The organism is Arthrobacter sp. 10N418 (assembly GCF_056394725.1).
In genome coordinates this window covers 169,927-223,305 of sequence record NZ_JBFTIK010000004.1, presented here as the reverse complement: position 1 = coordinate 223,305, position 53,379 = coordinate 169,927, and the positions used below count along the sequence as shown (strand labels likewise).

The following is a 53,379-nucleotide window of genomic DNA, read 5'->3' as shown; positions in this document are numbered from 1 at the left end:
CGCCAATGAGCTAAACCCACATCCCAACATGGCCAACGCCGCCGAACACCCGGTGGGCAGATCTGGTGGCCATGAACGGGCAGTTTTCATGGCCACCAGCGGGCATTTTTGCTGGCCGTCCATGGGCACAAACTATTGGCCATTGACAGCCAAATCGGTGAACTACTCTGCGATGAACGACTCGGCGACGGTGGCACAGCACTTCTGGTCGCTTTCAGTTGAGGAACAGTTCTACTTGTTGTGGCCGCTCGGGCTGATGGGCCTCTACGCAGCTGCCCGGAAACTGCGGAGGTCGTCGCAATCGGTTCTCGCGGTCGGCATAGGCGTAGCGACCGCAGGCACCCTGATCTGCAGCGTCTACATCACTGCCGTTGCGCCCAGCGAAGCCTATTTCGTGACCCCGGTCCGCGTGTGGGAGTTCGGGATCGGTGCTTTGGTTGCGCTGGCTGGTTCTCAGGGGGCCCTCGGGGAAAGGGCACGAAATCTAGGCTCGTTGGCCGGGTTTGCCTTAATTCTCGCGAGCGCCGCAGTTTTCGGCCGAAACACGCCTTTTCCCGGGTGGACGGCGATGCTGCCGGCGGCGGGAACTGCACTGGTGATTCTCGCCGGGTCGGGCGAAAAGCGTTTGTGGCACAGCCGCATGACCAGGGCAAGGCCGGTCCAGTTCTTGGGGACCATTTCCTACTCGCTTTACCTGTGGCATTGGCCGCTCATAGTTGTTGCGCCGTACCTCGCCGGAGCAGACCTGAACACCGGCATCAAGTTCCTGGTGCTGGTCTCCGCGATTGTGGCGGCGTGGCTGACCAAAGTTCTCGTCGAAGACAAGTGGATTGAACGGAGCGCGAGCGACGGGCGAACCGGCCCGATCTTCCTCCGTCTGGGTGCGGGCATGGTCGCCGTGTCATTGGTCGCAATGGGACTGGGCGTGCTGGGGGCTCAAAAGGCTGACAACGCCAGTGCACTGGCGGAGAGACTGGCAGCCAACCCATGCCACGGGCCATCAGTGGTGGATCGCGTGGACGACTGCGGCAATCCGTTCACCGGGCCTGTCGCGTTGCCCGATATGGGGCCACCCAACTCCTACGCACAGTTCCCGGACGAATGTCCGACCAATGACAACACCCTCAAGGACGGACTCTCGGGCCACCCTGCCTCGTGCGACCTCTCGGGCGGCGACCCCAAGGCCGAGACGGTTTGGCTCGTGGGGGATTCCCACGCGCAGCAATGGCAGACAGCCATATTCGAAATTGCCAAGGAGCGCCACTGGAAGCTGAAATGGAGCTACTTTGGGGGGTGCCCGGTTGTGGATGCTCCGTACCGCGGTTATGAAGGTCAAGTTGCCGAGCCGGCCAAAAAGGCAAGCTGCGAAAAATGGAGCCAAACTGTGGCGACCGCAGTTGAGCGGGACAGGCCCAGCAAAGTTTTCGTCAGCATGTTCGCCTCCGGGGAACAGATCGACGACGCAAGCGGACGCTCCCAGCTGGTCCAATACGCGGAAGGGTTCTCCAAGTATTGGAAGCGCTGGCTCGAAGCGGGTGCCGTCGTATTGCCAATTTTCGATCCCCCGCAGAACGGGGCCGTCCGCAGCGCCGACTGTCTCGCCATCCATGCTGCGGATCCGGTGAACTGCGCTGCTGCCAAAGACAAGGCACTTCCGCCGGACCCGCTTCTGGCCGCCGTTCAGAAACTGAACAATCCCAAGGTGCGTCCTGTGGATCTGCATGGGTATTTTTGCGACGACCTCAAGTGCTACTCCGCCGTCGGCGGAGTCGCCGTGTACTACGACGCCGATCACCTGAACAGGGAGGTCATCCGGGGGCTCACTCCGGCGTTTGCCAAGCAAGTCGGCTGAACTGCGGGCTTGTTGGGTTCGGCGTGGGAGAGAATGGGTCCATGACGCGAATAGCAATCATCGGCGGCCACGGCAAAGTGGCTTTACAACTGTCCAGGACCCTCACGGAGGACGGCCAGGACGTCACGTCCTTCATCCGAAACCCGGACCAGGCGGCCGACGTCGCCGCCACCGGCGCCACCCCGGCTGTTCTCGACGTCGAAAACTCGACGACGGCGGAGCTCGCCGATGCCCTGCGGAACCACGACGCCGTCGTGTGGTCCGCCGGTGCCGGCGGCGGCAGCCCCGAGCGGACCTACGCCGTGGACCGGGACGCCGCAATCCGCTCCATGGATGCCGCGGCTGAGGCCGGCGTCGGTCGCTACGTCATGGTCTCCTACTTTGGCGCCGGGCCGGACCATGGAGTGCCTGCGGACAACGGCTTCTTCGCCTATGCCGAGGCCAAGGCCGCCGCGGACGCCTACCTGCGTGCGACCGATCTTCACTGGACGATCCTTGGACCCGGTGCCCTGACGGACGGGCCCGGCAACGGAATGATCGACGTGGACCCAGCGGACCCCTCGGCCGGCACCGGCACGGCGCGGGCCAACGTAGCCCTTGTTGCCGCCGCGGTACTCGGGCTTCCGCAAACCATCGGGCGCACCATCGAGTTCCGGGACGGCACCCTGCCGCTTGCGGCAGCCCTGCAGCAGGGATAGCCCGCCATATGGACCAGCTGGCACTCATTGTTGGGCTGCTGCTCGCCACGGTAGTGGCCGTGGGCGCGGGGGACAGGCTCCGGCTGCCGTACCCGGTGCTGATGCTGATTCTGGCGGCTTCGCTGACCTTCATTCCAGGCTTCCCTGAGATCGAGATCCCGCCCGAGCTGATCCTTCCCATCTTCCTTCCGCCGCTGCTCTTCGCCACCGCGCAGCGCAGCTCATGGGCCGTGTTCCGGGTCCGCTGGCGCACCCTCCTGATGCTCGCCGTCGCACTGGTGGTCATCTCGACCGCGGTGGTGGCCGGCGCGGCCTGGCTCATGATCCCGGGCATCGGCGTCCCGGCGGCGATCGCGCTCGGCGCCATGGTGGCCCCGCCGGATCCGGTGGCCGTGGACTCCATCGCGGGCCGCGTCCACATGCCCCGGCGCCTCATCAACGTGCTGCAGAGCGAGGGCCTCTTCAACGACGCTGCTGCCATTGTGATCTTCCAGGCGGCAGTGGCCGCCACCGTGTCGGGCACCAGGATCGCCTCCGACGTCGTCCTCCAGTTCGTTCTGGGGGCAGCGATTGCGGTGGTCGTAGGCATCGGCATGGGCTGGCTTACGAACCTGATCACGCGGCTGGTGACGTCAATGGTGGCCCGCAGCGCCGTCACCCTCGTGGTGCCGTTCGCCGCCTACATCCTTGCCGAAGAGATGCACGCCTCGGGCGTGATCGCCGTCGTCGTGACCGCACTGGAGATGCAGCGCCACTCCCGGCCGCAGGACGCCGCCGAGAGGGTGACCCGCACCGCCTTCTGGGACGTGGTGGAGCTGCTGATAACAGGGCTGGCGTTCGGGCTCGTGGGGCTGGAAGTCCGGCGGGTGATCCGCGAGGAAGGCAGCGCCGTCGTCGGCATGGCCGGGGCCGCCGTCGTGGTCTGCGTGCTCGTGTTCGCCGTTCGCTTCGGGTGGCTGGCACTGATGTCCGGCCTGTCGCGGGCCCGGAAGGACGTCCTGCGCCCCACCTCCGCCAAGGAGGTCCTGGTTCTTACCTGGTGCGGAATGCGGGGCCTCGCCACGCTGGCGTTGGCGCTGGCACTCCCGCTGACCCTGGCGGACGGAACGCCTTTCCCGGCCCGCAGCGAATTGCTGGTGATCGCCTGCGCGGTCCTGCTGGCCACACTTGTCCTGCCGGGCCTGACGCTGCCTTGGCTGATGCGCGTCCTGAAGGCTTCCGAGGACGGCTCGGAGGAACGCGATGCTGCCCGGCTCCTGGCCCGCCGCGCCCAGCAGGCGGCGATCGCGGCGCTCAAGGACAACGAACTCATGAAGGAGCTGCCGCCGGAAAAGGTGGCGCTGGTCAAGGAGAAGATGACCCGGCTGCACGCCGAACTGCTGGACGGCAGCCTTAAGAACGAATGCGTGGGGGAGAAGCGCAGGCGCGGCCGTGAACTCGCTATTGCCGTTCAGACGATCGCGCTGGACGCGGCCCGGCAGGAAGTGCTGGGGGCACGGAACGAACCGGGCATGGACCCCGAGGTTGCGGACCGGGTGCTGCGGCAGCTGGACCTGCGCACCATGATCATGCCGGAGTGACCGGGCCGCCGGCCGACCGCCGGAGTGACGGTGCCGCACTGGTCACGCGGCAGGCGGCAGCTTCAGTTCCAGGGCGTTCGCCTCGACGTAGTCAAGGGCATGGCGGACGGCGCCCACGGTGACGATGGAATCGCCCAGCGGTGACACCGTCACGCGCGGGGGAGTCGCCGTGAAACGGGGGAGCAGCGCCGTGATGCCGGGAAGCAGGGCCCCCGCGGACTCGGCGACCGCGCCGCCAAGCACCACCTGCTCGGGGTTGATCAGGCTCGCGATCGAGGCGATGACGCGGGCCATCCGCTCGGAAAGCCGGTCCAGGATCTGCAGCGCCGCAGGATCTCCCGCCGCCGCGTCCTCAAAGACCCGCCGCGCGCTGGCCCTGCCACCGGCGGACGGCCCGCCTGCTGCCGCGGACCACTGCCTGGCCAGGCTCGCGATGCCGTCGCTGGAGCCCACACCCTCGACCATGTCGAGGTAGCCCATTTCACCGGCAGCACCGCCGCGGCCGTGGAGCAGCCGGCCGGACTCCACCACACCGGCGCCCAGGCGTTCACCAGCGAGGAGCACAACGAGGTCGTCCACGCCCACGCCGGACCCGCGCCATCGTTCACCGAGCGCGGCAAGGTTGGCGTCATTTTCCAGCAGCACGGTCCAGCCGTGCAGGTCCCGGAGCGCGGAACGGAGCCCGACGTCGAACAGGCTCCAGAAGTGCTGGGCCACGAGGACATTGCCGTCGCGGTCCACGGGTGCTGCGATGCCGGCACCTACGGCGAGCACTTTGCCCGCGTGCGTCCCGGCGGCGGCCAGAGCGTGGCGGCACGCCCGGTCCACGACGCCGATCCGTTCTTCCGCGGGGATGTCCCGCGCGCGGAAGCTTTCGCTGGCGCGCCCGACGACGGTGCCGCGGAGGTCCGCCACGGCCGCCGTTGTAGTGGCCGCGCCGATGTCGATGCCCAGTACGACGCCAGCATCCCGGTTGAGCTCGAAACGACGTGCCGGGCGGCCCTTCCTCGGGCTCGTGCCGCTGCCGGTGCCGCCGGCGGCGGGGCCGGGGCCGCCGGGACCCTGCGGCTCCCCGCGGGGGCTGTCCAGTTCACGGATCCAGCCGCGCCGCATCAGGTCCTCGCAGACGGCTATTACGGACGCCCGTGTCAGTCCGGTCCGGGCCATCAGTTCCGTGCCGGTTGCGACGTCAGTGCTGCGGATATGGCCCAGCACTGCCTGGGCGTTGACCCGGCGCAACAGCTGGGGGGTTGCGGTGGCGGCCTGCGGCATCACGTCTTGACCTCGTTCCGGCTCCGGACACATAATTGTTCAAGCAATATATTTAGCTTGTATCTAAAATACCAGAGATCCAGTCCCGAGCCCCGAAGGATTCCCCCTTGTCCAACACCGCCACGCTGGCAACCCTGTCCGGTTCCGACCTCGCCGCCGACCCCAACTGGTGGCGCCAGGCGTCGGTTTACCAGATCTACCCGCGCAGCTTTTCCGACTCCAACGGTGACGGCCTCGGCGACATTAAGGGCATCACCGCCAAGGTGCCGTACCTGAAGGAACTAGGGATCGACGCCGTCTGGCTGAGCCCGTTCTACCCCTCGGCGCTGGCAGACGGCGGCTACGACGTCGACGACTACCGCGATGTCGACCCCAAGCTCGGCACCCTTGAGGACTTCGACGAAATGTCCGCCGCGCTGCACTCCGCCGGCATCAAGCTGATCGCGGACATCGTCCCGAACCACTCCTCCAACCGCCACGTCTGGTTCCAGGAAGCTCTGGCATCCCCCCGGGGCTCCGCGGCACGCGAGCGCTACATCTTCCGCGACGGCCTGGGCGAGAACGGCGAGAATCCGCCGTCCGACTGGGAGTCCGTCTTCGGCGGCCCGGCCTGGGAACGCATCACCGAGCCTGACGGCACCCCCGGCCAGTGGTACATGCACATCTTCGCCAAGGAACAGCCCGACCTGAACTGGTCCAACCGCGAAATCCGCGACGATTTCCTCAAAACGCTCCGCTTCTGGTCCGACCGCGGCGTGGACGGCTTCCGCGTCGACGTCGCCCATGCCCTGACCAAGGACCTCACCGAGCCGCTGCTGTCCAAGCTGGAACTGACTGAGGCGAACACCGGCACGGACGGCTTCGCCGACGGCTCCCACCCGTTCTGGGACCGCGACGAAGTCCACGAGGTGTACGCCGAATGGCGCGAAGTGTTCAACGAATACAACCCGCCGCGCACCGCGGTCGCCGAAGCCTGGGTGCACGCGTCGCGCCGCGCCCGCTACGCCAGCCCGCAGGGCCTGGGCCAGGCCTTCAACTTCGACCTCCTGCAGGCCGATTTCGACGCCGACGAGTTCCGCGAAATCATCACCCGGAACCTCGCCGAGGCCACGGAATCCGGCGCGTCCTCCACCTGGGTCTTCTCCAACCACGACGTCGTCCGCCACGCCACGCGCTACGGCCTGCCCAAGGGCGGCGGCAAGCATGCCAAGGGCCAGGACGGGAAGGGCTGGCTGCTGGCCGGCGCCCCGGCCGAGGAACTGGATGCCGAACTGGGTCTGCGCCGGGCCCGCGCGGCCAGCCTGCTCATGCTCGCCCTGCCGGGCTCCGCGTACCTGTACCAGGGCGAAGAGCTGGGACTGCAGGAGGTCGCGGAGATCCCGGATGCCGAGCGCCAGGACCCCACCTTCTTCCGCAACAAGGGCGTCGAGATCGGCCGTGACGGTTGCCGCGTGCCCCTGCCCTGGACCGCGGAAGGCAGCTCCTTCGGCTTCGGCGACGGCGGCGCCCACCTGCCGCAGCCGGCCTGGTTCAGCCGCTACGCCGTGGAGGCGGAGGACGGCGTCGAGGGATCCACCCTGGAGCTGTACCGCAAAGCGCTGAAGCTGCGCCGCGAACTGCAGGGCCCGGAAGGGCTCGAATGGCACACCACGGAGAGCCCCGACGTGCTGCACTTCAGCCGACCGGGCGGCTGGCAGTCCGTGACCAACTTCGGTTCCGGGCCCGTCGAGCTCCCCGCGGGCGAAGTGCTCGTTAGCAGCGGCCCGCTGGACGGCAGCCTGCTGCCGGCCGACACCACCGTCTGGCTGCGGTGAGTCCGGTCCAGGAGGTCCTCCCTGTCCAGGAACTGATTTACGGCTGCATGGGCCTGGGCGGCAGCTGGTCGGAGGAACCGTACTCGTCCGCCCACGTGGACGAGGCGGCCGCCGCCATCGCCGCCGCCCTGGCGGCGGGCATCACGCTGTTCGACCACGCCGACATCTACCGCAGCGGCAAGGCCGAATCCGTGTTCGGCGAGGTGCTGGCGCAGACTCCCGGCCTGCGGGAGAAGATCCGGCTGCAGACCAAGTGCGGCATCCGGCTCAACGAACAGGGGCTGGAGGGCTACTACGACCTGAGCGGGGACGCCATCCTGGAGCGGGTGAATGAAAGCCTGGCACGCCTCCGCACGGACTACGTGGACGTGCTGATGCTGCACCGCCCTGATCCGCTGATGGACCCTGCCGAGGTGGCGTCCGCCGTCGGACAACTCATGGCCGAAGGCAAGGTGCGGGCCTTGGGCGTGTCCAATATGTCCGGGCCTCAGATCGAGGCGCTGCAGGACCGCCTGGAGACCCCCGTGATCGCCAACCAGCTGGAAATGAGCCTGCTGAAGCGGGCCTGGCTCGAAAGCACCGTGCTGGTCAACCACGCGGACGGCACGGACCACAGCTTCCCGCACGGGACCGTGGAGCACTGCGTCCGGCAGGGGATTACGGTCCAGGCCTACGGCTCGCTGGCCCGCGGGCTGTACACGGGCGCACCGGCGGCCGAACCCACTCCTGCGGAGACTGCCACGGCGGCGCTCGTGGCGGCCATGGCAGAAGAGAAGGAGACAACAGGGGAGGCGATTTTGCTCGGTTGGCTGATGAAGCATCCGGCCGGAATCGCCCCCGTGATCGGCACTGCCAACCCGGACCGCATCCGGGCCTGTGCCGGCGCCGCCGACGTCGCTGCAGCCATGACACGGCCGGAGTGGTATCGGCTCTGGGTTACGGCGCGGGGCAGCAACATCCCGTAGCCGCGGCCTGTTTCCCTGGGGCCGGACGTGATTTTGGTCGTATTGGTCGGCCCGAACGGCGGCAATACTTCGCTGGAGGCACCCCTGTGCCGATAGCGTAGATGCATGACGTCTACCACCACCGCCGGCTCCGTCCGGCCCCAGCGCAACATCCCGGCCGAAATTGCCCGCTCATGGCTGCTGGTCAACGCAATGAAGCCCGAACTCTTCGACCAGTCAGCCGTGTCGCGCGCGGATGCCATCATCCTGGATATCGAGGACGCGGTGGACCCTTCCCAGAAGGACGCCGCACGCGAGAACGTCGTGAACTGGCTGACCGCCGGCGGCACCGCCTGGGTCCGGATCAACGACGCGACCAGCCCCTTCTGGGCCGACGACCTCGCGGGCCTCCGCGGCACCACTGGCCTTCTGGGCGTCATGCTCGCGAAGACCGAATCCGCCGACCAGGTCACCGAAAGCTACCACCGCATGGACGGCAAGACGCCGGTCATCGCCCTTGTGGAGTCCGCCGTCGGCATCGAGGAAGCCAACAACATCGCCAGGGCGCAGGGCGCCTTCCGGCTGGCCTTCGGCTCCGGCGACTTCCGCCGCGATACCGGCATGGCCGCCACCCCCGAGGCAATGGCCTACCCGCGCGCCAAGCTGGTCGTCGCGAGCCGGGTCGGCAACCTGCCGGGCCCCATCGACGGACCCACCGTGGGAACGAACCACCCCATCCTGCGCGAACAGACCGGCATCACCGTCATGATGGGCATGACCGGCAAGCTCTGCCTCGCCATCGACCAGACCCACGTGATCAACGAGGTCATCAGCCCCACTCCGTCGGACGTCGCCTGGGCCACGGACTTCATGGCCGACTTCGAGGCCAGCGGCCGCGTGATCCGTGATGGCTCGGACCTGCCCCGCCTGGGCCGCGCCGAGAAGATCATGAAGCTCGCGGTCGCCTTCGGGGTGCAGCCGGCGCTGTAACCTGCGTTCCTTCCCGGTTGCCGGGCGGGCGGCTCCACGGCCGGCAAAATCCCTGAATCCCACGGCTGGCACGGAGGTGACCGGGGCGGGTACGGAAGCAACCGGGAAGGACGTTGTCCTGACGCTGGATTTGCCCCGCGACGCGCAAAATACCCTACGCCCCCGGATTCCCGCGTCGTCAGGTATTTTGAGCGTCGCCAGGAATTTTGCGTCTCACGGCGTTGCCGGCACGCCCCGGTAGACTGGCCCAATGCTGACTGACTTCTGGGCCTCCGCGCCAACAGCCTACAAAGCGCTCGTTTTCAGCGCCATGGGCCTGATCGCCGTCGGCCTCATCCTCTCCGTGGTCGGCAACACGTCGCAGAACCAGGGCCTCGCCGTGGCGTCCCTGCCGGTGATCGGGCTGGGACTGATCCTGCACCTCGTCGGGATCGTTGTCCGCGGCCAGTCGATCCGGAAGAACCTCAAGCGATAGCAGCCGCGTTCCGCCGGATGTGGCTGCGGGCGTGCTCCACCGCGGCGGGCAGGGTCGTGAAGAGGTGTTTGTGATGGCGCAATGAACGGATCACCCCGACGTTCGTCACCAGCTCCAGATGCTGCGGCTGGACCCCTTTCAGCAGGACCGTGACGCCGCGCAGTTCCAGCGCCGAGATGACCTCCACCAGCGTATGGGCGCCCGTGGCGTCAAGCATCCGGACCTGGGACAGCCGGATGATGGCCACCTCGATGTTTTTGACCTGGCTGATCTCCTGCAGGACCCTCTCCGCGGCGCCGAAGAACATCGCCCCGTCCAGCCGGAAGATGGCAATGTGCTCATCGCCTTCCTCCGGCACCCCCGGAAGCACCTCGCGCCGAACCCCGCTGAGCGAGGCGAACTTCCGCAGCGTGAACACCGCGGCGGCCGCGAGCCCAATCTGGATGGCCACGATGAGGTCGAAGGCCACTGTAATGAGGGCCGTCAGGACGAAGACGGCGGCATCAGCACGGGTGGAGCGCAGAACCGCAGTCACTGTGTGCCGGGAGACCATGCGCGTCGCGGTGACCATGAGGATGCCGCCGAGCACCGCCAGCGGGATCCTGCCCACCAGCCCGGCCGCGAGGTAGATGATCGCCAGCAGGACCAGCGCATGCACGATCGCGGACAGCCTGGTCCGGGCACCGGAGCGGACGTTGACGGCGGTCCGCGCGATGGCGCCGGTCGCAGGCATGCCGCCGAAGAGCCCGGCTGCGATGGACGCCAGCCCCTGCCCGGTCAGCTCGCGGTCCGGGCTGTAGGCCCCGCTCGGCCTGCCGTCCGGCCCGATCATTCCGGCGGCCACCCGGGCCGAGAGCAGGGATTCGATCGCGGCGAGCGTCGCGATGGACACCGCGGGCATCAGCAACCCGCCCAGGGCGGCAGGATCAAGGGAAGGCAGCGACGGCGCGCGCAGGGAATGCGGCAGCTCCCCGATCCGGGGGATGTCCAGCCGGAGCCGTTCGGCGGCAACTGTGGCGAGCAGCACCGCGATCAGGCTCGCCGGAAGGGCCTTGTTCACTTTCGGGAGCAGGAGCATCACGGCGGCCACGCCCGCCACGACGGCGAGCGTCTGCAGCACGGTGGGAAAAGCCGCGCCGGAGGCGCTCTCAACGGCCGCCAGCACCGTGTTGTGGCCCGGGATTCCCTCGGTGCCCGTGGCCATGGGAACCTGCTGGAGGAAGATGATCGCGGCGATGCCAAGGGTGAACCCTTCCACCACCGGCCACGGGATGAAGGCCACGGCCCGGCCCAGCCCGCTGATGCCGAGTGCGCAGACCAGCAGGCCGGCCATGAGGGAAGCCAGGGCGATGCTGCCGGCGCCGTGGGCCGCCACCACGGGGGCCAGGACCACCACCATGGCTCCGGTGGGGCCGGAGACCTGGACGTGTGAGCCGCCCATGACGGCGGCAACCATGCCGGCCACCACGGCCGTGACCAGGCCCGCCTCGGCGCCCACTCCGGAGCTGACGCCAAAGGCGAGGGCCAGCGGCAGCGCCACGATTCCCACCGTCATGCCGGAGAGCAGGTCCGTCTTCCAAGACGAGCGCAGTCCGTCGAAGTCGCGGCGGGAGGGCAGGAACCGGCCGAGGCGCCCGCGGAAGGCCCTCACGATTCGGACCCCGCAAGCTGCCCGCCCTCAAGGTGTTCGGCCGGGAGGTCCTGCGCCAGCCGCAACTGTTCGTTGGAACCGGCGAGGCTGTCCAGGAGGAAGATCCGGGCAATGGACAGCAGCTCCGAAATCTTTGGATGGGCCAACCTGTACGTCACCGCGTTCGCTGACCGGACGGAGGTCACCACGCCGTGCCGGCGCAGTGTCGCCAGATGCTGGGAGAGATGCGAAGCCTCAAGGCCCGTCTCGGCCAGGAGGTAGCTGACCGGTGCGGCGTTGTCCGGGGCCGCGGCCAGGAGCTCAAGCACCCGGATGCGGGCCGGGTGGGCGAGGGCCTTGAAGAGGTTTGCCTTGATCTCGTACAAGGGGGTCTGTGCCGCTGAAATCATGGGCGCGTGCTTTCTCGTCTCGGGAGCCGGGCCGCTGCCTCGACTTGATGGAATGATGTTTTCATCATACCGCTTGGAGTCAAGCACTGATGTCAAAAGCCGATGTCACGCGCGGCCGCGCTGTCATGAAGAAAGCGGTCCCGGGGCGTGGCGATAGGCTGGAACCATGACTATCAATCCGGATCTGCAGGGCCGCAGCTACCCTGCCGCAGAGGTGTACGACGTCGGCCGCGAGAAGATCCGCGAGTTCGCCCGCGCCGTCAAAGCCACCCACCCCGCCCACTTCGAGGTGGACGCCGCCCAGGCGCTGGGCCACCGCGACCTCGTGGCACCGCCGACCTTCGCGATCATCGTCGCCCAGCGCGCCGACGCGCAGCTGATCGAGGATCCGGACTCCGGCATCGACTTCTCCCGCGTGGTCCACGCCGACCAGCGCTTCATCCACCACCGCCCCATCATTGCCGGAGACCGCCTGGCAGCCGAACTGCACGTCGACGGCGTCCGGGCAATGGGCGGCGGTGCCATGATCACCACCCGCTCGGAAATCTTCGCCCTCACGGCAGGCGAATCCCGTGAGGCCGTCGCCACCACCACCTCGTCCATCCTGGTCCGCGGAGAGGGACAGTAGCCATGAGCATCACCATCGCAGAACTCACGATCGGCCAGGGCATCGGCAGCCGCAGTATCGCTGTCACCCGCACCGACCTCGTCAAGTACGCCGGCGCCTCCGGCGATTTCAACCCCATCCACTGGAACGAGGCCTTCGCCACGGGCGTCGGCCTGCCGGGAGTGATCGCACACGGCATGTTCACCATGGGCGCCGCCGTCCAGCTGGTGACCGACTGGGCCGGCGACCCTGCCGCCGTCATTGATTTCCAGACCCGGTTCACCAAGCCGGTGCCCGTCGCTGACACTACGGGAACGCCGGAGGCCGGCGCCGTGGTCGAGGTCAGCGGCGCCATCGGAGCGCTCGACGCCGAAGCCGGCACCGCACGCGTGGACCTCACGGTTGTCTCCGCCGGACAGAAGGTGCTGGTGAAGGCCCAGGCCGTCGTCAGGCTGGCGTAACCCATGATGCTGCTGTGACCAGGGGTGTCTTCGTCCCGGCCGCCGAGATCACGCACTGGCGGAACGCGGTGGTGGTCGCCTACGCGGCCAGCGGCGTCGCGTTTTCCACATGGGTGTCCCGGCTGCCGGCCATCCGCGACGGCCTGGACCTGACTCCCGGCACCATCGGGCTGCTCTTGCTCTGCATGACGGCGGGCTCCTTCCTGTCAGTGTCCGCGTCGGGCCTGATTGTCCTTCGGCTTGGCTCCAGGCGCACCATCCGGGTCGGCAGCATCATGGTCGGACTCGGGTTGATGCTGGCGGGCTTCGGAACCTCGGTGCTCGCCAGCCCGGTGGCGGTCGCCGCCGGACTGGCGGTCATCGGGCTGGGCACCGCCAGCTGGAACACAGCGTCCAACGTCGAAGGCGCCGCGGTGGAACGGGCCGTCCGGCGGCACATCATGCCCCGGCTGCACGGCTCCTTCAGCCTGGGAACAGTGGCAGGAGCCGGGCTGGGAGCATGGGCTGCCGGTGCCGGGATCCCCGTCTTCTGGCACCTCGCCGCGGCGGGCGTGCTGGTGGCCGGCTCGGTGACCACCGCCGCGGCGTGGTTCCGCGCCGACTTCACGCCGTTGCAGGGGGAGGAGAGCTTCAATCCCCCCAGAACCGATAACTTCGAGGACCCGTCCACCGGCCCGATTCCTGTCGTCCGGATCGGGGCGGCCGCCGCGGAGGAGCCGCTGGACAACAAGCGCCAGATCGCCCAGGCCTGGCGGGACCGGCGCACGCTGCTGCTCGGCGTCCTGGTACTGGGCCTGGCCCTGGCCGAAGGAGCGGCGGGCGACTGGGTGGCCCTGGCCCTCGCCGACGGCCATGGCCAATCCGATGCCGCCGGGGCCGCCGGCTATGGACTCTTTGTCACCTTCATGACCGTGGGCCGCTTCGCCGGAACGTTCGTGCTGGACCGCTTCGGCCGCGTCCCGGTCATGCGCTGGTGCGCCGCGATGGCGGTCCTGGGTCTGGGCTTGTTCGTCTTCGCCCCGGTGCCGTGGCTGGCGTACGTGGCCCTGGCGATCTGGGGCCTCGGCGCCTCCCTGGGCTTCCCGGTCGGCATGTCCGCCGCCGCCGACGACCCCCGCAAGGCGGCCGCACGGGTGTCCGTGGTCTCCACGATCGGCTACGGCGCCTTCCTCTGCGGGCCGCCGCTGCTTGGGCTGCTCGCGGAGCACGTGGGGATCCTCCACTCGCTGCTGGCCGTCATGGTGATGCTGGCGGCAAGCTTCCTGCTATCCCCGGTGGCCCGGAAGATCACCGTGACTGGGCCATCCGCTAAGGGGACAGCGTGATCCCGGCTAGGCTGGTCAGGTGACCCAGATTCTGCTTTCCGCCCTGACCACGGCCGCCGTCGGCGGGCCCGCCGGCACCTACGTCGAAGCGCGGGACGAGGCCGAAATCATCGATGCCGTCCGCTCCGCCGACGCCGCGGGGGAGCCGCTGCTGATCATCGGCGGCGGCTCCAACCTGCTGGTGTCCGACGACGGGTTCCCTGGCGCGGTGCTGAAGATCGCCTCGGAAGGGTTCACGGTCAATGCCGAGGACTCGTGCGGCGGGGTGTCCGTCGTGGTTCAGGCCGGCCACAACTGGGATGCCCTCGTAGAACACGCGGTACGGCACGCCTGGTCCGGCATCGAAGCGCTGTCCGGCATCCCGGGTGCCACCGGGGCCACACCGGTGCAGAACGTGGGAGCCTACGGTGCCGACGTCTCCCAAACCATTGCCGCGGTGCGCACGTGGGACCGGGAACGCAATGCGGTGCAGACGTTTACCAACGCGGAGCTGAAGTTCGGTTACCGCGATTCCGTCCTTAAACGGACCACCGTCAACGGATCCCCGCGCTATGTGGTGCTCACCGTGGAATTCCAGCTTCCGCTGGGCCGAATGAGCGCGCCGGTCCGGTACGCCGAGCTGGCCCGGGCGCTGGGGGTCGAGCCGGGGCAGCGGGCCTACTCCAACGACGTCCGCCGCGAGGTGCTCCGGCTGCGGGCGTCCAAGGGCATGGTCCTGGACCCGGCAGACAGGGACACTTACTCCACCGGATCCTTCTTCACGAACCCGATCGTCCCCGCGGACGTGGCCGGCAGACTCCCCGACGAGGCTCCGCGATACCCCGGCGGGTCGGACGGGCTGGTCAAGCTCTCGGCGGCGTGGCTGATCGACCAGGCAGGCTTCGGAAAGGGCTTCGGGCTCGCCCCTGACAGCATCTCCGGCGGACGGGCCTCGCTGTCCACCAAGCACACGCTTGCCATCAGCAACCGGGGCGCCGCGAGCGCCGCGGACATGCTGGCGGTTGCGCGGGAGGTGCGCCGCGGCGTCGTCGAACGCTTCGGCATTGAGCTGCACCCGGAGCCCCTGCTCATCGGCATCGAACTCTAGGAAGATCCAGCGCCCGCGGGCTCAGCTGCTCCCGCGGGCTCAGTTGCTCCCACGCGGCGGCGACACCTTGGTGAACAGCATGAAGGTGAATCCGGACGCCACCGCTCCGAGCAGGAAGACCTGGCAAAACGCGACGGACTGGGGGCTGGGCCCGCTCTGGAGCACCAGTCCGGCACAGGCGAAGGCGACGGCCCCGGCGAGCAGCGCCACCGAGCCCAGGAGGAAACTCTGCACGGTGGCCGGGAACTCGCCGCCTGTCTCGACATGGAGGTCACGGCTCCGCGGCTCGGTGTCGTGCCGCGCATGGGCGCGGGGCTGGAGCGTGGCGGCGGTGACGAAGCTGCCGACGGACAGTGCCATGCACACGCCGGCGACCAGCTGCAGAGTGCTCATCATGGGGGAGATCCGTGTGCCGCTGGCGATGGCGACGGCGAGCCCGGCAGCCATGCCGGCGGCGCTGGAGGCCCAGCCCAGCAGGGCCAGCTTCCTGCACAGGGGCCGCAGCCGCGGCCACATCTCACTCATGGTCATGCAACAAGGGTAGAGAGGTCCGCTGGACGGCGGCTGGGAACACCCGGTGCGGCAGCCGGTGCGGACGGGGCCGCGTCCGTGGCGGGTGTCGGTCCCCGGTCCTACGATGGGTGCATGGCAGCAGTGGTGCGCTCCCGGCTCAGCCGCGGAATCATGGGCAGGCTCCGTCTGGTCTCGCAGGGGTTGCTGGGGCCGGGCCTGGGCACCGCGCAGGACGCCGTGCGGTGGATGATGTCGATGCAGGCACAGGACCTCCAGTCCGCCCTGTGGGCGGTCGGCCAGCGGGTCCCGGGCGCCCGCCTCGAGGACGTCCGCGCTGCCCTGGACCGGGGCGAGATCGTCCGCTCCTGGCCGATGCGGGGGACCCTGCACCTGATCGCGCCGGAAGACCTGCGGTGGGTCCTGGGCATTACCTCCGGGCGCATGGTCCGGGGCATGGCCGGACGCCACCGCGAGCTCGGCATCGCTGCTGAGGACATCCAGACAGCCCGGAAGGCGGCAGTGCACTTGGTCTGCGGCGGGGGAGCCGCCACGCGGGACGAGCTGTTCCGGGCTTTTGAGGAGGCGGGACAGTCGACGGCGGGCCAGCGGGGCATCCACCTGCTGGGGGTCCTGTGCCAGCGGGCATGGCTTGTGCAGGGACCACTTGCGGGCAACCAGCAGCGCGTTGTCGCCTTCGATGAGTGGATCAGTTCGTCGCGGACGCTGGACCGGGCGGAAGGCATCGCGGAACTGCTGCTGCGGTACATGCGCAGCCACGGCCCCGCCACGGAGCGCGACTTTGCCTGGTGGTCGGGCATACCGCTGACCGAGGTCCGGCCGGCCCTGGCCGCCGTGCGCGACCGCCTGGTGGAGCTCGTGTTCGAGGACACGGGCTACTGGCTCTCGCCGGAGACGGCGGCGCTGCTCGAGGACGGCGTCCCCGGCCAGCGGTCCGTACTGGCACTCCCGGGGTTTGATGAGTTCCTGCTGGGGTATACGGACAGATCCCTTGTGCTGCCGTCCCGGCACGCCGAGAAGATCGTTCCGGGCGGCAACGGCATGTTCAGGAAGACCATCGTGGCCGGCGGCGAAGTGGTCGGCACCTGGGGGAAGTCCGGGAACGGCCCCAGCACCGGCGTCGTACCCGAACCATTTGACGCGGTTAACGGACTGCGGCCTGCCGCCCGGAAGTCGTTCGGGGTGCAGGCCGCGAAGTACCGCAGGTTCCTTGGTGCGGGGACGCCCTAGAGGTTCCCGGTGGCGATGTTGAGCATGCGGCGCAACGGTTCGGCCGCGCCCCACAGGAGCTGGTCGCCTACCGTGAAGGCGCTGATGTAGTGCGGGCCCATCTCCATCTTGCGGATGCGGCCCACGGGGATGTCCAGGGTGCCGGACGCGGCCACCGGGGTCAGCCGGGCCATGGAGTCTTCCTTGGTGTTGGGAACCACAGTGGCCCACTCGTTGTCCGCGTCCAGGAGCTTCTCGATTTCGGCCACGGGGAGGTCCTCGCGGAGTTTGAGCGTCAGCGCCTGGGAGTGTGAGCGCATGGCTCCGATCCGGATGCACAGCCCGTCCATGACGATGTGCTCCTCGCCGGAGGTGCCCAGGATCTTGTTGGTCTCCACACCGGCCTTCCACTCTTCCTTGGACTGGCCGTTGCCAAGATCCGCGTCGATCCAGGGGATCAGCGAGCCGGCCAGCGGGACACCGAACTGGCTGGCGTCGATGTTGGTGCGCTGGTGGGCGAGGACCTTGCGGTCGATCTCCAGGATGGCCGACGCCGGGTCGTCCAGTTCCGTGCTCACCTCGGCATTGAGGGTGCCGAACTGGCTCAGCAGTTCGCGCATGTGCCGGGCGCCGCCGCCGGATGCGGCCTGGTACGTCATCGAGGTGCCCCATTCGACGAGGCCGTTCTTGAACAGCCCGCCCAGGCCCATGAGCATGCAGGAGACGGTGCAGTTGCCGCCGATGTAGTCCTTCACACCGCCGGAGAGGCCGGCGTCGATGACGTCCCGGTTGATCGGGTCCAGGACGATGATCGAGTCGTCATTCATCCGCAGGGTGGAGGCGGCGTCGATCCAGAGACCGTCCCAGCCCCGGCTGCGCAGTTCGCCGTGGACCTGCTTGGTGTAGTCCCCGCCCTGGGCGGTGACGATGATCGGCAGCTTCGCCAGGGTATCGACGTCGAACGCGTTCTCGAGCTTGCCGGCGGCGCCCGCCGCAGCACCCGCAACGGCCGGGGCGGCACCTCCGGCGTTCGAGGTGGAGAAAAAGACCGGGTTGATGGTGGCGAAGTCGCCCTCGTCCTGCATGCGCTGCATCAGGACGGAACCGACCATGCCGCGCCAGCCGACCAGGCCGACGGACGGAGTAGCTGCTGTAGTCATTGGGCCAGTTTAGACTTTGCGGCCGGGCTGGCGCAGTCGGTTACGTCACTGCTCCGTCCCGCGTCCGCGGCGGCCCCACCCCGGACGGGCTTGTTCCCCGGTGCCTGCAAGAGTCCGTCATCGTCCAGAGGAGCCGTGGCTGGACCGGCATCATCACCCAGGGCGGTCGGGCAAACCCATCCGTCCGGATCCGGGGGGACAAGCAGTTGCCGGCCGCCAGCGGCCAACACGTCCGCAGCCTGACCCCTCCATCCGGGCGGGCCGGGGACGGCATCTAGTTTGTCCCCGCGCCACAGCGCGGCGATGTCATCGCCGAATGCCCGGTCCAGTCCTGGACTGTTGAACAGCGGCGCCGCACGCCCCTAGTCGCCGCACGCCCCTAGTCGCCGCACGCCCCTAGTCGCCGCGCGGCTCTTCCAGCAGGGCCGCCTTGCGGCGACGCAGCGCAAAGACAGCGCCAAAGGTGAAGACCTGGGTCACCACAACCAGCACGACCGCGCCGAGGATCTTGTTGCCGCCCAGGATCATGGTCAGTCCCACGATCGCGGAGAGCAACGCCAGGAGGGGGAGGAGCATGTAGCCCAGGACGAACAGGGTTTCGGGTTTCTTCAGCATTCCTAGCCCTTGGTCCGGCGCCACTGGGTCATGCGGTAGCGGGTTCCGCTGGCGGACGTCAGCCACCCGTCGGCTGGCAGGCTGGCCCCGGTGGTCCAGTCGTAGCCGAGCTCCGGAGCGAAGGTGTCGCCCTCGGTGGCCGCGTCGATCGTGGTGATCACGGCGACGTCGGCGAGGTCCATCGACTGGGCGAAGATATCCCCTCCGCCGACGATCCAGACCATGTCGTGCCCGGGCGCGAACTGGGACTCCAGCAGGGCGTCATCCAGGGACCTCACAGCGGTGGCGCCCTCGGCCGCGGGCGTCGCACCCCAGCCCTCCTGACGGGTGATGACGATGTTGGTCCGGCCGGGGAGGGGACGGTATTTGTCGGGGAAGGATTCCCACGTCTTGCGGCCCATGATGACCGGGTGTCCGGTGGTGAGCCGGGCGAAGTGCCTCATGTCCTCCGGCAGGTGCCACGGCATTCCGCCGTCTTTGCCGATGACACCCGTGTTCGTCTGTGCCCAGATCACGCCCAGGCCGGTGAGGGAAGCAGCCAGGTCCTCGGTGAAGGGCGTGGTCTGGGCGCCCTGCTGCGGGTTTTCGTTGTTGCTCATACGGCTATCGGCGCCTTAATCGTCGGGTGGTGCTGGTATCCGACCACTTCGAAGTCCTCGAAGGTGTAGTCGAAAATGGACTCCGGCTTGCGGGTGATCTTGAGCTGCGGGTAGTCGTAAGGTTCGCGGGCCAGCTGCTTGAGGACCTGGTCCATGTGGTTGTCGTAGATGTGGACGTCCCCGCCGGTCCAGACGAATTCGCCCGGTTCCAGGCCTGCCTGCTGGGCCAGCATGCACGTCAGCAGCGCGTAGGACGCGATATTGAAGGGGACACCCAGGAAAGTGTCCGCGGAGCGCTGGTACAGCTGGCAGGAAAGCTTGCCGCCGGCGACGTAGAACTGGAAGAAGGCATGGCAGGGCGGGAGCGCCATGTTCTTGAGTTCGGCGACGTTCCAGGCCGAGACGATGTGCCGGCGCGAGTCCGGGTTGGTTTTGAGGTTCTCGACGAGTTCGGCGATCTGGTCGATATGGCCGCCGTCGGGGGTGGGCCAGCTGCGCCACTGCACGCCGTAGACGGGACCGAGTTCGCCGTCGGCGTCCGCCCATTCGTTCCAGATGGTGACGCCCTGGTCCTGCATCCACTTCACGTTGCTGTCCCCCCGCAGGAACCACAGGAGCTCCACGGCCACGGACTTGAAATGCACGCGCTTGGTGGTGATCAGCGGGAAGCTTTTGCCCAGGTCAAAGCGCAGCTGGCGGCCGAACACGCTAAGGGTACCCGTCCCGGTACGGTCCGATTTGTGCGTGCCGTGTTCCAGGACATCGCGCAACAGGTCTTCATAGGGCGTTGGAATGCTCACGGTCCCAGTCTACTGAGGTCTCCAAAAGCGGAGCCCCTCTGTGACTGAGGCCGGTCATGACCGGCGTCAGTCGTCGAACGGCCGGAACCTCTCCACGGCAACAACTTTGTTCTTGCTCCCGTGCGCCACATGGCACACGATCATCTCACCCGGCGCCAGGAAAGGGTCCGAGGACGGCAGCAGGGCGCGCAGGCGGGAGCTCATGTGCTTGCCGAGCTGCGCGAAGACGGTCGGCAGGGCAGGGCGGTGGGTGCAGAGGGCCACGGGACGCTGTTTGTCGAAGAGTGCCTCCACGACGGCGGCCGTTTTGTGCGGGCTGCGGGCGTGCCGGTGCTCGGTCAGGGAGTCATGGAGCTTCACCTTGGCGTCCGCGGCCTTGGCGTACGGCGCGATCGTCGCGACGCACCGCAGCCACGGGCTCGTCACGACCCGCGCAGGCTGCCACGTGCGCAGGAGCCGCCCGACGGCTTGCGCCTGCCGCGTCCCGGTTGCCGCGAGCGGGCGGTCGCCCTCGGCCTTGGTCCAGGAGGAGCGCGGCTTGGCCTTGGCATGGCGTACGATCAGCAGCGGCCAGGTTTCCAGTTCCCCGCGGCTGTGCGCCGCGACGAGGTGCTCGAGCGGGCCTACGTCACTGGGGTTGCTCAGCAGGCCGGCAGCCTTCTCCGGCGAACACCACAGGACGCTGTCCACTTCCTTGCCGTCGGGCAGCAGCGCTGCGCCGTCGACGTCGACGGCCCAGTAATGGACGACCTTCAGCCCGGCCGCCACGTGGTAGTGGATGGGCGGAAGCGGGATGCCCAGGGGGGCCTGGAGCCCGATCTCCTCCTGCACCTCCCGGATGGCGCACTCGGGGACGGTCTCGCCCGGGTCGATCTTGCCCTTGGGCCAGGACCAGTCGTCGTACCGCGGACGGTGGATCAGCAGGACCTCAAGCTCGTCCTTGTTGATCCGCCACGGCACGGCCCCCGCCGCCACGACGGCTACGGCTTCGCCGGTGCGGTCGCTCTGGTCGGCGACCAGCGAATCGCTCGTCAAATCGTAAGACACTGCCAGAGCCCCTAACGCAGGCTCGTCGAGCGTTGCCGCGAGCGTGAAGCGAGCAGCCAGGACTGGACGTCGTCGAGGTTCCGGCCGTCCTCCGCCAGGTGATGGCGGATCCAGTCCCCGGAGCTGTCCAGATGCCAGCTGGCCGTCCCCGGGTCCATGTACCGGCGCAGCATGTCCAGGACATAGGTCGTGTCATCGCCGCTCGTGAGCTGAACGAGGGCCTCGACCCGGCGGTCCAGGTTACGGTGCATCATGTCGGCCGAACCGATGTAGACGACCGGGTCGCCCCCGTTGGCGAAGGCAAAGACGCGGGAGTGCTCCAGGAACCGGCCCAGGACGGAACGGACCGTGATGTTCTCGCTAAGGCCCGGGACGCCGGGGCGCAGGGAGCAGATGCCGCGGACGATCACGTCCACCGGCACCCCGGCCTGGGATGCGCGGTAGAGGGAATCGATGATGGCTTCGTCCACCATCGAGTTGACCTTGATCTGGACGCGGGCGGCGATGCCGGCCCTGGCGTTCCGGATCTCGGTTTCAATCCGGTCGATCAGCCCGGACCGGACGGAGCGCGGAGCCACGAGCAGTCTCTTGAAGGTGGACTTCGGCGCATACCCGGAAAGCTGGTTGAAGAGCTTCGAGAGGTCTTCGCCCACCTGCTCGTTGGCCGTCAGCAGGCCCAGGTCTTCGTAGTACCGGGCCGTGCGCGGGTGGTAGTTGCCGGTGCCGATGTGGCAGTAGCGGCGCAACCCGTCCACTTCCTGGCGCACCACGAGGGAGAGCTTGCAGTGGGTCTTGAGGCCCACGATGCCGTAAACCACGTGCACGCCGGCCTGCTCCAGTTTCCGGGCCCAGGAGATGTTGGCCTGCTCATCAAAGCGGGCCTTGATCTCCACGAGCGCCAGGACCTGCTTGCCGGCCTCGGCGGCGTCGATCAGCGCATCGACGATCGGGGAGTCGCCGGAGGTGCGGTACAGGGTCTGCTTGATGGCCTGGACCTTCGGGTCCGCGGCGGCCTGTTCGAGGAAGGCCTGGACAGACGTGGAGAACGAATCGTACGGGTGGTGCAGGAGGATGTCCCGCCGCCGCATGGCGGCGAAGACGTTGGCGGCCTTGGACGTCTCGGACTCGTTGAGGTAGCGCGAGGTGTGCGGGACGTGCTTGGGGTAGTGCAGGTCCGCCCGGTCGATGCCGGCGATCACCGACAGCCCGCGCAGGTCCAGCGGGGCCGGGACGGAGTAGACCTCGGATTCCTCGACGCCGAGTTCGCGGATGAGCAGGGCCCGGATGTTCGGGTTGATGTCGTTGGTGACCTCGAGCCGGACGGGAGGGCCGAAGCGGCGGCGCAGCAGTTCTTTTTCCAGGGCCTGCAGCAGGTTCTCGGCGTCGTCCTCTTCCACTTCGACGTCCTCGTTGCGGGTGACGCGGAACGTGTGGTGCTCCAGGACCTCCATGCCGGCGAAGAGCTGGTCCAGGTGGACGGCGATGACTTCCTCAAGGGCGATGAACCGCGCCACGCGCCCGGGGACGGAACCGGCACGGGGTCCGTCGATCGAGATCAGGCGCGGCAGCTGGTCCGGGACCTTGACGCGGGCGAAGAGCTCCTTGTCGCTGACCGGATTGCGGACCACGACGGCCAGGTTCAGGGACAGCCCGGAAATGTACGGGAAGGGGTGGGCCGGATCCACGGCGAGCGGCGTGAGGATCGGGAAGACCTTCTCGGCAAACATGGCGCTGAGCTGGTCTTTGGCCTGGGAGTCGAGTTCTTCCCAGTGCATGAGGTGGATGTGTTCGTAGGCCAGGGCGGGACGGATCTGTTCTGCGTAGACCCGGGCGTGGCGCTGCTGCAGGCGGTGGGCCGCCTCGCCGATCTGCTCGAGGACCTGCATGGGGCTCAGCCCGGCCGGGGAGGGCACGGCGAGGCCTGTGGCGATCCGGCGCTTGAGCCCGGCGACGCGGACCATGAAGAACTCGTCAAGGTTGGACGCGAAGATGGACAGGAAACTGACCCGCTCCAGCAAGTAGAGGTTGGGGTCTTCGGCCAGCTCCAGGACCCGGGAATTGAACGCCAGCCAGCTCAGCTCCCGGTCCAGGAACCGGTCGGGGCTGATGTCGCCTTCCGGCTCCAGGTTGGGGGCGAATTCGGGGATGTCGATCCGGTCCTGGGTGGCACGTGAGGCCGGCACTTCGGAGGAGCCGAAACGGGCACGCACTGGACGCACCTTGTTGTTAGACGTGGCTGTCGGGGCAGATTCCCGTTGCATGGTCTCTCCTCATTGCTGGCGCGATTAGCTTCAACCTTACAAGCAATCGCCGCGGAGCGAGCCCAGATTTCGACCGCGTCGAAGGGCCCGCGCGCCGGGCGGATTACGGTCCGGCCAGGGGCGCATACATGACGTCGACATCCCAGCGGGTGAAGCCCAGGCGGCGGTACAGCGCTACCGCCGGGACATTGTCCGCGTCCACGTAGAGCATGACGGCGTGGAGTCCGAGGTCCTGCAGGTACTTGATGCCGGCGATTGTCAGGGCTTTGCCCAGTCCGGAGCCCTGCGCTGCGGGGGCAACGCCCACAACGTAGACCTCGCCCATCGCGGGGTGGTCGCCGTGGCGCGGGTGCACCTTCGTCCAGTGGAACCCCAGGATCCGGTCCGAGGCGTCCACTGCCAGCAGGAAGCCCGCAGGATCAAACCACGGCTCGGCCATCCGGGCCTCGAGGTCCGCACGCGTCATGCTGCCCTGCTCCGGGTGATGGGCGAAGGCTGCCTTGTTCGCGGCCAGCCAGGCGTCCTCATCCTGGCCAGGGACGAAGGCCCGGAGCCTCACGCCGTCGGGCACGGCCGCGCCGGGCAGTTGCGCCGCCGCAGTGGTGAGCCGCATCTTCCACAGTTCGCGGACAGGGCCGTAGCCGTAACGCGCGGCGAGGTCTGCCGCGGCTTCATGGTTTCCGTGGGACCACGCCCTCAGGCCGGCGAAGCCCCGGGTGTTCTTGAGTTCGCCAACCAGCCGGTCTGCCACGCCCTGGTTGCGGTAGCTCGGGTGGACGGCGATTTCCAGGACCCCGGTGCCGTCAGGTTCGTCGACCACGACGGCAAAGCCGGCCAGGTCCCGCGCCGTTGCAGGATCGGATTTGTCGTCAGGGGAGTACAGCGCCAGTGTCAGCACCGAATGCGCACCGGCGTCGGCGGCGCGCAGCGTCACGAGGGTCTGCTCGGAGAGCGGGGGATTCCCGTCGGATTCCGCCGCGGCGCTCACGAGGGCGCGGACGTCGCTCAGCAGTTGTTCATCCGCGCTTCCCTTGACGGCAAGGACGGGCCAGTTTTCCGGGTGCGCAGGACTCATGATGCAAGGCTATCAGCGCCCGATTTGATCGTTCCCGGCAGGGGACGTATAGTCGATAACTCATCCGGCGTTGAGCCGGATGTGAGGGGGATCCACCACTGGGGTGGCCTCGATACGTTCGACCCGTATGTCCTCCACTGACAGCATGAATAGAAGGCCCCGGACTCTTGAGTCCGGGGCCTCCTGCGTTCAATGGATGGCAATCAGTGGATGGCGTTCACTAGCCGGTGATCATCAGGCGGTGTCCCCGGATTGGGTCCACGGTCAGGCCTCCGTCAGTTCGTCCTCCGGCTGGCGGACGAGGGTGAGGCGGTAGCCGACGTTGCGGACCGTGCTGATCAGGTTCTCGTGGTCGGCGCCGAGCTTGGCCCGGAGCCGCCGGACGTGGACGTCCACGGTACGGGTGCCGCCGTAGTAGTCGTAACCCCACACTTCGGTCAGGAGTTGCTGGCGGGTGAAGACACGGCCGGGGTGCTGGGCCAGGTACTTCAGCAGTTCGAATTCCTTGAAGGTCAGGTTCAGCGGCGCGCCGTTGACCCGCGCGGTGTAGCTGGCCTCGTCGATCACGACGCCGGCGGCGCGGATCTCTGACGGGGCGTCGTCCTGCTCGGGAACGGCGCGGGCGACGCCGAGGCGGATCCGTGCTTCCACCTCGGCCGGGCCGGCAGACTCCAGCAGGATGTCATCCACGGCCCAGGCGGAGGACACAGCGGCCATGCCGCCCTCGGTCAGGATCAGCATCAACGGGGCGCTCAGGCCGGTGGCCTTGAGCAGTTGGGTCAGGGACCGCGCGCCGACGAGGTCCTTGCGGGCATCCAGCAGAACGATGTCGCAGGGATCGGTCTCGAGCAGGGCCGTGGGTTCGGCCGGAAGGATGTGCACGCGGTGGTTCAGCAGTTCCAAAGCAGGCAGGACGTCCACCGATGATCCGGTGCTGTTCGTCAGTAGCAGGATGTGCGACATGGTTCCTCCAAGGGGTGTCCGCGCATCGTTGGGCGTCTCTGAACCGGGCTTTCACCGGCCGGTACCGGCTCCCCGCCGCGGTCCCGGGCACTGCAAAATACCTTGCAATACGGTGCCGCAGCGTGAAGCCTGGCTAAGTTATGAGTATACCTAAATGCCCCTTCCCGGCCATGGTCCCGTCACCTGCGGCCGGTCCTTTTGCGACATATATCGGTCACATAGGGCAGGATTGATCCGTCGGGGCCCGCAGCCCCGACAAAGTTGCGCCGAGTCGAATTGGGGTCTGCAGTGAGCGAAGGTACGGCCATGACGGATATGTCGACGGCGGGCGGGCAGTGAAGTCCTGGAGCATGGCCGTCATTGGCCTGGCCGGACTCGCCGCCATCGTCGCCGGTGCCTATTCCTCGCCGGGCGTCCTGCTGGCCGTAGCGGCGCTCGCCGCCGTCGGGGTCGGCGTCGGCTGGCCCCACTTCCTCGGCATTCCCGCCAAGAAGACCCTGGCCGCCCTGACCGGCCTGCCCGGAGTAGGGTCCGCCGTGGCCGCCACCTACCTCCCGGCTCCCGGATTCCTTGACTGGACGCCGGCCTTCATGGCCGCCGGTGTCATGGCCGTCTTCGTCATGCAGCTGCTCCGCGGTACCGGGCAGGCCCAGCGCCTCGAATCCACGCTCGGCTCCTGTGCGGGCGTCATGCTGTCCTGCCTGGGGGCGGGCTGGATCGCCTGCGCACGGTTCAATGGCGGCCTGGAGATGTTCCTCGTGGCCGCTATCAGCGCCGCGGTGGCCTTGCTGGCGGGCCTCATTCGCTGGCCGGACCGCGTGGTGGCGCCACTGGGAATCATCGCAGCAGGGCTGGCGGGGCCGTTGGCAGGCCTCGTGTTCTCCGACATCGCCGTCCTTCCGGCCGCCGTGGTCGGTGCCGTGGTGGGTGCCGTGCTCGTCAGTTTCCGCCGCCTGCTCATCCTCCGCGGCGACGAATTGAACTTCCTGGCCGTCCTCGGCATGGGATTGGGACCGGTGTCCGCAGTCGGTTCCCTGGCGTACTTCATAGACAAACTACTCATCTACTAAAGCGTTAGGATGGCATCATGTCCGTACTTGCATTTGAAATCTTCTTCCTTGTTCTTCTCGGCGTTGCCAGCCTTTCCATGGCCTGGTTTGCCGGTTTTGTGGTCTACCGCCTTTTCAAGGGCCAGAAGTAAACGCCTGAAGTTACACACCTGTCCAGACCCCGCAGTTTCCAGAGGTAGTTGCCGTGCCGATTGAAATTCCTACTGATCTGACGCCCGAAATCGTTCCGCTGTCCTGGCTCATTGGTGAGTGGGAGGGCAGCGGCCGGCTTGGGGCGGGGGAAGAGGACTCGGAGCACTTCCTGCAGCGGGTCTCCTTCACCCACAACGGCCTGCCGTACCTTCAGTACCGTGCCGAGAGCTGGCTGACCGACGACGACGGCACGAAGCTGCGTCCGCTGACGGTCGAGACCGGCTTCTGGGCCCTCGAACGCAAACAGCGCGACGAGGACGGCGGCCCGGGCCTGATCCCGGCGGATATCGTTCCGGTCCTGAAGAGCGCCGACGAGGTCGAAGCCCTGCGCAACAAGGACGGCGGCTTCGACATCTCAGTGTCGATCTCCCATCCGGGCGGGATCTCCGAGCTCTACTACGGCCAGATCAAGGGACCGCAGATCCAGCTCAGCACCGACATGGTAATGCGCGGCAGCCACTCCAAGGAGTACACGGCAGCCACCCGGATCTTCGGACTCGTGGACGGGAACCTGCTGTGGCGCTGGGACGTGGCAGCCGGCAAGGGGTCGACGCCGGGCGGCGGCCTGGAGGCGCATGCCTCCGCCATCCTCAAGAAAGTAAGCTGAAGTCCGGTCTCACTGATTTTCCGTTGTCCCAGCGAGCAGGGAGAAACCCAGTGAATGACACAGCGAATGCCACGGCGAAGACTGCCGGATACAGCGACCTCACGGCCGTGTATTTCAACGGCACACTCAAGAAGTCCCCGGAGAGATCCCACACCCAGGGCTTGATCGACGTGAGCCGCCGGATCATGGAGAAGCAGGGCGTCACCACCCGCGTGATCCGGACCGTGGACCACGACATCGCCAGCGGCGTATACCCGGACATGCGCGAGCACGGCTGGGCCAGCGATGAGTGGCCGGAGCTATACCCGGCCGTCCAGGCGGCGGATATCGTGATCGTCGCCGGACCGATCTGGCTGGGCGACAACTCCTCACAGACCAAGAAGCTGATCGAGCGCCTCTACGCCCACTCCGGGCAACTGAACTCCAAAGGGCAGTGGGCGTTCTACCCGAAGGTCGGCGGCTGCCTGATCACCGGCAACGAGGACGGCATCAAGCACTGCGCCATGAACGTCCTCTACAGCCTCCAGCACATCGGCTTCACCATCCCGCCGCAGGCGGACGCCGGCTGGATCGGCGCCGTCGGGCCGGGTCCGAGCTACCTCGACGAAGGCTCCGGAGGTCCGGAAAGCGACTTCACGAACCGCAACACAACCTTCATGACCTGGAACCTGCTGCACCTGGCCCGGGTACTCAAGGACGCCGGGGGGATCCCCGCCTACGGAAACCTCCCGGAGGCCTGGAAGTCCGGAACCCGGTTCGACTTCGAAAACCCGGAATACCGCTGAGCCCGCCCGTCGGACGAAGCGCCGGTGCCCGGGCCTGTCGGGACCGGAATACCCACCGACCCAAGGACGTTCCCCCAGTATGACTACCAAGAGCCCCCTGTTGTCGCGCCCGGGCGCCGTCGAAGCCGCTGGCCCCGATGCCGGCGTCGCCTCCCACTATGGCGAGCCGCTGCGGGAACAGCGCGCGCTGGCTGCCGGCTCCGCCGTCGTCGACCTCTCCTGCCGCGGCGTGGTGACGGTCAGCGGTCCGGACCGCCTCAGCTGGCTCAACACCCTCTCCTCCCAGCAGCTGACCAACCTGGCCCCGGGCCAGTCCACCGAACTGCTGCTGCTCAGCGTCCAGGGCCGGATCGAGTTCGACGCCCGGGTGGTCGACGACGGCGCAGCCACCTGGCTGATCGTCGAGGGAGCCGAGGCCGGCCCCCTCGCCGAATGGCTGAACAAGATGAAGTTCATGCTCCGGGTCGAGATCGCCGATGTCTCGGCGGACTGGGCAGTGCTCGGCTCCACCCGGCGCATCCCGGAGTGGTCTGCGCTGCAGGTCTGGGAGGACCCGTGGCCGCATGTCGGTGTAGGCGGCTACTCCTACGCGGTCGTGGGCGAGGACTCCCACCCCGGCCTGGAGCGGCCGTGGTTCGAGTACCTGGTCCCGGCCGCGGAGCTGGACACAACGGTCGGTGACCGGCCGCTGGCCGGAGCGTTGGCAGCGGAGGCGCTGCGGATCGCGGCCTGGCGTCCCCGGTGGGGTGCGGAAACCGACGACAAGACCATTCCGCACGAACTTGATCTCCTGCGCACGGCCGTGCACCTGGCGAAGGGCTGCTACAAGGGACAGGAAACCGTCGCCCGCGTCCACAACCTGGGCCACCCGCCGCGCCGGCTGGTATTCCTGCAGCTCGACGGCTCGCAGCACACGCTGCCGGCCGTCGGCAGCGAGGTCCGCGCGGGCGAACGGAAGGTCGGCACCGTGACCTCCGTCGCGCAGCATTACGAAATGGGACCGGTGGCCCTCGCTGTCATCAAACGGTCCGTGGCCCCGGAGGAGGTGCTGACCGTCCTCGACGGCGACGAGCCCTACACGGCGGCGCAGGAGCTCATCGTGGCGCCCGACGCCGGCCAGGTTGTGGGGCGCCAGACCGGATTCCTGAGGGGGACCCGGTGACCGCGGACAACGCCGCGGACAGCGCGCCTGATGACGAGACGCTGGCCCTGGCGCACGCACTCTTCCAGGCTGCGCGCGAGGGCAACACGGAACTGTTGGGCAGCTACCTGGCCGCGGGCGCCCCGGCGGCCCTGACCAACGCCGCCGGCGACTCCCTGGTGATGCTGGCCGCCTACCATGGCCACCCGGACACGGTCCGGGTGATCCTGGACCACGGCGGCGACCCTAACGCGGCCAACGACAGGGGCCAGACGCCCCTGGCCGGGGCCGTCTTCAAGGGATACACCGACGTCGCCCGGGAGCTTCTCGATGCGGGCGCCGACCCCGACGGCGGCACTCCCTCCGCACGGGCAGCCGCGCACATGTTTGCCCGGACGGACATCCTCGCGCTCCTGGGCTGAGCGCCGACGGCCGGGCGTCCCGCCGGCCGGCCACGGACCCGCCGCTCCGGCTTGCAGCGCAATACTCCATGTGGAATAGTCGTGGTGGAGTAATCGATGCTAAGTACCGACCTTGAAATACACGCCCACGAAGGACACTGGACCATGGCCCGGGCCACATCCCTGACGCCGCTCGGCGTCGCCGCGCTCTCACTGCTGGTGGAAGAACCAATGCATCCCTACGAGATGTACCAGCTCCTCATGGCCAGGCATGAGGACCGCCTGGTCAAGGTGCGCCCCGGAACCCTGTACCACGCCGTCGGCCGCCTTGAAGAGCACGGCCTGGTCGACGCCACCGGAACGGACCGGGAAGGCAACCGACCGGAACGCACCACGTACACCATCTCGGCCGCCGGCCGGGAAGCGCTCACGCAGCGGCTGCAGGACATGCTAGCCAATCCCTCGAACGAGTACCCGTCCTTCCCGCTCGCCGTCGCCGAAGCCTATAACCTCCCGGCCGACGTCGTCGTCGAACTCCTGGACCGGCGGCTCCAGAGCCTGCAGGACCAGCTCGACTTCCTGGCCTCGGCGGAGGAGCTGGTCCGCGGGAAGGGCGTGGAACGGAAGTACTGGATCGACGTCCAGTACCAGCAGGCCATGCTGCGTTGCGAGATCGGCTGGATCCGCAGCCTCCAGGACCAGCTCGGGTCGGGGGAACTGTCGTGGTAGCCGCCGTTGAGCCGCAGGCAATGACAAAGCCACCATCCCCTTGCACCCCATCAAGCACCCCATCAGCACCCTAAGGAACCCCATGGAAAACGTAGCCCGGCCGTGGCCGGCCCTCTGGTCCCTGGTGATCGGCTTCTTTATGATCCTGATCGACACCACCATCGTCTCGGTGGCCAATCCGCGCATTATGGAAGGCCTGCACGCTGACATCAACTCGGTGATCTGGGTAACCAGCGCCTACCTTCTGGCCTACGCCGTCCCGCTGCTGATCACCGGCAGGCTCGGCGACCGCTTCGGCCCGAAGAAGCTCTACCTGTCCGGCCTGGTGGTCTTCACCGCGGCCTCGCTCTGGTGCGGGCTCTCCGGGGACGTCCAGACCCTCATCGAGGCCCGCGTGCTGCAGGGCCTCGGCGCGGCCATGATGACTCCGCAGACCATGGCTGTCATCACGCGCATCTTCCCGCCGGACCGTCGCGGAGCGGCCATGGGCATCTGGGGCGCCACGGCCGGCGTCGCCACGCTGGTGGGCCCGATCCTGGGCGGTGTCCTCGTGGACGGGCTCGGCTGGGAATGGATCTTCTTCATCAACATTCCCGTCGGCATCGCAGGCTTCATCCTGGCCCTGCGTTTCGTTCCGGCACTGAGCACCCACCCGCACAAGTTCGACATCCCGGGGGTGCTGCTCAGCGCCGTCGGGCTGTTCCTCGTGGTGTTCGGCATCCAGGAGGGCGAGACGTACAACTGGGGGACCATCACCGGGCCCATCACGGTGTGGGGACTCATCATCGCCGGCATCGTGGTCCTGGTTGCATTCGTCGTATGGCAGCGGGTCAACAAGGGCGAACCGCTCCTGCCGCTCTCGCTCTTCAAGGACCGGAACTTTTCCCTGGCCAACATCGGCATCACCACGGTCGGCTTCACGGTGACAGCCTTCAGCCTGCCGCTGATCTTCTACTACCAGATTGTCCGCGGCCTGACCCCCACCCAGTCAGCGCTCATGATGGTCCCGATGGCGTTGATCTCAGGAGGCCTGGCGCCGGTTGTCGGACGGATCATTGACCGGGTCAACCCGAAGTACATCACGGCGGCCGGCCTGGTCCTGATGTCGGTGGCGCTGTTCTGGAACTCCTCGCTCATGCACCCGGACACGCCGATCTGGCTGTTCCTCCTGCCCAGTGCCGTGCTGGGGTTCGCGAACGCAGGCATCTGGGCCCCGCTGAGCTCCACGGCCACCCGCAACCTGCCGCCGCGGCAGGCGGGCGCCGGCTCGGGCGTCTACAACACCACGCGGCAGATCGGCGCGGTCCTCGGCAGCGCGGCCATTGCCGTCCTCATCCAGTCGCGGCTCGCGGCGGAGCTTCCGGCGGCGCCGGGCGGGTCCGGCAAGGCCAGCCCCATGGCCTTCGGCGGCACACTGCCCGAGGCGCTGCACGAGGGGTTCTCGACGGCGATGGGCCAGTCCATCATGCTGCCCGCGGCGGTGATACTGCTTGGCGCAGCCGTGGCGCTGTTCTTCGCCAAACCCAAGGCCCTCCAGGGCTGGGGAACCCCGGGCACGGTTCCGGCGGCTGCGGAACCCTCAAGCGCCGAGCCGGCCGCGGCAGAACCCAGCTAGAGGCCGGCCCCGGCCGGCATCCGGATCAGCCCAGCAGCACGCTGGTCTGGATGCCGCCGGCGGTGAAGCCCAGACTCCGGGCCAGGGCCAGCGATCCTTTGTTGCTGACGTCGGAGCGCCACTGCAGCGTCAGGCCCGAGGCCAGGGCCTCGTGGGCCGCTATGGAAGCCGCCAGCGTGCCGACGCCGAGGCGCCGCCACTCCGGAGCCACCAGTACCCCGAGCTCCGCCAGGAAGCCCTCCCACTCGGTGTAGGCGCCGCAGGCCACCGGCGTCCGGCGCCCGTCTTCGCTGTGCATGATGGTGAAGCGGTGCTCGAGGTCCGCGAGGCCGACCTCGTTGACATCGTCCGGCGGACACAGCGCTTCGAGTTCGATCGCTTCCGGGTTGCCGTGCGAGACAGTCAGCTCCTCGGAGGGCTGCTGCAAGGGCAGCTCGTCGGCGAAGAACAGCGCGGCGGCGCCCAGCCCGTGGCCGCCGTGCCCGCGGGTGATAGTCATCAGCGTGACGTGCTGCGCCAGCTCCTCGTCCGAGTACCCGGCGGCCCCGTCGATGGCCCACTGCGGCCCGACCAGGGCGGAGCTGCCAAACAGGCGGACGAACTGCAGGGAGCGGGCTGCTTCATCGGCCCGGGTGAGGCGGCGGCCCGCGGCGGCGGCGAAAGCGCCGTCGTCGAGTCCCAGCCGGCGTGCCCACGCGAGCTGGATGATTTCAGCGGAACCGGGCGCAAGAGTCATGCCTCAACCCTACCCAGCCGCGGCCGGTGGATGCCCCGCCGCCGGGGGACGCCTAGCCGAAGAGGACCGCGGCCTCGTCGTAGCGGCCCTGCGGCACGGACTTGATGTTCCCCAGTGCGGCGTCGAAGCCGACGTGGACGATGTCGGTGCCGTTCAGGGACACCATGGTGCCCCAGCGCTGCTCCACCACGGAATCGATTGCGGCCATGCCGAGGCGGGTGGCCAGGACCCTGTCGAAGGCCGTGGGGACACCGCCGCGCTGGATGTGCCCCAGCACCGTGGCCCGGGTCTCGATGCCGGTCCGGGCCTCCAGTTCGGGGGCCAGCAGTTCGGCGATGCCGCCCAGGCGCGGCCGGCCGAAAGTGTCCAGGCCGCGCTCGGAGTGCGGAGACTCCTGGCCTTCGGGGACGAAACCCTCCGCGACGACGACCAGAGGCGCGCGGCCGCGGTCACGGGCCGAGACGACCCACTCCGTGATCTGTTCCATCGAGGCTTTCTGCTCGGGGATCAGGATGGCGTGGGCGCCGGAGGCCATGCCGGCGTGCAGCGCGATCCAGCCGACGTGGCGGCCCATCACTTCGGCGATCATGGTCCGGTGGTGGGATTCCCCGGTGGTGCGCAGACGGTCGATTGCCTCGGTGGCGATCTCCACGGCGGTATCGAAGCCGAACGTGTAGTCGGTGGCGTCGAGGTCGTTGTCGACGGTCTTGGGGACGCCCACGATCTTCAGGCCGGCATCGGTCAGGCGCTTCGCGGCGGCGAGGGTGCCTTCGCCGCCGATGGCGATGATGGCGTCGATGCCGAGCCGGTCCATGTTTGCCTTGATGACCTCGGGGCCGCCGTTGTTCTCGAACGGGTTGGTCCGGGAGGTGCCGAGGATGGTCCCGCCCTGCTTCGCGATGCCGCGCACCAGGGCGCGCGGAATGTCGATGATGTCGCCCTCGACCACGCCGCGCCAGCCGTCCAGGAACCCCACGAATTCGTGGCCGTGCACGGCGATGCCCTTCAGGACGGCGCCGCGGATCACGGCGTTCAGTCCGGGGCAGTCTCCGCCGCTGGTGAGGATTCCAATTTTCATGTCTCGGCTCAAATCCTGGTTCGAAGGTATACAGGCAGAGCGCCACGCTGAGCTCACCTAGAGTCTAGTGGCGCATGTGGGCCGGGACACAAACGGTTACAGCGAAGGGGTGTCCCTGCCTGGACGGCAGGGACACCCCTTCACTTGGCGCCTGGCTCCTGTGGAGCCTCCCCGCACGGGGCGGCGTCAGGGTCGGCTGGAGCGCCTCTCAAGGAAGTTCTCGAGGACGATGGCGTTCCGCTGGTCCGGGAGGATCAGCCACGCCGCGAGATAGAAGACGAAAGCCGGGCCGGGAAGCAGGCTCAGGAGCAGGTAGGCGATGCGGACGTACGCCACGTCCACATTCAGTTTGGCGGCGATGCCGCCGCAGACGCCGCCCAGCCAGCGCTGCGGTCCGCGTTTCAGGCCTAGGCCCCGGACGATGCTGAAGAACTTATCCATGGTTCAAGACTTCCCTGTGGTTGGTTTTTTGTCACGTCCGCGCGCTGACAGCAGTCCGCCGATCACGAGGGCGGCCCCGGCGCCGATCATCAGGCCGATGAGCACGTACGTGCCGTTAAGGGCGACGATGCCGAGCCGGGAAATGATGATCAGTGCGGCCAGGGCCAGCACGATCAGTCCCCAGACGACCGTGCCAACGCGGGCGCCGGGCCGTGGTCCGTCCGGTGCCTGGCGCTCCTGGACTTCAGGGTCATAGCTGGACATTTCAGTTGCCTTCCTTGATGGTCACGTTGCTGACGGTCCCGGAGATCCTGAGGACCAGCCGGGCCCCCGGCTTGGCCGTGTTGTAGTCGCTCTGCTGGTTCGTCATGCCGCCATGGTCCTGGCTGCCTTCGTGGAGGTTCCCCATGGTCATGTCCGCCTGGACCTGCACCGGGACGGTGTCGGGGATCACCACGGTCAGGTTGCTGGCCGTCGCGTCGATGGGAACGACGACGTCGGCGCCCAGCGGGGGGTTCAGCGCCAGCTTTGTCAGGTCGACAGTCCCCGTCCCGCCCGTGATATCGAAGCCGCTCCGGGCCTGTTCAATGCTGGCGGGTGTCCAGTCTGCGTTCTGGAGCCGGAACCGGTCCCCGTTCGGCACCACGTTGAAGATTCCGCCGATGATCAGTGCGACGACGGCGAAAAAGCCCAGGATGCCCGCGGTGCGGCCCCTTAGCCCGGCGGCCAGGATGCCGAGGCCAAGGACGGCCGCTCCGGCCGCCCAGACCAGGGCGTTGCCGGAGGTGCCAAGATCGATCACGTTGGCGGCGTTGAGGGCTTTGAGGCCGCCGCCCACGAGCAGGGCCGCACCGACCGTCATGGCGACGGCGGGCGTGCCGGGTCCCGGATTGCGGCGCCTGGCCTGCGGTCCCGGAGTTCCGCCGGGCATCGGGCGGTAGCCGCCGGAAGGAGGAATGGGGCCGTAGGGCGGGACGGTACCGGACGGCGGAACGGTTCCGTAGGGCGGAGGCGGACCCCAGGCCGGACCGGCAGCCGGCACGCTGGACGCGTCCGGGAAGGGGGCTGCATCGCCTGTGTTTGCCGGGTTGAGCGGGGTTGCGGGGACTCCGGGCAGGTTGCTCGATGCCATGGAGGGGTTCCCGTGCCGGGCCTTGTTCCGCTGCGTCAGGTAGTAGACGAGGTAGGCGGCGGCGCCCACCCACACGGCGGTCCAGACAAAGGCGCCGAAGCCGTAGCGGTCCCAGCCCCAGACGCCGTTGCCCAGGCTGGGGAAGCCGATGATCGTGGTGATCAGGGCCCCGGTCATGCCCGCGGTCCATCGGCCTGCCGCGGCCTCCTGGACGTGGATGCGGCCGTCGGGTTCCGGCAGGAAGGCCCAGGCGAGGCCATAGAGGAGCACGCCGACGCCCGCGAAAATGGTCAGGACAATCAGGACGCCGCGGACGATCAGGGGATCGACCCCGAGCCGCTGGGCTACGCCGCTGGCGACGCCGCCGATCCACCGCTCCCTTCCGCGCGAGATTCCCTGGCTGCGGATCCAGTCGAAGAAGTGCTGCGGCTGGGCGCCTTCCCGCGGCGGCGTCGCGCCGTAGTAGGGCGGCGGAGGGGTGCCCGGCGTGCCCGGGCCACCGGGCGGATAGAGCGGCGGGGGCTCCGGGGCGGACCCGCCGCGACCCGGCGCGCTCGCCGGTTCCGCCGAGGGGGAGGGGGATGGGGAGGTGGGGACCGGCGCCGGGAAGGACGTGCCGTCCGGACGGCCGGGGACGCCGTTTGCGGAGCCTTGGCCTTCAGCTGGGTGCGGGGTGGAATCGTTCATACCTCGATCCTTCCGTTTCCGGCTCTGCCGTTCTACTGGGGAACACCCTGACTCATCCCTGAGCGGCCCCCGGTTGAGCCCGGAAACGCCGCCCGGGAACCCCGATCCGTGCTTGGATTGATGCATGACAACTGCCGCTGCCCGCCCGCCGCTGACCCGTGGCGGCGGCCGTGTGATTGCAGGCGTCTGTGCAGGCCTCGCCGACCACCTTGGCTGGCCGGTGAGCATGGTCAGGATCGGCATGGTGCTGGCCGCGCTTGCCGGCGGCGCCGGAGTGGCGTTTTACGCCTGGCTCTGGATCATGGTTCCCACGGCGGACGAAAGCGCGAAGAGAACCGGCCCGCGGCCGGCGTCGCCAATAGCCCCGGCGGTGAGCGTCCCCGGGGCATCCCCCTCGGGATTCATGTGGAGCAGGGGGCCGGCGGTCCCGTTCGGCAAGGAGATCCTGCTGGGCGCAGGACTCCTCCTGGCGGCCGGAATCCTCATCGCCCGGCTCCTGGGCTTTGACGTTCCGTTGGGCACCCTGATCCCGGCCGCAGCCATCCTGGGCGGCGCGGCGATAGCCTGGATGCAGCTGGACGAGACCCGCAGGGCCGGCCTCGTGGACAAGACCAAAGCCGACCAGGCAGGCGGCTGGGTCCGCCTCGCCGCGGGGCTGGCACTGGTGGTGGCCGGCGTGCTGCTGATGGTCTCAGGCTCCGGTTCCTGGGAACAGACCTGGCTGGCCCTGCTCTCCTCGGTGGCCGTCCTCGGGGGCGTGGCCCTCGTGTTGCTTCCCTGGGGACTGAAGTTCTGGCGCGATCTTGAAACCGAGCGCGCCGGCCGGGTCCGTGCCACGGAGCGCGCCGAGATTGCCGCCCACCTCCACGATTCCGTGCTCCAGACGCTGGCCCTGATCCAGCGGCGGGCCGGCAACGAGCACGATGTCGTGCGGCTGGCACGCGCGCAGGAGCGTGAGTTGCGGGGCTGGCTCTACCGGGACCCCGGTAAGGAAGCCGGCCAGCTGTCCGCCGGCATTAAGGCCGCAGCCGCTGAGGTCGAGGACGCCCAGGGGCAGGCTGTGGAAGTGGTCAGCGTCGGCGACTGCGCCATGACCGAACGCCACGAGGCGCTCGTCCAGGCGGCCCGTGAGGCCATGCTGAACGCTGCCCGGCACGGAGGCGGCGCCGTCTCCGTGTACCTGGAAGTAACCGACGGCGCCGCTGAGGTCTTCGTCAAGGACCGCGGCCCCGGTTTCGACCCGGAGACGGTCCCCGGCGACCGGCTCGGCGTGCGGGAATCGATTGTGGGGCGGATGAACCGCCACGGCGGCACCGCCACCATCAGCAGCAGCACGGACGGCACCGAAGTGCGGCTGCGGCTGCCCGCCTCCGCGGGACCGGCCGCAGCGGAGAACGGAGAGGGCAAAGCATGAACACCGCAGAGGCAACGCATCCAGCCGCAGGGATCCGCGTGGTCATCGTGGATGACCATGCCATCTTTCGGTCCGGGCTGAAAGCGGACCTGGATCCCGGCATCGTCGTCGCGGGCGAGGCCGGAACCGTCGAGGAGGCCATTGCCGTCATCGCAGCCGCGCGTCCCGACGTCGTGCTGCTGGACGTCCATCTGCCCGGCGGCCTCGGGGGAGGGGGACGCGAAGTGCTGGCAGGTTCGGCGCCGCTGCTGGGTGGCACCCGGTTCCTCGCGCTGAGTGTCTCCGACGCCGCGGAGGACGTGGTCTCGGTCATCCGGGCCGGCGCACGCGGGTACGTGACCAAGACGATTTCCGGTCCGGAGATCAGCGATGCCGTCCGCCGGGTCGCGGGTGGCGATGCCGTCTTCTCGCCCCGCCTTGCCGGCTTTGTCCTCGATGCCTTCGGCACAGCCCCCGCGGAGATCGCCGACGGGGAACTGGACCGGCTTTCCGCCAGGGAGTTGGAGGTGATGCGCCTGATCGCCCGTGGATACAGCTATAAGGAAGTCGCCAAGGAGTTGTTCATCTCGATCAAGACCGTCGAAACCCACGTCTCGGCTGTGTTGCGCAAGCTCCAGCTCTCCAACCGGCACGAACTGACCCGGTGGGCCGCCGAGCGACGACTCCTCTGAGCGTCAGCCCCGTAGCCCCTCTGGACATGCTCATTCTTAGACAGCACGAGTGGGCAGAATGGCATTCTGTCCATTAATGGTCATTGGGGCTGGACATGTCCCGTGGTGCGTGGTGCGGGGGCTGGACATGTCCCGTGGCACCGTAGTCCTTCTGGACATGCTCATTCTTAGACAGCACGAGTGGGCAGAATGGCATTGTGTCCATTGGTGGTCATTGGGGCTGGACATGTCCTGCGGTGCGTGGTGCGGGGGCTGGACATGTCCCGTGGCACCGTAGTCCTTCTGGACATGCTCATTCTTAAACACCACGAGTGGGCAGAATGGCATTGTGTCCATTGGTGGTCATTGGGGCTGGACATGTCCTGCGGTGCGTGGTGCGGGGGCTGGACATGTCCCGCGCGAGGGTCCTATTTGGCCTTGCCGAGGAAGTCCTGCAGCCGGGCGACGCCGGTGGCCAGATCGTCGTCGCCCAGGGCGTAGGAGAGGCGGAGGTAGCCGGAGGGGCCGAACGCTTCGCCGGGAACGACGGCGACCTCGACTTCGTCCAGGATAAGGGCCGCGAGTTCCGCCGACGTCGAGGGCCGGACCGGTCCGTTCGCCGACGGGAACTCCTTGCCCAGCAGTGCGCGGACGTCCGCGTAGACGTAGAAGGCGCCCTTCGGCGTCGGGCAGTCAACGCCCTCGATGGCGTTCAGGCCCGCCACGATCGTCTTGCGGCGGCGGTCAAAGGCGACTTTCATCGCGTCGACGGCGGTCAGCGGACCGGACACCGCGGCGAGGGCGGCAACCTGGGGGATGTTGGAGACGTTGGATGTGGCGTGCGACTGCAGGTTGGTGGCGGCCTTGATGACGTCGGCCGGCCCGATCATCCAGCCCACGCGCCAGCCCGTCATGGCATAGGTCTTCGCGACTCCGTTGAGGATGACGACTTTGTCGCCGAGCTCGGGGACTGCGGTGGCAATGGAGGTGAACGGGACGCCGTCGTACGTCAGGTGCTCGTAGATCTCGTCGGTGACAACCCACAGGCCCCTGGACGCTGCCCACTGGCCGATCTCCTTGACCTGTTCCGGGGAGTAGACGGCGCCGGTGGGATTGGACGGGGAAACGAAGAGCAGGATCTTGGTGCGGTCGGTGAGGGCTGCTTCCAGCTGCGCGACCGTGACCAGGTATCCCTGCTCGGGCCCGGCGAAAACCTCCACCGGGACGCCGCCGCCGAGCCGGATGGCCTCCGGGTAGGTGGTCCAGTACGGGGTGGGCACAATGACCTCGTCGCCCGGATCCAGCAGGGTCGCGAAGGTGTTGTAGACGGCCTGCTTGCCGCCGTTGGTTACGAGCACCTGGGACGCGTCGGCCTTGTAGCCGGAGTCCCGGAACGTCTTGTCCGCGATGGCCTGCTTCAGCTCGGGCAGCCCGCCGGCGGGGGAGTAGCGGTGGTACTTGGGCTGGCTGGCGGCCTCGATAGCGGCCTGAACGATGTAATCGGGCGTCGGGAAATCGGGCTCGCCGGCGCCAAAGCCGATGACCGGCCGGCCGGCTGCCTTCAACGCCTTCGCCTTGGCATCGACAGCCAGCGTGGCGGATTCGGCTATGGCGGAAATGCGCTGGGAAATGCGGGCGGCAGACATGGCAGGTCCATTCTTCGCTTACAGCTGGGTGGCTGAATGTGGGATTCGACGGAATCTACTCTATGCTGATCACCGGATCCTCCGGGGTGCCGGCCCGGAAATGTGACTGAAAGCTTTCAGTTGATTTCCGGCGGACACGCCGGGGTCCACGGACGGCCGGTTCGACGTAGACGCAGTTGTTGCGTAGACTGGTTCTCCGGTGTTGAAAACACGATGATGGTCTGCGCCTCAGGGAAATCTGGGGGAAACGCCGGCTGGAACGGTTTTTCGCTCCATAGGGTAGTGGCGCAATTGGTAGCGCAGCGGTCTCCAAAACCGCAGGTTGCAGGTTCGAGTCCTGTCTGCCCTGCGCATGCTGTTCCGGGAAACGGAACCAGCGCAGCAACCATGGTTCAGTTCAGAACCGGGTATCCGACATTGCGAGGATGAGTGAGGACCAGGTGACCGAAACAGCTGCAAGCAGCTCCAAAGGCCGCCCCGCCAAGAACGCCGCCAAGGCTGGCTTCTTCGCTCGCATAGCACTCTTCGTCCGGCAGGTAATTGGCGAACTGAAGAAGGTCGTTGCACCGACCCGCAAGGAATTGATCAACTACACGCTCGTGGTGCTGGTGTTCGTGGTCATCATGATGCTCATCGTCACCCTGCTGGACCTGGCCTTCGGAACCGGAGTGAGCTGGGTCTTCGGCAGCCAGGGCGCCACGGACCGCTAAGGCGACCGGTCCGCAGACCGCGTGGATGCCCCGGGAAACCGGAGGTTCCGCGGGGTGTGCGGAATTGAGTCATTTAAATAGGCATGTTAGGCAATGAGGAAGCAGGAGACCAAGTGTCTGAGCAGGAGCTCGAGGTAACTGAGACTGAGCTGGATAAGAGCCAGGACGCCGCGGTGGATGCCGCGGAAGAGTCCGAGGCTGTGTCTGCTGCGCCCGAATCCGACGTCACTGACGAGGCCGCAGCGCTTGAAGCAGCGGACGAGGCAACCGAATCCGCAGATACTGCAGCCGAGTCCGACGAAGCTGCAGTTGGGTCCGAGGACGCGCTGGCGGCAGCTGCTGCCGCCGCCGAAGTTGACCCGGCAGATGAATTCAAGGCCAAGCTGCGTCGCCAGGAGGGTGACTGGTACGTCATCCACTCCTACGCAGGCTATGAGAACCGCGTCAAGGCAAACCTTGAGACCCGCATCCAGACCCTGGACATGGAAGATTACATCTTCGAAATCCAGGTTCCGATGGAAGAAGTCGTTGAGATCAAGAACGCTCAGCGCAAGGTCATCAACCGCGTCCGGATCCCCGGCTATGTCCTGGTCCGCATGGACCTGACGGATGCCTCCTGGGGCGCCGTCCGCCACACCCCCGGTGTCACCGGCTTCGTGGGCAACGCCCACAACCCCGTGCCGCTGCGCCTGGATGAGGTCTTCTCCATGCTCGCCCCGGTCTTCGAAGAAGAACAGGCCGAGAAGGGCAAGCCGGTCAAGCACGCTGCCGCGCACGTCGACGTCGACTTCGAGGTCGGCGAATCGGTCATCGTCAAGGAAGGTCCGTTCGAGACCCTTCCGGCCACGATCTCCGAGATCAAGGTCGATTCCCAGACCCTTGTGGTGCTCGTCTCCATCTTTGAGCGCGAGACTCCCGTCACCCTGTCGTTCAACCAGGTCAGCAAGATCTAGCTTTCCCACAGAATTCGCCCCGGACTGCCCGCTTAGCAGCCACGGGGCGGCCGGCCGCCTCGCCATGGCGGCCACCAACCTGAGGCACGCTCCTGTGTCCCAGGACGTATTTGAGAGAAGGACCTACATTGGCTCCCAAGAAGAAGGTCACCGGCCTCATCAAGCTGCAGATCCAGGCAGGTGCCGCTAACCCGGCCCCGCCGATCGGTCCTGCGCTTGGCCAGCACGGTGTCAACATCATGGAATTCTGCAAGGCGTACAACGCTGCGACGGAAGCCCAGCGCGGCAACGTTATCCCGGTGGAAATCACGGTCTACGAGGACCGTTCATTCACGTTCATCACCAAGACCCCTCCGGCTGCGGAACTGATCAAGAAGGCTGCCGGCGTCGCCAAGGGTTCACCGACCCCGCACACCGTCAAGGTTGCCAGGCTGACCCAGGCCCAGGTCAACGAGATCGCCACCACCAAGATGGAAGACCTCAACGCCACAAGCCTTGAAGGCGCAGCGAAGATCATCGCCGGCACCGCCCGTTCCATGGGCATCACCGTCGAAGGTTAATTCCCCCACCGCTGATGCGGCGTCGGGTTCGGAATACCGATCGCGACGCCGGACAGCACCGCCGGGCGACCGGCACCACCTAATCATTGAAAAACCGGACTTCCGGAACGGATTAACCAGCCGGAATTCCGACTGTGGCAGGGCCCAGCGCGGTCCGCAGACCACAACTGCACAAGGAGAATAAGCAGCATGGCAAAGCGCAGCAAAGCATACGAGGCAGCCGCAGCCAAGATCGACGCGGAGAAGTTCTACGCGCCGTTCGAGGCAGTGACGCTGGCCAAGGACACCAACCCGTCCAAGTTCGACGCAACCGTTGAGGTCGCTTTCCGCCTGGGCGTTGACCCTCGCAAGGCCGACCAGATGGTCCGTGGCACCGTCAACCTGCCGCACGGCACCGGCAAGGTCGCCCGCGTCCTCGTCTTCGCAACGGGCGACAAGGCTGAAGCAGCAATCGCTGCCGGCGCCGACTTCGTTGGTTCTGATGACCTGATCGAAAAGATCGCGGCCGGCTGGACCGACTTCGACGCCGCCGTCGCCACCCCCGACCTCATGGGCAAGGTTGGCCGCCTCGGTAAGGTCCTGGGTCCGCGTAACCTGATGCCGAACCCGAAGACGGGCACCGTGACCGCTGACGTCGCCAAGGCCGTCAACGACATCAAGGGCGGCAAGATCGACTTCCGCGTCGACAAGCACTCGAACCTGCACTTCATCATCGGCAAGGTTTCCTTCGACGCCATCAAGCTGGCCGAGAACTACGCCGCCGCTCTGGAGGAGGTCCTCCGCCTCAAGCCGTCCGCTTCCAAGGGCCGCTACATCCAGAAGGCCACCGTCGCCACGACGTTCGGCCCGGGCATCTCGGTTGACCCCAACGTCACCAAGGTCCTGACCGAGGTCTAAGCCTCACCGGTACGAACTGAGAGACCGTCCCGCAGTTGCGGGGCGGTCTTTCTGCTTTCCCGGGCAGTGGCCCGTCGGAGCATTCCGTGGCACGGAAACTCCTTGGAAGTGCCGGGGCCGCCGGTTAAGCTGACCCGGTGACGACAGCGCCGTACCTCATAGAACCCCTCAATCTCCCGGCAGCCCTCCACGCCCCGGACAACGGGGACTTCCTGGAGTTCACGAAACTCTGTGACGCCGTGGTGCTGCAGACCTGGGGCAGCCTGGACCGCGGCGCTTCCCCGGCGGCCCGGCTCCAGTACTGGCAGGACACCCCCTACACCCGGCTGCGGCAGTTCTTCGTGCGCCAGGACGGCCGCATGGTTGCCAGATCGTTCGTCCGGTTCTGGCTGCAGGAGAACCTGCGCCTCGCCCTCGTAAGGGTCGAGGTCCTCGACGGCTTCGCGGGCCGCGGGATCGGCACGGCCCTCCTCCGCCACATCGAGGAGCTGGCCACCTCGGAAGGCCGCACGATCCTTCAGGGCTACACGGAGCATCCCGCAGCCTTCGACCCCGATGAGCCCGGCGCGGGCGCCGCCCTGGTCAAGCCCGCGACCGGCTCGGGAGCACTGCCCGCCGGGGCGCCAGGAGTGCGCTTCGCGCTGACGGCAGGGTACCGGCTGGAGCAGGTGGAACGATTCAGCAGCCTTGAGCTGCCCGCGGCCGCGGCAGTCCTGGACGAACTGGAGGAGGACGCGCGGCGCAAAGCGGGGGAGTACGAGCTGCTGCACTGGACGGATGAGTGCCCGGACGAGTACCTCGACCAGCTCGCACTGCTGATGTCGCGCATGAGCACGGACGCGCCGAGCGGCGGTCTCAGCTATGAAGCAGAGACCTGGGATGCTGCCCGTGTCCGGCACGTCCAGGACACGTGGCGCCTGGCAGGGCTGACCTCCCTCGTGGCTGCGGCGCGCCACCGGACCACCGGGGAGCTGGCGGCGTACTCCGTCCTCCAGCTCACGGACGCCAAGCCGTGGCTTGCCAGCCAGGACGACACCCTTGTCGCCGGCGCCCACCGCGGCCACCGGCTCGGCATGATGGTGAAGATTCTCAATCTGCGCGTGCTCCTCGCCGGCTACCCGGCGGTGAAGCGTGTCACCACTTTCAACGCCGCCGAGAACGACCACATGCTGGCCATCAACATTGCGCTCGGGTTCCGGCCGGCAGGCTTCGACGGCGAGTGGCAGCGCACCGCCGCCACGGAGGGTGCCGCCGCCCGTGAATGACCCGGCGCGTCGGACGACGGCGTCAGCCCGACGCCCGGCAGGGAGGAGCCCGAGGTCACCCATGGAATGCCGGAGTAAACCGGCATATGCTGACGGTTGAAAGCCCGGCCTATGCCGGGCCTCCGGCACCGATGGTGGGCGGCAGAACGGCTGGAATGATGCCCTCAATGGCAAACGACGTACGGATTGAACAGCTCTGGATACCCGATTCCCTCGACGGGCCGGACGCCGCCGACTTTCTTGCCGCCGTCGAAGTCGGCCGCAAGGTGCGGATGCAGACCTGGGGCAGCGACGACCTCGCCTATGCCCCGCAGGAGAAGCTGCTTGAGATGGCGGACCCCTACGAGCGCCAGGTGATCCTCGTGGCAAAGATCCGGGGAAACATCGTCGGAACCGCGGACATCGCCCTGCCCCTCGTGGACAACCTTGATCTGGCAGAATTCACCCTCGACATTCTTCCGGAGTTCCGGCACCAAGGGGTGGGCCGGCAGCTGCTTGAAGCGGCGGAGCACTTTGCCCGCGATGAGGGGCGGCACACGATCCTGATCGACACCAACCATCCGGGCGCTTCCCTGACCGACGGCGACGCCGAGCAGCTGGTCCCCGGCAGCGGGCTCGGCTTCGTTCCGCTGGGCAGCCGCGAGGTCGAGTTTGCCCGGCTCACCGGCTACACCCTGCAGCACATCGAGCAGTTCAGCTCCCGCGCCCTTCCCCTGGACAGCAAGCTTGTCGCCGAGTTGGAGGCCGAGGCCAACGAGGCCAACGGCGGCCGCTACCGCCTGCACCACTGGACGGACAGGTGCCCGGACCAGTGGCTGGAGGCCGTCGCGGCACTCGAAAACCGGGCCGGCGAGGACGGGGTCCCGGGCGTGGAGGCGGAAGACATGGTGTTCGACGGCGGCATCCTCCGCGAGGCGGAAGAGGTCGCCATCGCGCAGGGGCGCCGGACGGTGGTCACCGCCGTCGAGCACATTGCCAGCGCAACGCTTGTTGGCCTGACCACGATCAGCGTCCTGGCCCTCCGCCCGGATGTGGTGTTCCAGGACGACACGGTGGTGCTCCAGGAGCACCGGGGCAACAAGCTGGGCCTGCTGATCAAGGTCGCCAACATGGAACGGCTCACCGAACAGTTCCCGGACTCCCGGGTCCTCTACACCTGGAACGCGCCGGAGAACCGCTACCTGCTCAAGGTCAACCAGCAGCTCGGATTCACCACTGCGGGCGTGACCGGCATCTGGCAGAAGGAACTGCCGGACTTCGGCCCCACCGTCAGCTGAGGCGGGACGGCCATGCCCGATTTGGAGCAGACGCAACGTGTCCCGTAAGCTGGGAGAACCAAAGACCGTCGGTTGTTGGAAATCCACTCTCCCAAGCAAGGCTCACTTCTGCAGCCGCGCCGGGGAGGTGCAGTGGATCTCCAGACGAAGGACCCTGAACATAGGGCGGCCGGCGCAGGTGAACGAAGCAAAGCTCCGCAGTCATTGACCGCGTCGAGACAAGCCCCGTGCATCTGCGCGGGGCGTTTTTTAGTTTTAGCTCATCTGAGCGGGGACCCGGAATCACCGGCACTATCCCCGGAAGGAGGGTTATGGCAACGCCTAGCAAGGTTTCAGCAGTAGCTGAGATCACTAACGATTTCAAGGAATCGAACGCCGCTGTCCTGACCGAATACCGTGGGCTCACCGTTGCACAGCTCAAGCAGCTGCGTGTTTCTCTCGGCCAGGAAACCAAATTCTCGGTCGTCAAGAACACCCTGACCGCAATTGCAGCCAAGGAAGCTGGTGTCGAAGCATTCGACGGCCAGCTCGCCGGCCCCACTGCAATCGCGTTCATCAAGGGTGACGCAGTTGCCGCTGCCAAGAGCCTGACGGATTTTGCCAAGGCCAACAAGCAGCTGGTCATCAAGACCGGTTACTTCGAGGGCAAGGCACTGAACGCCAGCGAAGTTGCTGCCCTGGCAGCACTCGAGTCCCGCGAGCTGCAGCTCGCCAAGGTTGCAGGCATCCTCAAGGCTCCTGCTGCCGCTGCTGTACGCATCATCGACGCGCTGCGCCTCAAGCTTGAAGAAGAGAACGGTGCTCCGGCTGAAGCCGAGGCGCCCGCCGCTGAAGAAGCTCCGGCCGAAGCCACCGCAGATGCAGCAGTAGAGGCTGAAGCTCCGGCTGAAGCCGCAGCCCCCGAAGAGAACTAACTCTCTTCTCACCAAGACTCCGGTGTGAAGGCAAGGCCCAGGCCGCCGATCACCACTATAGGAAGGACGCCACACCATGGCGAAGCTCACCAACGAAGAGCTCATTGAAGCTTTCAAGGAACTGACCATCATCGATCTCTCTGAGTTCGTCAAGCTCTTCGAAGAGACCTTCGAAGTTACGGCCGCTGCCGTTGCTGTTGCTGGCCCCGCTGCCGGCGCTGCTGCAGAAGAAGAAGAGCAGACCGCATTCGACGTCATCCTCGAGCACCCGGGCGACAAGAAGATTGCAGTCATCAAGGAAGTTCGTGCAATCACGTCCCTGGGCCTCAAGGAAGCCAAGGACGTTGTCGACAGCGCCCCGAAGGCCATCCTCGAAGGTGTCACCAAGGAAGCTGCCGAGAAGGCTGTTGCTCAGCTCGAAGAGGCTGGCGCACGCGTTACCCTCAAGTAACTCGATCGGTCCGGGAACCCCGATCCGTTCGGGTTGCCGCTCTGCTCCGGGAAACCCCGTCCACCCAGGTGGGCGGGGTTTCCTGCGTTCGGGGCCGGATCGGGCCGGGCCGGAGCGGACGGAACCGAAAGCTTTGCCAAAGAGATTGTGAACTCTCTGTTCTAGTGGGTGTGGGCGACCCTAGACTGTGGCTTTGTGCCGACCGGCCACCAACATTGAGGAGTTCACACACAATGACGGACCCGAACATTCCACTGTCCCGCCGCGCCATGCTCACCGCAGCCCTCGTGGGCGGGAGCGCCGCGGCCGCCACCCTGGCCGGCGCCGCCGCCGCCCACGCCGGACCTGCCGCCGGGTCCGACACCCGGGCCGGCGGCGGGAAGCAGTTCACGCTGACGGTGCTCGGCACCACCGATCTGCATAACAACGTCTTCAACTGGGACTACTTCAAGAACGTCCCCTACTCCGACTCCGCCAGCAACCGGATCGGGATCGCCCAGGCCGCCACGCTCATCAAAGCCATGCGGGCAGAGCGGGGCGCGGCCAACACCCTGACGATCGATGCCGGGGACACCATCCAGGGCACGCCACTGGCCTACTATTTCGCCAAGATCAACCCGATCTCCGCGACGGTCAAGCACCCCATGGCCCTGGCCATGAATTCGGTGGGCTACGACGCCGTCTGCCTGGGCAACCACGAGTTTAACTACGGCATACCGCTGCTGCGCACGTGGGAGGGGCAGCTGGACTTCCCCCTGCTCGGCGCCAACGTCCGCGACGCCGCGACGGGCAGCCGGGCGTTCACCCCGTATGTCCTCAAGCGCGTCAAGACCGGCAATGGCTGGGTGACCGTGGGGCTGGTCGGCTTCGTGACCCCCGGCTGTGCGCTGTGGGACCGCGACAACGTCCAAGGCCGGCTGGACTTCAACGGGATCGTGGAGGAGGCCAGGAAGGTCATCCCGGAAATGAAGGCCGCGGGTGCCGATGTGGTGATTGTCTCCAGCCATTCGGGCGCGACGCCGGGATCCTCGTACGGCGATGCCCTGCCGTTCCCCGAGAACGCCTCCACCCAGCTGGCCGAGGAGGTCCCCGGAATCGACGCGATCCTGGTGGGCCATGCCCACCTTGAGATTCCGGAGCGCTTCGTCACCAACAAGGAAACCGGCAGGCAGGTGCTCCTGGCAGAGCCCCTGAAGTGGGGCATGCGCGTTTCCGTCATGGAACTTGAGCTGGCCAGGGAGAAGGGCCAGTGGACCGTGATCTCCGCGCACTCACACCTCCTGGACGCCAAGACGGTGGACGCGGATCCTGCTGTGGTCCGTGCCGTCCAGGCGGGGCATGACGCCACGGTGAAGTACGTGAACGCGGTGATCGGAACGTCCACTGCGCCCCTGAGCACGGCCACCGCCTGCTGGCAGGACTCGGCCGCGATTGACGCCATCAACTACGTCCAGGCCAGCACCATCAAGGCCGAACTCGCCGGCGGCCCGAACGCCGGACTCCCGGTCCTGTCCATTGCCGCCGCGTTCTCCCGCGAGGTGGACGTCAAAGCCGGTCCGCTGACGATCCGCGACGTGGCAGGGCTCTACATCTTTGACAACACGCTTCTGTCCATTAAGGTCACCGGGGCCCAGGTCAAGGCGTACCTGGAGTGGTCCGCGCAGTATTTCAGGCCTGTCAGCACTACCACGGCACGCGCTGCGGATGTGACGAACGCCGTGACGGCCACAGCCCCGAACGGCACTCCGGACTACAACTACGACGTCGTCTACGGCCTGGATGCCCCGCTGGACTACGAGATCGACCTCGCCCGGCCCGCGGGGGACCGCATTGTCGGGCTGGCCTACGGCGGCAAGGCGCTGGCCCCGGAGCAGGAATTCGCCATGGCCATCAACAACTACCGCCAGAGCGGCGGCGGCAATTTCCCGGGCGTGAAAACGGCCCCGGTGCTCTCCAACAGCCAGCAGGAGATCCGGCAGCGCATCATTGACTACGTCGTGGACCGCGGTACCCTGGACGTCGCCGTGTTCAGCCGGGACAACTGGCGCCTGACCGTGGACGGGCGGCCGCTCACCGTCACGCCCCAGACGTGACCCCGCGTCGGTCTTAACCCGCCTGGGCTAGTTGGCTTCGGTGATGTCCGCGACGACAGCGTCCAGGGCCGCCGTCAGGGCATCGGCGTCGACGAAGGCGCTGTAGCCGTGCTCCCCGGCACCCATGGAGATCCGGCGTCCGGTGAGGGTCAGGTCTGCGTAGACGGGCCAGGGCGAAGTGCTGCCGAGCGGTGTGATGGTGCCGCGCTCGTACCCGGTGGCCTCGAAGGCGGTCTCGGCCGTAGGGAGCGAGAGTTTGTTGACGCCGACCAGCTTGCGGAGCTTGGGCCAGGAAATCTGCCGGTCGCCCGGGACCAGGGCGAACAGGAAGCTGCCGTCCTTGTGTTTGACCACGAGGGATTTGACGATATCCGCGGGCTGGATGCCCAGGATCCGTGCCGCCTCATCAAGGCTGCTGGCCGCCAGCCGCTCCACGACCTGCACTTCCAAGCCCCGGGCCGCGGCGTCGGCCAGGAACCGGTCCCGGCCGGCGCCGCCCCGCATCTTCCCTGTCATCGGCCCGCCCGGTTCCGGAAGATCAGTCGCGGAAGAGCAGGAGGGCTTCGCCCTGGCCGCCGCCGCCGCAGAGGGACACGGCGGCCTTGCCCGCGCCGCGCCGCTTCAGTTCATGGGCCGCGTGCAGCGCCAGCCGGGCGCCCGACGCGCCGATCGGGTGTCCGAGGGCGATTGCACCGCCGTGGATGTTGCACTTCTCCAGCGGGTAGGCGAGGTCCTTCAGCGACTGCACCGCAACTGAGCCGAAGGCCTCGTTGATTTCGATGAAGTCGAGGTCCGCGGCAGACCATCCGGCCTTGTCGAGGGCGCTCTTGATGGCGTTGGACGGCTGCGAGTGCAGCGAGTTGTCCGGCCCGGCAACCTGGCCCGGTTTGCCGACCACGGCGAGATACTCCAGGCCGTTGTCCTCCGCGAACCTGCGGGACGTCAGTACGAGGGCGGCGGCGCCGTCGGACAGGGGAGAGGAGTTGCCTGCCGTAATGGTGCCGTCGGTGACGAACGCAGCGCGCAGGCCTGCCAGCGACTCGACCGTGGTGTCCGGCCGGATGCCCTCGTCCGACGTCAGGACGATCGGATCGCCCTTGCGCTGCTTGACGCTGACCGGCGCGATCTCGACGTCGAACACGCCGTCCTTGGCGGCCCGGGCAGCCCGCTGGTGCGACGCCGCGGCGACCGCGTCCTGGGAGGTCCGGTCGATGCCGAGGGTGAGGTTCTTGGTCTCCGTGGACAGGCCCATGGACTGCCCGTCGAACGCATCGGTCAGACCATCGTGGGCAGCGACGTCGAGCGCCTGCACAGTGCCGTACATCCAGCCCTGCCGGGAGCCCGGCAGGATGTGCGGGGCCCGGGTCATGGACTCCTGGCCGCCGGCGACGACGACGGTCGCGTCGCCGCTGCGGATCATCCGGGCGGCGTCAATCACGGCGGTGAGACCGGACAGGCAGACCTTGTTGATAGTGACCGTGGGCACATTCCAGCCGATGCCGGCTGCGATGGCACTCTGGCGGGCGGGGTTCTGGCCCGCGCCTGCCTGCAGGACCTGGCCCATGATGACGGCGTCCACCCGCTCGGCTTTCACTCCGCTGGCCGTGAGGGCAGCCCGGATGGCATGGGCGCCGAGTTCGACGGCCGTGAAGCTTGCCAGCTGCCCGTTGAGGCGGCCCTGGGGCGTGCGGGCGGCGGCGAGGATGACAACATCGTTGTTGTCCGCGGAGTTGCTCATGGTTTATCTCTTCCGATCATTGAGGGCTTACGCCTAGGTTATCGTGAGCCCCATCACCTAGCCATTCGACTGCGCGGGCCGCCTGCGTCCAGCCAGCCGGCGTCGGAAGTCCCGGCGGCGGGTGACGCCGGGGTGGTGCTTGCAATCGGACCGGAAGTGGGGTAGACAAGTAGGTTGCTTTGCCGTATCGTAGATATTTGCGTCTTCCCTGTTTACCTTCAGCCTTCATATTGCGGTGGGCTTAGCCTGACAGCTGCTCCATCAATGTGCCGTCTACAACGTGCACCAGCGTGGGCAGCACAGGTCCCGGGTCATATAGCGGAACCGGACTGGTAGCACTGCGGAGTCATTCTGCAGGTTGCATGACGGGGGAGATCTGAAAACGCCTGAAGGTCTGTGGAAGGATCCCTCTTGGTCGCCTCGAGCACCTCTAATGTAAACAACGCTGCAACCGCTATCAATGCCGACAGCACCGATGGTGCAACTCGCCGGCTCTCATTCGCAAAGATTCACGAACCTCTCGATGTTCCAAATCTGCTCGCCCTGCAAACGGACAGCTTCGACTGGCTGGTCGGAAACGAACGCTGGCAGGCCCGCGTGGCGAAGGCCGTCGAAGAAGGCGACCTCAGTGTCGCCACCTCCTCCGGCCTGTCCGACATCTTCGAAGAGATCTCCCCGATCGAGGATTTCCAGGGCACCATGTCCCTGAGCTTCTCCGAGCCGGAGTTCGCTGACCCGAAGTACACCATGGCCGAGTGCAAGGACCGGGACGCAACCTACTCGGCTCCGCTGTACGTCAAGGCCGAATTCATGAACAACAACACGGGCGAAATCAAGCAGCAGACCGTGTTCATGGGTGACTTCCCGCTGATGACCGAGAAGGGCACCTTCGTCGTCAACGGCACTGAGCGTGTCGTCGTCTCCCAGCTGGTCCGTTCCCCGGGTGCTTACTTCGAGCGCACCGCGGACAAGACCAGCGACAAGGACATCTTCACCGCGAAGATCATCCCGTCCCGCGGCGCCTGGTTCGAACTCGAAATCGACAAGCGCGACCAGGTCGGCGTTCGCCTCGACCGTAAGCGCAAGCAGTCCGTCACGGTGCTGCTCAAGGCGCTCGGCTGGACCGAGGGCCAGATCCTCGAGGAATTCGGCCAGTACGACTCCATGCGCGCGACGCTGGAGAAGGACGCCACCGAAACCCGCGAAGACGCCTTGCTGGACATCTACCGGAAGCTGCGGCCGGGCGAGCCGCCCACGGTCGAGGCTGCCCAGTCCCTGCTGGACAACCTGTACTTCAACTCCAAGCGGTACGATCTGGCCAAGGTTGGCCGTTACAAGATCAACCGCAAGCTTGGCATCGACCGCTCCCTTGGTGACAAGGAAGCCTCTGTCCTGCACGTTGAGGACATCGTCGCCATGATCAAGTTCCTCGTTGCACTGCACGCCGGTGAGAAGACCCTCATGGGCAAGCGCGACGGCCAGGAACACGAACTCCGCGTCGAGATCGATGACATCGACCACTTCGGCAACCGCCGCATCCGCGCCGTCGGCGAGCTCATCGAGAACCAGGTCCGCACCGGCCTGTCCCGCATGGAGCGCGTCGTCCGCGAGCGTATGACGACCCAGGACGTCGAGGCCATCACGCCGCAGACGCTGATCAACATCCGCCCCGTCGTGGCAGCCATCAAGGAGTTCTTCGGAACGTCCCAGCTCTCACAGTTCATGGACCAGAACAACCCGCTGTCGGGTCTTACCCACAAGCGCCGCCTGTCCGCGCTGGGCCCCGGCGGTCTGTCCCGTGACCGTGCCGGCATGGAAGTCCGAGACGTCCACCCGTCCCACTATGGACGTATGTGCCCCATCGAAACCCCTGAAGGCCCGAACATCGGCCTGATCGGTTCGCTGGCTTCCTACGGGCGGATCAACCCGTTCGGCTTCATCGAGACCCCTTACCGTCTCGTGTCCGAGGGCGTTGTCTCCGATGAGGTCGAGTACCTCACGGCCGACGACGAAGCCGAGGTCCTGATTGCACAGGCCAACGCTCCGCTCGACGAGAACAAAAAGTTCGCCGAAGAGACTGTCCTGGTCCGTGCCCGCGGTGGTGGAGGCGAGCCCGTGCTGGTTCCCGCCGCCGACGTCGAGTTCATGGATGTCTCCCCGCGCCAGATGGTGTCCGTGGCGACCGCCCTGATCCCCTTCCTTGAGCATGACGACGCCAACCGCGCACTCATGGGTGCCAACATGCAGCGCCAGGCCGTGCCGCTGGTCCGTTCCGAGGCGCCGTTCGTCGGTACCGGCATGGAGCGCGCCGCTGCCGTCGACGCCGGTGACGTCACCATCGCGAAGAAGGCAGGTGTGGTTACCGAGGTCTCCGCTGAGCTGGTCATCATGCTCAACGACGACGGTACGGAAACCAACTACCGGATCAACAAGTTCGCCCGTTCCAACCAGGGCAACTGCTACAACAACCGTGTCCTGGTGAACGAAGGCCAGCGCCTGGAGGTCGGCGGCATCATCGCTGACGGCCCGGCAACGGACCAGGGCGAACTGGCCCTCGGTAAGAACCTGCTCGTGGCATTCATGTCATGGGAAGGCCACAACTTCGAGGATGCCATCATCCTGTCCCAGCGCATCGTGGCCGAGGACGTTCTCTCCTCCATCCACATCGAGGAGCACGAGATCGATGCCCGCGACACCAAGCTTGGTGCCGAGGAAATCACCCGTGACATCCCCAACGTGTCCGAGGAAGTCCTTGCTGGCCTGGACGAGCGTGGCATCATCCACATCGGTGC

Annotated in this window: 51 protein-coding genes and 1 tRNA gene (1 of these 52 only partly in view); 32 read left to right on the top strand and 20 right to left on the bottom strand. The window is 67.2% G+C overall.

Annotation, left to right across the window (positions count from 1 at the left end; all coding sequences use genetic code 11):
- From AC1DCZ_RS05155 to AC1DCZ_RS05145, 3 genes are all read left to right on the top strand, one after another.
- The coding region (locus AC1DCZ_RS05155) for an acyltransferase family protein (RefSeq protein ID WP_476973633.1) at positions 1 to 1,852 on the top strand (1,852 nt) is incomplete at its 5' end.
- A gap of 41 nt (positions 1,853 to 1,893) precedes the next feature.
- On the top strand, positions 1,894 to 2,550 hold the full coding sequence (locus tag AC1DCZ_RS05150) for an NAD(P)H-binding protein (RefSeq protein WP_476973632.1): 657 nt from the start codon (positions 1,894 to 1,896) through the stop codon (positions 2,548 to 2,550).
- 8 nt (positions 2,551 to 2,558) lie between these two features.
- Positions 2,559 to 4,130 carry a Na+/H+ antiporter gene (locus AC1DCZ_RS05145; RefSeq protein WP_476973631.1) on the top strand — a complete coding sequence of 524 codons (1,572 nt, stop codon included), beginning with the start codon at positions 2,559 to 2,561 and terminating at the stop codon, positions 4,128 to 4,130.
- A 42-nt stretch (positions 4,131 to 4,172) separates the two neighbouring features.
- On the opposite strand, the gene AC1DCZ_RS05140 is transcribed toward AC1DCZ_RS05145, so the two are convergent.
- Positions 4,173 to 5,402 carry an ROK family protein gene (locus AC1DCZ_RS05140; RefSeq protein WP_476973639.1) on the bottom strand — a complete coding sequence of 410 codons (1,230 nt, stop codon included), beginning with the start codon at positions 5,400 to 5,402 and terminating at the stop codon, positions 4,173 to 4,175.
- Positions 5,403 to 5,509: 107 nt separating this feature from the next.
- Between AC1DCZ_RS05140 and AC1DCZ_RS05135 the strand changes: the two genes are divergently transcribed.
- The 4 genes from AC1DCZ_RS05135 to AC1DCZ_RS05120 all read left to right on the top strand — a co-directional run bounded on the left by AC1DCZ_RS05135 (position 5,510) and on the right by AC1DCZ_RS05120 (position 9,625).
- A complete protein-coding gene (locus tag AC1DCZ_RS05135) occupies positions 5,510 to 7,216 on the top strand; it encodes a glycoside hydrolase family 13 protein (RefSeq protein ID WP_476973630.1) in 1,707 nt (568 codons plus the stop codon).
- Positions 7,213 to 8,181 (top strand): aldo/keto reductase, encoded by a 969-nt coding sequence (locus AC1DCZ_RS05130; protein ID WP_476973629.1) that lies wholly within the window; start codon positions 7,213 to 7,215, stop codon positions 8,179 to 8,181. Before AC1DCZ_RS05135 ends, AC1DCZ_RS05130 begins: the two co-directional genes overlap by 4 nt.
- Before the next feature lie 105 nt (positions 8,182 to 8,286).
- The gene (locus AC1DCZ_RS05125; RefSeq protein ID WP_476973628.1) at positions 8,287 to 9,150 is read left to right on the top strand and encodes an HpcH/HpaI aldolase/citrate lyase family protein; all 864 of its coding nucleotides are present in this window, start codon (positions 8,287 to 8,289) and stop codon (positions 9,148 to 9,150) included.
- 250 nt (positions 9,151 to 9,400) lie between these two features.
- A complete protein-coding gene (locus tag AC1DCZ_RS05120) occupies positions 9,401 to 9,625 on the top strand; it encodes a DUF3188 domain-containing protein (protein WP_476973627.1) in 225 nt (74 codons plus the stop codon).
- On the opposite strand, the gene AC1DCZ_RS05115 is transcribed toward AC1DCZ_RS05120, so the two are convergent.
- Together AC1DCZ_RS05115 and AC1DCZ_RS05110 are read right to left on the bottom strand one after the other, a co-directional pair.
- Positions 9,615 to 11,276 (bottom strand): SulP family inorganic anion transporter, encoded by a 1,662-nt coding sequence (locus AC1DCZ_RS05115; RefSeq protein ID WP_476973626.1) that lies wholly within the window; start codon positions 11,274 to 11,276, stop codon positions 9,615 to 9,617. The two genes, AC1DCZ_RS05120 and AC1DCZ_RS05115, sit on opposite strands and share 11 nt — an antisense overlap.
- Positions 11,273 to 11,665, bottom strand: a complete 393-nt coding sequence (locus AC1DCZ_RS05110; RefSeq protein WP_476893985.1) for an ArsR/SmtB family transcription factor — start codon at positions 11,663 to 11,665, stop codon at positions 11,273 to 11,275. The genes AC1DCZ_RS05115 and AC1DCZ_RS05110 overlap by 4 nt, the downstream gene beginning before the upstream one ends.
- 166 nt (positions 11,666 to 11,831) lie before the next feature.
- Here AC1DCZ_RS05110 and AC1DCZ_RS05105 point away from each other — a divergent pair, with 166 nt between their 5' ends.
- Genes AC1DCZ_RS05105 through AC1DCZ_RS05090 form a run of 4 tightly spaced genes read left to right on the top strand, consistent with a single transcriptional unit; the run spans position 11,832 to position 15,145 of the window.
- Positions 11,832 to 12,293 carry an FAS1-like dehydratase domain-containing protein gene (locus AC1DCZ_RS05105; protein ID WP_476973625.1) on the top strand — a complete coding sequence of 154 codons (462 nt, stop codon included), beginning with the start codon at positions 11,832 to 11,834 and terminating at the stop codon, positions 12,291 to 12,293.
- A gap of 2 nt (positions 12,294 to 12,295) precedes the next feature.
- A complete protein-coding gene (locus AC1DCZ_RS05100; protein ID WP_476973624.1) occupies positions 12,296 to 12,733 on the top strand; it encodes a MaoC family dehydratase in 438 nt (145 codons plus the stop codon).
- 14 nt (positions 12,734 to 12,747) lie between these two features.
- Positions 12,748 to 14,058, top strand: a complete 1,311-nt coding sequence (locus AC1DCZ_RS05095; RefSeq protein ID WP_476973623.1) for an MFS transporter — start codon at positions 12,748 to 12,750, stop codon at positions 14,056 to 14,058.
- Positions 14,059 to 14,077: 19 nt separating this feature from the next.
- The gene (locus AC1DCZ_RS05090) at positions 14,078 to 15,145 is read left to right on the top strand and encodes a UDP-N-acetylmuramate dehydrogenase (protein ID WP_476973622.1); all 1,068 of its coding nucleotides are present in this window, start codon (positions 14,078 to 14,080) and stop codon (positions 15,143 to 15,145) included.
- Between the two features lie 39 nt (positions 15,146 to 15,184).
- On the opposite strand, the gene AC1DCZ_RS05085 is transcribed toward AC1DCZ_RS05090, so the two are convergent.
- The gene (locus AC1DCZ_RS05085) at positions 15,185 to 15,676 is read right to left on the bottom strand and encodes a hypothetical protein (protein ID WP_476973621.1); all 492 of its coding nucleotides are present in this window, start codon (positions 15,674 to 15,676) and stop codon (positions 15,185 to 15,187) included.
- Between the two features lie 114 nt (positions 15,677 to 15,790).
- Here AC1DCZ_RS05085 and AC1DCZ_RS05080 point away from each other — a divergent pair, with 114 nt between their 5' ends.
- Positions 15,791 to 16,906, top strand: coding sequence for a winged helix DNA-binding domain-containing protein (locus AC1DCZ_RS05080; RefSeq protein WP_476973620.1), 1,116 nt, complete (start codon positions 15,791 to 15,793; stop codon positions 16,904 to 16,906).
- On the opposite strand, the gene asd is transcribed toward AC1DCZ_RS05080, so the two are convergent.
- The 8 genes from asd to AC1DCZ_RS05040 all read right to left on the bottom strand — a co-directional run bounded on the left by asd (position 16,903) and on the right by AC1DCZ_RS05040 (position 25,405).
- Entirely contained in the window at positions 16,903 to 18,045 is a 1,143-nt protein-coding gene (gene asd, locus AC1DCZ_RS05075) for an aspartate-semialdehyde dehydrogenase (protein WP_476973619.1), read from the bottom strand. The genes AC1DCZ_RS05080 and asd overlap by 4 nt on opposite strands.
- A 396-nt stretch (positions 18,046 to 18,441) precedes the next feature.
- Entirely contained in the window at positions 18,442 to 18,660 is a 219-nt protein-coding gene (locus AC1DCZ_RS05070; RefSeq protein ID WP_476893993.1) for an NF038396 family protein, read from the bottom strand.
- 2 nt (positions 18,661 to 18,662) lie between these two features.
- Entirely contained in the window at positions 18,663 to 19,259 is a 597-nt protein-coding gene (locus AC1DCZ_RS05065; RefSeq protein ID WP_476973618.1) for a dihydrofolate reductase, read from the bottom strand.
- Positions 19,256 to 20,059, bottom strand: coding sequence for a thymidylate synthase (locus tag AC1DCZ_RS05060; protein ID WP_476973617.1), 804 nt, complete (start codon positions 20,057 to 20,059; stop codon positions 19,256 to 19,258). Before AC1DCZ_RS05060 ends, AC1DCZ_RS05065 begins: the two co-directional genes overlap by 4 nt.
- A 66-nt stretch (positions 20,060 to 20,125) precedes the next feature.
- On the bottom strand, positions 20,126 to 21,094 hold the full coding sequence (locus tag AC1DCZ_RS05055; RefSeq protein ID WP_476973638.1) for an NUDIX hydrolase: 969 nt from the start codon (positions 21,092 to 21,094) through the stop codon (positions 20,126 to 20,128).
- Between the two features lie 23 nt (positions 21,095 to 21,117).
- On the bottom strand, positions 21,118 to 23,367 hold the full coding sequence (locus AC1DCZ_RS05050) for an RNA degradosome polyphosphate kinase (RefSeq protein ID WP_476973616.1): 2,250 nt from the start codon (positions 23,365 to 23,367) through the stop codon (positions 21,118 to 21,120).
- Positions 23,368 to 23,470: 103 nt separating this feature from the next.
- On the bottom strand, positions 23,471 to 24,442 hold the full coding sequence (mshD, locus tag AC1DCZ_RS05045; RefSeq protein WP_476973615.1) for a mycothiol synthase: 972 nt from the start codon (positions 24,440 to 24,442) through the stop codon (positions 23,471 to 23,473).
- A gap of 264 nt (positions 24,443 to 24,706) precedes the next feature.
- The gene (locus AC1DCZ_RS05040; protein WP_476893998.1) at positions 24,707 to 25,405 is read right to left on the bottom strand and encodes a winged helix-turn-helix transcriptional regulator; all 699 of its coding nucleotides are present in this window, start codon (positions 25,403 to 25,405) and stop codon (positions 24,707 to 24,709) included.
- Between the two features lie 350 nt (positions 25,406 to 25,755).
- Here AC1DCZ_RS05040 and AC1DCZ_RS05035 point away from each other — a divergent pair, with 350 nt between their 5' ends.
- The 7 genes from AC1DCZ_RS05035 (at position 25,756) to AC1DCZ_RS05005 (ending at position 31,945) form a co-directional block, all read left to right on the top strand.
- Complete coding sequence (locus AC1DCZ_RS05035; protein ID WP_476973614.1) at positions 25,756 to 26,475, top strand: permease; 720 nt, start codon at positions 25,756 to 25,758, stop codon at positions 26,473 to 26,475.
- 184 nt (positions 26,476 to 26,659) lie between these two features.
- Positions 26,660 to 27,274 (top strand): nitrobindin family protein, encoded by a 615-nt coding sequence (locus tag AC1DCZ_RS05030; protein WP_476973613.1) that lies wholly within the window; start codon positions 26,660 to 26,662, stop codon positions 27,272 to 27,274.
- A 50-nt stretch (positions 27,275 to 27,324) separates the two neighbouring features.
- A complete protein-coding gene (locus AC1DCZ_RS05025; RefSeq protein WP_476973612.1) occupies positions 27,325 to 28,059 on the top strand; it encodes a flavodoxin family protein in 735 nt (244 codons plus the stop codon).
- Positions 28,060 to 28,138: 79 nt separating this feature from the next.
- Positions 28,139 to 29,221 carry a CAF17-like 4Fe-4S cluster assembly/insertion protein YgfZ gene (ygfZ, locus tag AC1DCZ_RS05020; RefSeq protein WP_476973611.1) on the top strand — a complete coding sequence of 361 codons (1,083 nt, stop codon included), beginning with the start codon at positions 28,139 to 28,141 and terminating at the stop codon, positions 29,219 to 29,221.
- Positions 29,218 to 29,622, top strand: a complete 405-nt coding sequence (locus tag AC1DCZ_RS05015; protein WP_476973610.1) for an ankyrin repeat domain-containing protein — start codon at positions 29,218 to 29,220, stop codon at positions 29,620 to 29,622. The genes ygfZ and AC1DCZ_RS05015 overlap by 4 nt, the downstream gene beginning before the upstream one ends.
- Positions 29,623 to 29,766: 144 nt before the next feature.
- Positions 29,767 to 30,330 (top strand): PadR family transcriptional regulator, encoded by a 564-nt coding sequence (locus AC1DCZ_RS05010; protein ID WP_476973637.1) that lies wholly within the window; start codon positions 29,767 to 29,769, stop codon positions 30,328 to 30,330.
- An 82-nt stretch (positions 30,331 to 30,412) separates the two neighbouring features.
- Positions 30,413 to 31,945 (top strand): DHA2 family efflux MFS transporter permease subunit, encoded by a 1,533-nt coding sequence (locus AC1DCZ_RS05005; RefSeq protein ID WP_476973609.1) that lies wholly within the window; start codon positions 30,413 to 30,415, stop codon positions 31,943 to 31,945.
- 25 nt (positions 31,946 to 31,970) lie between these two features.
- Here AC1DCZ_RS05005 and AC1DCZ_RS05000 read toward each other — a convergent pair whose 3' ends face one another.
- From AC1DCZ_RS05000 to AC1DCZ_RS04980, 5 genes are all read right to left on the bottom strand, one after another.
- Positions 31,971 to 32,681 (bottom strand): N-acetyltransferase family protein, encoded by a 711-nt coding sequence (locus tag AC1DCZ_RS05000; RefSeq protein ID WP_476973608.1) that lies wholly within the window; start codon positions 32,679 to 32,681, stop codon positions 31,971 to 31,973.
- A 52-nt stretch (positions 32,682 to 32,733) separates the two neighbouring features.
- A complete protein-coding gene (locus AC1DCZ_RS04995; protein WP_476894006.1) occupies positions 32,734 to 33,759 on the bottom strand; it encodes a 6-phosphofructokinase in 1,026 nt (341 codons plus the stop codon).
- 186 nt (positions 33,760 to 33,945) lie between these two features.
- Complete coding sequence (locus tag AC1DCZ_RS04990) at positions 33,946 to 34,200, bottom strand: PspC domain-containing protein (protein WP_476973607.1); 255 nt, start codon at positions 34,198 to 34,200, stop codon at positions 33,946 to 33,948.
- A gap of 3 nt (positions 34,201 to 34,203) precedes the next feature.
- Positions 34,204 to 34,464 carry a hypothetical protein gene (locus AC1DCZ_RS04985; RefSeq protein ID WP_476894008.1) on the bottom strand — a complete coding sequence of 87 codons (261 nt, stop codon included), beginning with the start codon at positions 34,462 to 34,464 and terminating at the stop codon, positions 34,204 to 34,206.
- Position 34,465: 1 nt separating this feature from the next.
- Positions 34,466 to 36,019 (bottom strand): PspC domain-containing protein, encoded by a 1,554-nt coding sequence (locus tag AC1DCZ_RS04980; RefSeq protein ID WP_476973606.1) that lies wholly within the window; start codon positions 36,017 to 36,019, stop codon positions 34,466 to 34,468.
- 124 nt (positions 36,020 to 36,143) lie between these two features.
- Here AC1DCZ_RS04980 and AC1DCZ_RS04975 point away from each other — a divergent pair, with 124 nt between their 5' ends.
- On the top strand, positions 36,144 to 37,433 hold the full coding sequence (locus AC1DCZ_RS04975; RefSeq protein WP_476973605.1) for an ATP-binding protein: 1,290 nt from the start codon (positions 36,144 to 36,146) through the stop codon (positions 37,431 to 37,433).
- A complete protein-coding gene (locus AC1DCZ_RS04970) occupies positions 37,430 to 38,104 on the top strand; it encodes a LuxR C-terminal-related transcriptional regulator (RefSeq protein WP_476973604.1) in 675 nt (224 codons plus the stop codon). The genes AC1DCZ_RS04975 and AC1DCZ_RS04970 overlap by 4 nt, the downstream gene beginning before the upstream one ends.
- 407 nt (positions 38,105 to 38,511) lie before the next feature.
- Here AC1DCZ_RS04970 and AC1DCZ_RS04965 read toward each other — a convergent pair whose 3' ends face one another.
- Positions 38,512 to 39,729 carry a pyridoxal phosphate-dependent aminotransferase gene (locus AC1DCZ_RS04965; protein ID WP_476973603.1) on the bottom strand — a complete coding sequence of 406 codons (1,218 nt, stop codon included), beginning with the start codon at positions 39,727 to 39,729 and terminating at the stop codon, positions 38,512 to 38,514.
- 276 nt (positions 39,730 to 40,005) lie between these two features.
- Between AC1DCZ_RS04965 and AC1DCZ_RS04960 the strand changes: the two genes are divergently transcribed.
- The 10 genes from AC1DCZ_RS04960 to AC1DCZ_RS04915 all read left to right on the top strand — a co-directional run bounded on the left by AC1DCZ_RS04960 (position 40,006) and on the right by AC1DCZ_RS04915 (position 48,849).
- Positions 40,006 to 40,078, top strand: a tRNA-Trp gene (locus tag AC1DCZ_RS04960).
- Positions 40,079 to 40,154: 76 nt separating this feature from the next.
- A complete protein-coding gene (gene secE, locus AC1DCZ_RS04955; RefSeq protein WP_476894013.1) occupies positions 40,155 to 40,439 on the top strand; it encodes a preprotein translocase subunit SecE in 285 nt (94 codons plus the stop codon).
- A gap of 113 nt (positions 40,440 to 40,552) precedes the next feature.
- Complete coding sequence (nusG, locus tag AC1DCZ_RS04950) at positions 40,553 to 41,392, top strand: transcription termination/antitermination protein NusG (protein WP_476973602.1); 840 nt, start codon at positions 40,553 to 40,555, stop codon at positions 41,390 to 41,392.
- Positions 41,393 to 41,520: 128 nt separating this feature from the next.
- A complete protein-coding gene (rplK, locus tag AC1DCZ_RS04945; protein WP_476973601.1) occupies positions 41,521 to 41,952 on the top strand; it encodes a 50S ribosomal protein L11 in 432 nt (143 codons plus the stop codon).
- 189 nt (positions 41,953 to 42,141) lie between these two features.
- Positions 42,142 to 42,849: a 50S ribosomal protein L1 gene (gene rplA / locus AC1DCZ_RS04940; RefSeq protein WP_091251962.1), complete on the top strand. Its 708-nt coding sequence runs from the start codon at positions 42,142 to 42,144 to the stop codon at positions 42,847 to 42,849.
- A 137-nt stretch (positions 42,850 to 42,986) separates the two neighbouring features.
- Positions 42,987 to 44,114 carry a GNAT family N-acetyltransferase gene (locus AC1DCZ_RS04935; RefSeq protein WP_476973600.1) on the top strand — a complete coding sequence of 376 codons (1,128 nt, stop codon included), beginning with the start codon at positions 42,987 to 42,989 and terminating at the stop codon, positions 44,112 to 44,114.
- 167 nt (positions 44,115 to 44,281) lie between these two features.
- Complete coding sequence (locus AC1DCZ_RS04930; protein ID WP_476973599.1) at positions 44,282 to 45,391, top strand: GNAT family N-acetyltransferase; 1,110 nt, start codon at positions 44,282 to 44,284, stop codon at positions 45,389 to 45,391.
- 311 nt (positions 45,392 to 45,702) lie between these two features.
- Positions 45,703 to 46,305 carry a 50S ribosomal protein L10 gene (gene rplJ / locus AC1DCZ_RS04925; protein ID WP_476894017.1) on the top strand — a complete coding sequence of 201 codons (603 nt, stop codon included), beginning with the start codon at positions 45,703 to 45,705 and terminating at the stop codon, positions 46,303 to 46,305.
- Positions 46,306 to 46,381: 76 nt separating this feature from the next.
- Positions 46,382 to 46,756, top strand: a complete 375-nt coding sequence (gene rplL, locus AC1DCZ_RS04920) for a 50S ribosomal protein L7/L12 (RefSeq protein WP_476973598.1) — start codon at positions 46,382 to 46,384, stop codon at positions 46,754 to 46,756.
- Positions 46,757 to 46,989: 233 nt separating this feature from the next.
- The gene (locus tag AC1DCZ_RS04915) at positions 46,990 to 48,849 is read left to right on the top strand and encodes a bifunctional metallophosphatase/5'-nucleotidase (RefSeq protein ID WP_476973597.1); all 1,860 of its coding nucleotides are present in this window, start codon (positions 46,990 to 46,992) and stop codon (positions 48,847 to 48,849) included.
- A gap of 27 nt (positions 48,850 to 48,876) precedes the next feature.
- Here AC1DCZ_RS04915 and AC1DCZ_RS04910 read toward each other — a convergent pair whose 3' ends face one another.
- Together AC1DCZ_RS04910 and AC1DCZ_RS04905 are read right to left on the bottom strand one after the other, a co-directional pair.
- Positions 48,877 to 49,365 carry an aminoacyl-tRNA deacylase gene (locus AC1DCZ_RS04910; RefSeq protein ID WP_476973596.1) on the bottom strand — a complete coding sequence of 163 codons (489 nt, stop codon included), beginning with the start codon at positions 49,363 to 49,365 and terminating at the stop codon, positions 48,877 to 48,879.
- A gap of 22 nt (positions 49,366 to 49,387) precedes the next feature.
- Positions 49,388 to 50,587 (bottom strand): acetyl-CoA C-acetyltransferase, encoded by a 1,200-nt coding sequence (locus tag AC1DCZ_RS04905; RefSeq protein WP_476894021.1) that lies wholly within the window; start codon positions 50,585 to 50,587, stop codon positions 49,388 to 49,390.
- A 411-nt stretch (positions 50,588 to 50,998) separates the two neighbouring features.
- Between AC1DCZ_RS04905 and rpoB the strand changes: the two genes are divergently transcribed.
- On the top strand, positions 50,999 to 53,379 hold the 5' portion of the coding sequence (gene rpoB / locus AC1DCZ_RS04900) for a DNA-directed RNA polymerase subunit beta (protein WP_476894022.1). The gene runs 1,138 nt beyond the window's last position; the window shows 2,381 of its 3,519 coding nt (coding positions 1-2,381); its start codon is at positions 50,999 to 51,001; its stop codon lies off the right edge, out of view.

What these genes read in the sequence shown, in the direction of transcription:
- AC1DCZ_RS05150 (WP_476973632.1), top strand. Translation starts at nt 1,894, where the DNA reads ATGACGCGAATAGCAATCATCGGCGGCCACGGCAAAGTGGCTTTACAA.
- AC1DCZ_RS05145 (WP_476973631.1), top strand. Translation starts at nt 2,559, where the DNA reads ATGGACCAGCTGGCACTCATTGTTGGGCTGCTGCTCGCCACGGTAGTG.
- AC1DCZ_RS05140 (WP_476973639.1), bottom strand. Translation starts at nt 5,402, where the DNA reads ATGCCGCAGGCCGCCACCGCAACCCCCCAGCTGTTGCGCCGGGTCAAC.
- AC1DCZ_RS05125 (WP_476973628.1), top strand. Translation starts at nt 8,287, where the DNA reads ATGACGTCTACCACCACCGCCGGCTCCGTCCGGCCCCAGCGCAACATC.
- AC1DCZ_RS05120 (WP_476973627.1), top strand. Translation starts at nt 9,401, where the DNA reads ATGCTGACTGACTTCTGGGCCTCCGCGCCAACAGCCTACAAAGCGCTC.
- AC1DCZ_RS05110 (WP_476893985.1), bottom strand. Translation starts at nt 11,665, where the DNA reads ATGATTTCAGCGGCACAGACCCCCTTGTACGAGATCAAGGCAAACCTC.
- AC1DCZ_RS05105 (WP_476973625.1), top strand. Translation starts at nt 11,832, where the DNA reads ATGACTATCAATCCGGATCTGCAGGGCCGCAGCTACCCTGCCGCAGAG.
- AC1DCZ_RS05100 (WP_476973624.1), top strand. Translation starts at nt 12,296, where the DNA reads ATGAGCATCACCATCGCAGAACTCACGATCGGCCAGGGCATCGGCAGC.
- AC1DCZ_RS05085 (WP_476973621.1), bottom strand. Translation starts at nt 15,676, where the DNA reads ATGACCATGAGTGAGATGTGGCCGCGGCTGCGGCCCCTGTGCAGGAAG.
- AC1DCZ_RS05080 (WP_476973620.1), top strand. Translation starts at nt 15,791, where the DNA reads ATGGCAGCAGTGGTGCGCTCCCGGCTCAGCCGCGGAATCATGGGCAGG.
- asd (WP_476973619.1), bottom strand. Translation starts at nt 18,045, where the DNA reads ATGACTACAGCAGCTACTCCGTCCGTCGGCCTGGTCGGCTGGCGCGGC.
- AC1DCZ_RS05070 (WP_476893993.1), bottom strand. Translation starts at nt 18,660, where the DNA reads ATGCTGAAGAAACCCGAAACCCTGTTCGTCCTGGGCTACATGCTCCTC.
- AC1DCZ_RS05065 (WP_476973618.1), bottom strand. Translation starts at nt 19,259, where the DNA reads ATGAGCAACAACGAAAACCCGCAGCAGGGCGCCCAGACCACGCCCTTC.
- AC1DCZ_RS05050 (WP_476973616.1), bottom strand. Translation starts at nt 23,367, where the DNA reads ATGCAACGGGAATCTGCCCCGACAGCCACGTCTAACAACAAGGTGCGT.
- mshD (WP_476973615.1), bottom strand. Translation starts at nt 24,442, where the DNA reads ATGAGTCCTGCGCACCCGGAAAACTGGCCCGTCCTTGCCGTCAAGGGA.
- AC1DCZ_RS05040 (WP_476893998.1), bottom strand. Translation starts at nt 25,405, where the DNA reads ATGTCGCACATCCTGCTACTGACGAACAGCACCGGATCATCGGTGGAC.
- AC1DCZ_RS05035 (WP_476973614.1), top strand. Translation starts at nt 25,756, where the DNA reads ATGGCCGTCATTGGCCTGGCCGGACTCGCCGCCATCGTCGCCGGTGCC.
- ygfZ (WP_476973611.1), top strand. Translation starts at nt 28,139, where the DNA reads ATGACTACCAAGAGCCCCCTGTTGTCGCGCCCGGGCGCCGTCGAAGCC.
- AC1DCZ_RS05010 (WP_476973637.1), top strand. Translation starts at nt 29,767, where the DNA reads ATGGCCCGGGCCACATCCCTGACGCCGCTCGGCGTCGCCGCGCTCTCA.
- AC1DCZ_RS05005 (WP_476973609.1), top strand. Translation starts at nt 30,413, where the DNA reads ATGGAAAACGTAGCCCGGCCGTGGCCGGCCCTCTGGTCCCTGGTGATC.
- AC1DCZ_RS05000 (WP_476973608.1), bottom strand. Translation starts at nt 32,681, where the DNA reads ATGACTCTTGCGCCCGGTTCCGCTGAAATCATCCAGCTCGCGTGGGCA.
- AC1DCZ_RS04995 (WP_476894006.1), bottom strand. Translation starts at nt 33,759, where the DNA reads ATGAAAATTGGAATCCTCACCAGCGGCGGAGACTGCCCCGGACTGAAC.
- AC1DCZ_RS04990 (WP_476973607.1), bottom strand. Translation starts at nt 34,200, where the DNA reads ATGGATAAGTTCTTCAGCATCGTCCGGGGCCTAGGCCTGAAACGCGGA.
- AC1DCZ_RS04985 (WP_476894008.1), bottom strand. Translation starts at nt 34,464, where the DNA reads ATGTCCAGCTATGACCCTGAAGTCCAGGAGCGCCAGGCACCGGACGGA.
- AC1DCZ_RS04980 (WP_476973606.1), bottom strand. Translation starts at nt 36,019, where the DNA reads ATGAACGATTCCACCCCGCACCCAGCTGAAGGCCAAGGCTCCGCAAAC.
- AC1DCZ_RS04975 (WP_476973605.1), top strand. Translation starts at nt 36,144, where the DNA reads ATGACAACTGCCGCTGCCCGCCCGCCGCTGACCCGTGGCGGCGGCCGT.
- AC1DCZ_RS04970 (WP_476973604.1), top strand. Translation starts at nt 37,430, where the DNA reads ATGAACACCGCAGAGGCAACGCATCCAGCCGCAGGGATCCGCGTGGTC.
- AC1DCZ_RS04965 (WP_476973603.1), bottom strand. Translation starts at nt 39,729, where the DNA reads ATGTCTGCCGCCCGCATTTCCCAGCGCATTTCCGCCATAGCCGAATCC.
- secE (WP_476894013.1), top strand. Translation starts at nt 40,155, where the DNA reads ATGAGTGAGGACCAGGTGACCGAAACAGCTGCAAGCAGCTCCAAAGGC.
- rplA (WP_091251962.1), top strand. Translation starts at nt 42,142, where the DNA reads ATGGCAAAGCGCAGCAAAGCATACGAGGCAGCCGCAGCCAAGATCGAC.
- AC1DCZ_RS04930 (WP_476973599.1), top strand. Translation starts at nt 44,282, where the DNA reads ATGGCAAACGACGTACGGATTGAACAGCTCTGGATACCCGATTCCCTC.
- rplJ (WP_476894017.1), top strand. Translation starts at nt 45,703, where the DNA reads ATGGCAACGCCTAGCAAGGTTTCAGCAGTAGCTGAGATCACTAACGAT.
- rplL (WP_476973598.1), top strand. Translation starts at nt 46,382, where the DNA reads ATGGCGAAGCTCACCAACGAAGAGCTCATTGAAGCTTTCAAGGAACTG.
- AC1DCZ_RS04915 (WP_476973597.1), top strand. Translation starts at nt 46,990, where the DNA reads ATGACGGACCCGAACATTCCACTGTCCCGCCGCGCCATGCTCACCGCA.
- AC1DCZ_RS04910 (WP_476973596.1), bottom strand. Translation starts at nt 49,365, where the DNA reads ATGACAGGGAAGATGCGGGGCGGCGCCGGCCGGGACCGGTTCCTGGCC.
- AC1DCZ_RS04905 (WP_476894021.1), bottom strand. Translation starts at nt 50,587, where the DNA reads ATGAGCAACTCCGCGGACAACAACGATGTTGTCATCCTCGCCGCCGCC.